Here is a 57,671-nt window from a genome sequence, read left to right as displayed (position 1 = left end):
CGCTGGCAGGAGGGAGAGTTATGCCGCTTAACACCGTATCAGGCCGTGGAACCTTATTCCCTGGCAGCCTCATTAAAATCTTACAATATGCCGGTTTATTTTTTAGGCGATGGCGTAGAACCATACTTGGAAGTATGGCGACAGCTGGGTCCCTCGGCACGGTTTCTTCCCTCCACCGGCATACTACCGCGGGCGGCGCAAATTGCCATGCTGGGTCGGAAACGGCTGCAGACAGACGGGCCGGACGATCTTTTCCGGTTAAAGCCTCTTTACCTCCGCCCCTCACCGGCGGAGAGGCAGAACCCTTAGAGGTGTGTATTCAGCCCATGACGGGCGAATACCTGGATGGGGTGCTGGCCATCGAACGGGTTTCCTTCCCCACACCCTGGACGCGCCACTCATTTTTGAACGAAATATATAACAATAACTTCGCCTACTATTATGTGGCCCTGGCCGGACGCCAGGTTGTGGGCTATGCCGGCATGTGGATTATCCTCGACGAAGCCCATGTTACCAACGTGGCCGTCCATCCCCGCTACCGCGGCCGGCGCCTGGGGGAGGTCCTCCTCAAGGTACTGATGCAGGAAGCCGTTCGCCTGGGCGCCGACAGGATGACCCTGGAGGTGCGGGTGTCCAATTTGCCGGCCCAGCGCCTTTACGAACGCCTCGGTTTTTGCCGCGCCGGCATACGTAAAGGGTATTATAACGACAACCGTGAAGACGCCATTATAATGTGGAAACATTTTTTTGAGGAGAATGACGGTGGAACCGGCGACCATTCTGGCCATTGAAACTTCCTGTGACGAGACGGCGGCTGCCGTTGTCATCGGCGGCAGGGAGATACGTTCGAACATCGTGGCTTCCCAGATTGCGAGCCATCGCCGCTTTGGGGGCGTAGTACCAGAGGTAGCTTCCCGTCATCACATGGAAAATATCGTCCCGGTGGTGGCCGAAGCCCTTGAAGTCGCAGGGCTCTCCTTTTATGAGCTGGATGCCGTGGCGGTCACCTACGGCCCGGGGCTGGTGGGCGCGCTGCTGGTGGGTCTGGCCTATGCCAAAAGCCTGGCCTATGCCCTGGATAAACCCCTGATCGGCGTCCACCATCTGCTGGGCCATATTTATGCCGGATTTTTACAATACCCCGAGCTGCCCTTGCCGGCCGTCTGCCTCGTAGTTTCCGGCGGTCACACCAATTTAGTGTATCTGGAAAGCCACACCCGCCGGCGTATTCTCGGTTCCACCCGGGACGACGCCGCGGGGGAAGCCTTCGACAAAGTGGCCCGGGTGTTGGGCCTACCCTACCCGGGTGGCCCTGAATTAGAAAAGCTGGCCCGGGAAGGCGATCCCCGGGCCGTCAGTTTCCCGCGGGCTTGGCTGGAAGAGGGCAGCCTGGACTTCAGCTTCAGCGGCCTGAAGTCGGCGGTAATCAATTACCTGCACCATGCACAGCAGACGGGGGCCGAGGTAAACCCGGCCGATGTCGCGGCCAGCTTTCAAGCGGCGGTGGTGGAAGTACTGGTAACTAAAACCATACAGGCCGCCCGGCGTTTTAACGCCTGTTCCATTCTCCTGGCCGGGGGTGTGGCTGCCAACGGGTTCTTACGCCGCGAAATGGCGGCGGCGGCCAGGGAAGCAGCCCTGCCCTTTTTTTGCCCAGAACCTCGACTCTGCACCGACAACGCCGCCATGATCGCCTGCGCGGCCTACTACCAGTATCTGCGCCGGGATTTTGCCCCCCTGGATTTAAACGCTATCCCCGATTTGCCCCTTTATTAAGAGTAATTATAATGTAACCTAACCCAGCAACCGGTACTTGTATTAATGTTGCTGATGCCGCACATTTCTGTTAGACTAAAGTTAGCAGAAAGGGAGCTGGAGAAAATTGTGATTGGAGAGAAGACGGGGGCATATGCTGGGGTTTTGGCAGGGAGCGGCGGAGAGCTGTTGGCCGTGCGAGAAAATACTCCCGCGGAATTTCTGGTGACGGCTTTATCATAACAGCATTCCTGACACGGAAGGGTGGGCAACTAGAGAAGAGGGTGATCATATGGCCGAAGCAATGAGTTATATTAAGCTAGCCGAAGCGGTGTCTCAGGCGGTTGTGGGTCCGGCCTTCCCCTTCTACGGGTATCCTACGACCCGATAGGAGACGTCCTATACGTGCATTTCACCGAACAGCCGGTCGCCGCCGACGACAGTGAATTCGTCGGGGAAGACACCGTGGTGCGCTACTGCGGTAGCGAAGTAGTAGGAGTGACAATTTTGAATGCGAGCAGGCGGAAACGGGGAAAAGAGTGAGGGCAAAGGAAGGTAACAACCGTATTGCACGCATAAGCAGCGAAGTTTCTGCTTTGCGACGGAAATCAGCCCGGCACAGATTTGACCGCTGGGCGGCGACCTAGGGAAGAAACGCCGCCCGTTTTTTATATTTCCTGACTTTAAACCTTTAATTTACCAGGTTTACAACTCCGTGAACACTTATTCCCACATCTTACCGGACACCCGAGAAGAGGCGGTGCAACCTATCAGATATTAACAGGTGAGGGGAGGCGAGATTGAATTTGAAGTAGTAATATGTAAGATAAGGGCGCATGAATAATGCTGATTACTAAATAAACATTCAGCACACAGAAAGTATGGTGGTTAACAAATAGCCTGGTTGGCATTGACAGGAAGTAACTGTTATGCCTGAGAGGTGAAAGGCAATTGACGAGTATCACCAGTGCAAACACGGAATCATCTTTGTTGGGTTTCAAAAACAAAGAAGCCTGGGAAAAATTTGTTTATCACGGTGAAATTCCTCAGGGGGTACGAAAGCTAATCCTTGAATCTTGGCAACGCTGCGCCCAAATGAAAGTAGATCCTTTTTCAAGGGAAATAGCTCGCATTATTCCACCGAAGGAGCTTATCGTTAGGAAAAAGAGAAGACAGGACCTTTTGCAGACTGCTAAACCGTATATAAAAACGTTGTATAAAGCAGTAGAAGGTAGCGGCTTTATAATTTTTTTAGCCGATGAAGAAGGTGTAGTACTGCTACTTGATGGAGATCCTTTAGAAATAGAACGCTTTAAGCGGATTAACCTGGTGGAAGGAGCCGTATGGTCCGAAAAAGAAGCAGGAACCAACGCGGTAGGGACAGCGATTATCATAGGCCAACCGGTGCAGATTGTAGGATGTGAGCATTATTGTGCAACACAGCACAGTATTACCTGTTCAGCAGCACCAATTTTTGACGGCGAGCATAAAATGATTGGTATTCTTAATATGTCAGCCGATAGCGAGAAGGTTCATCCACATACCTTGGGTATGGTAATTGCCGCCGCCAAAGCTATTGAAAACGAGATACAAATTAAAAAAGCTCTGGAAGATATTATTAAGGCCAATGCTATTATGAAAACGACCCTTGTCTCAGTACCAGAGGGAGTTATGACTATAGATGAAAAGAGCTTTATTAGACAGCTTAATCCCAAGGTGGCTGGTATGTTTGGGTTAAAAGAAGAAGACGTTATCGGCAAATTTGTTGATGATGTGTTCAAATGTTCGCCGCCGCTATCGAGCGTTGTTGAAAAAGCTGCTGTAATGGATAATGTGGAAGTCATCTTTGAAAATGGTAAAAACACCTTGCGTTATACGATAAAAGCCCGCCCGATTATAAACGAGGAAGGCAAAATAATGGGTGCGGTTATTGTCGTTCACGGTAGAGAAACAATTCATCGCCTGGTAAACGAAATAACGGGTGCCCAGGCCCAATTCACCTTTCATGCCATTATTGGCAGGAGTAAAAAGCTGGAGAGGGCGAAGGAAATTGCCCGCACGGCTGCTCTTACCAATTCTACCATCCTCTTATTAGGTGAAAGTGGGACTGGCAAAGAATTGTTTGCCCAGAGCATCCACAACGCCAGCCGGCGTAAAGGACCCTTTATTGCGGTGAACTGTTCGGCTATTCCTAGAACTTTGATCGAAAGCGAACTGTTTGGCTATGAGGCAGGTAGCTTTACTGGCGCCAACCGCAATGGCCGTCCGGGAAAGTTTGAACGTGCTAATGGCGGCACGATTTTTCTCGATGAAATAGGTGATATGCCTCTCGATCTCCAGGCGGTGCTCTTGAGGGTCCTGCAAGAGAGGCAGGTCGTTCGGGTGGGGGGATTCAAACCCATACCTATTGATGTAAGGGTTATAGCGGCTACTAACAAAAATCTGGCGGCGAAGGTGGCTGAAGGCACTTTTCGTGAAGACCTCTACTTCAGGTTGAACGTAGTTACGATTAATATACCGCCTTTGCGGGAGCGCAAAGAAGACATTCCACTGCTTGTTGAATATATGCTACCTCAAATCAGCAAGCGGCTAGGGAAGAAGGTGATTGGTATTACCCCAAGGGCCCTGAAATGCTTGCAGGATTACGATTGGCCCGGTAATGTTCGTGAATTGGAAAATGTCCTCGAACGTGGTGTCGTAGTAGCGCAGGGTGAAATTCTGGATTGCGGGGATATTCCAGAATCGGTTTTAGCGGGGCAGTATACAACGCCGGTGCAGCAAGTAGAATTACTTCCCTTGGCTGAAATTGAAAGAAGAGCTATAATCAATACTTTGAATCGGGTACCCAGTATTGTGGAAGCAGCTAAGGTTCTAGGTATAAGTCGTAGCACCCTTTACCGTAAAATAGATCAGTACAACATTCCTTATAAAGAAGACTAATTTTGAAACACAAAGGGTGCCTTGAAAATAATTTAATGGCCCAAAATAAAACGGTCAATGTATCATAATAAGACATTAGAAAAAAACAAGTAAGATCTTGCGATTGCCCCGTTTTTAACAGGGGCTTTTTTGTTCTTATTATCTCTTTAGTTTTTAAGCTTGCTTAAATTTATTGGTAGCGGAAAGATGCTGGCATAGGAATTGCAATGAAAAGAAAATATCGCTGCTGATACTGACAAGGAGGTTACAGCCTTGCGGGTTGACAAATTTAATTTCCCGGATGACTACTATTATGATAAGCATCATTTTTGGGCTCGCGTGGATGATGATGTGGTTGTAATGGGTATGACCGAATATGCTACCAGTATGGCTGGTGAGCTGGTCTTCGTCGAGATGGTTGAACCCGGGAAAAAAGTACAACAGGATAAGGCCTTTATGTCCATAGAATCTGGCAAATGGGTTGGCCGCGTTTATGCCCCAGTGTCAGGACAAATATTAGCTATAAACCCCGAGCTGGAGTTTGACCCTTCGCTGGTAAATCAGGACCCTTATGGTGAGGGATGGATTGCCAAAATCAAACCCGATAACCTTGAAGCGGAACTGGCAAATCTGCTGCGGAGCGATAATTTAAGGGAATGGCTAGAACCTGAAATCGAACGGCAAAAGAAGCTACAAGAGAAAAAAGGCTTTTAAAAAGACGACCGGCCAGTTAGTGCCAATGTATTGATTATCCCAATGATTATCCCAAGGGAGGTACGGGTAAAATGGCCGAAGAACTAAATAGGGCCCAGCGTATTTTGAAAGACTTTCAGGATGGGTTGGAGCGGGCCAAGGTTGCCATGCCCAAAACTATTCAGGCCTACATGGATTTGGAAAAATATGCTGCTGCCAATTACGGGGTTTTCGATAATAAAACCAAAGAGCTGATGATGCTGGCGCAGGGTGTAAGAACTCCGTGCAAGTACTGCATTGTTATTCATACTTACAACGCCATTCAGGAAGGCGCTACCAAAGAAGAGATTTACGAAGCAGCAAGCGTTGCGATTCCTTTTGGTGGGGCTAAGACTTTTGCCTATGCCTGCACGTACTTGACCGAAGCAGTCGAAGCTTTTTGGGTAGATTAATTAAAACTAAGGCACTAACTGGCTGTTGCAGGCACCATGGCTTTTGTGCGAGCTGTGGTGTCTGTTTAATTTAGAAAATGGGGGTAGAGGGAGGGACATTTATGATACTAAATGTTGCCCTCGACACGGAAACATATCCCTGGCGGGCAATGCTACTTCGTAGGGACGCAACCTGTCAGAATGCATGCGATTACTGCTCGAATTCCCTGGAAAAAACCCGATTTTTAGCTATAGAAGATTTGCAGGATTGGACCGCTGGAGAGCGGGGTATTAATATTGTAACGTATCCATACCCGGGAGTTATAGAAGATGTGTGTAGCCTAACAGGTAAGATTGTAGATTGTGGTGGAGGGCCGATCGTAGTCACTTTAGGCCCAGGGGCGCTGAAGGATATAAGTGAATTGCGGCTCTTAAAACAAGCGGGGGTCGCTGGAGTTTGTTTTTCTCTTATTAGCGCCACCAGAAACCTGGATGCCAGCGTTAGACATGGAAATAGAAGCGGGCTGTCCTGGTGGGATGAATGCTGGCGATTAACAGAGGCAGCAGTTGAACTGTGGGGCAAGGATAGAGTCGGCCTTACTTTGAGCGTGGGGTTAGGAGAAACTGAACAGCAGATTCTAGCAACCATGCAAAAGGCAAAGGACATGGGAGTCTTGCCCTATGTTAGCCCCCTGGAAGCTACCGCTAAAATTAAGGTGAGCTTGGGCAAGTTCTACAGGATCTTAGTGGGCAGGTACCTCATCATCAATCAGATATCATCGTGCAGTCAGATGCAATTTGGCGATTTTGGACAGGTTATTCACTTTGGGATCCCAAAAGAAAGATTCATCGAAATAGTAGCGAGCGGTAAGCCCCTGGAACAAACCGGCCTGTGGCTCGACTGTTCCAACTTTGGGCGGCTTGAAGAAATGTCGGGCTGGTTTTTAAAGGGAGCCCCTGATAAAGATGAAGTACCCACCCTGATAGGACAAATTTGTAAAATGGACTGGCGAGAGGCCTGGATTACCCAAAGACGTGTATTTGAACTAGACGGTGAAGATTTTGACGAAGATGAAATCGAAGCCGGTAATGGTTCGATTTATAAACTGATAGCAGAGCTGGGGAGAACATATCGATCCAAGTAACCTATGATGGGAGGAAACTCTGTGCAGAGCCCAAAATATGTAAAAACCAGCCTGGCTGCAGCCATGACACTTGGCCTGAAAGAAGGGGTATTTTACCGCGAGGCCAAATTAAAAGCTTTAAACTTGCTGTTAACATATGAGCAGGGCTGTGCTGCCAATTGTGCTTATTGCGGCCTGGCGCGCTCACGTTCTGGCACCCCAACCTTTATCCGGGTAACTTGGCCGGTTTACCCATTAAAAGAAGTGATTGAACGCTCTTTATTAGTAACCGATCAAGTGCAACGAGTTTGTGTATCGATGATTACCCATCCGCGCGCTTTGGAGGATCTTTGCCGGGTGATTCAGGAAGTCAAAGCCAGCACCCCATATCCAGTCAGCGCCCTGATTACACCCACGCTGGTCAACAGCGTAACTGCCCTGGAACAAATCCGGACCAGTGGGGCGGATAGGGTGGGAATCGCTATTGATGCAGCAACAGAGGTGCTGTTTGATCGCCATCGTGGCCATGGGGTACAGGGGCCACACAGCTGGAACAGATACTGGCAAGGCGTGAGAGAAGCCGTTGCAGTTTTTGGAGAAAAGCAGGTTGGCATTCATCTAGTTGTTGGCCTTGGAGAAACAGAGGCCGAGATGGTCCAGGTGATCCAGCGAGCCGAAGATCTAGGTGCAGAAACTCATTTATTTTCGTTTTATCCAGAAGCTGGTAGCAAATTAGCCGGTAGACCCCAGCCCCACCTGGGCCATTACCGGCGGGTTCAACTTGCCCGTTATTTGATAAACAAAGGGTTGACCCGGGGGCGATACATGCAGTTTAACGAGTATGGACAAATAATTAATTTCGGTGTTTCGCCATCGTTATTAGACCAGGTGATAAACGGGGGAGCACCCTTTTTAACATCAGGCTGCCCCGGTTCCGATGGTACGGTAGCCTGCAATCGCCCTTATGGCAACGAAAGGCCATCGCAGCCTATTCGTAACTTCCCTTTTCAGCCATCCCCAGGTGATATTCTTGAAATTCGTACCCAGCTGAACCAGTATGAGCCGCCGGTTGATAACGAGGTGAAGATGGCGTGAAAAAGGCATGGCGCTTGCTGGATACCGGGCTGTTGCCTGCAGGCACAAATATGGCCCTCGATGCCGTCTTGTTAGAGGCAATTAACAAGAGGCTGAGCAGAAACACCCTCAGGTTTTTAAGGTTTTTCCCTTGCGTTTTGGTAGGTTATAACCAGAACGTTTATGATGAGATCGACGTGGAGTTCTGCAGGTCGAATGGCCTGGCTATTAACCGCCGCCTTAGTGGCGGCGGTGCTATATTAATGGATCCAGGAATCCTGGGCTGGGAGCTGGTTGCCAGCAAGGATGTGATAGATGGCTGGGGTTCCATAGAAGAGACCTACCGTTTGCTTTGCGAGGGATGTATAAAAGCTTTAGACAAATTGGGAATTAAAGCCCAGTTCCGCCCGCACAACGATATCGAAATCAACGGTAAAAAGATCAGCGGCGCGGGGGGTACAGAGTTAGGGAGTGCTTTTCTATTTCACGGTACGATTTTAATCGACTTCAGGTTGGACACAATGGTCAAGGCTTTACGCATACCAGCGGTAAAGTTAGCGGACAAAGGGATCCACTCTTTGCGGGAAAGGCTTACCTGGTTGAGTCGGGAACTGGCTCAAGTTCCTTCTTTAGATGAGATAAAAGAGGCTGTAGTCGCCGGATTTCAAGAAATGCTGGGTGTTAGTTTTCAGCAAGAAGGCCTTTCGGCAGATGAACAAAAAGAATTGGAGCACAAGCTGCCGTGGTATAACTCGGACGAATGGATTTATGGCCATAGAAAAGCCGGCTGGCAGGCAATGGGCACATCCAGCCATAAGGCGCCTGGCGGCTTGATAAGGGTGGATTTATGTCTCGACCGGCAGCGAGATATTATTAGCGGACTGCTAATTACAGGCGATTTTTTTGCCTATCCCCCGCGCCTGATCGCTGATTTGGAAGCAACTTTAAAAAATTGCCGCCTTAATGCCCTTCAAAAACGGGTACAGGCTTTTTTCGCCGGCAGGGAATATTATCTCCCTGGTGTTACCCCCGATGATTTTATACTTGCCATTAAAGCCGCAACTGTTTCCTGCTTGCAGGGAGAGGATGAAAAATGACTTTTCAAGGTTTTGATTTTGATACCTGGTTGTCTCTACCGACAAGTATTTTGTTAAACGAAGCCTGGCGGGTAAGGCGCCAATATTTTGACAACAAGATCTTTTTTTCTGCTCCCGGGACCAAGGGCTATGAAAACGAATACTACCGTAATAATCGTAATCGGTTCGTGGCCATAAGCCTTACTGGTACTAGCTGTGCTTTGAACTGTGATCACTGCCAAAAAAAGCTCCTGCATTCGATGCTTAGCTGCACCACCCCGGAAAAACTGTTGGATACAGTAAAAGAGCTTCAAGCTGAAGGGTGTCAGGGAATTCTTCTGAGCGGTGGCGCGGATAAATCCGGCGCTGTGCCCTTGGGCCCATTTATGGAAGCCATTAAGAAGATCAAAACCTGGGGCCTTAAAATAATTGTGCATACCGGTCTGGTAAGCGAGGAAATTATTGCCGGACTAAAGCAAGCTGACGTTGATCAAGTTTTGGTAGATGTTATTGGGGCGCGAGAAACTATTCGCGATGTATACCACCTTGATTATGGCCCGGAGGTATACCAGAGCTTTTTAGATTTATGCCAGCAATATCAACTAGAGGTAGCTCCCCATATAGTTGTAGGCCTTCACTATGGACGCATAAATGGCGAGATAGAGGCCCTGAAAATGATTAGCAACGCCCAACCCCGGCACGTAGTGGTGGTTGTTCTTACACCGCTGCGGGGTACTCCTATGGCCAGGGTGACCCTGCCGTCGGTGGAAAAATGCGGCCGCATCATTGCCCTGGCCAGGCTAGCTAATCCCCGGGCCCAGCTTTCCCTTGGCTGCGCCCGGCCTGCTGGGTATGAAAGACCGCTGTTAGAGCAATTTGCTATTAATGCAGGCGTTAATGCCATAGCCTATCCCAGCCCCGAGACTATCAGGCTGGCCCGTGAGATGGCGCTTGAAATTGAATTCAATGACCGGTGCTGTACCTTAGCTGATGAGTAACGACAGTTTTCGTTGGTCTAGCAGTTTTACCGGTTCGAGGCCATAAGCCCGGCGTCTTTCGTTCAGCTCTGGCGTAAAAGGGAAGACGAGGCCCGTAGCTTTGAGATTATCGATGCCCTGCGCTATCGCGGCTGGAGGTATGCACTGCTGCTGGGCCAGGGCTTTTTTCTGCCAAAGATTTATTCCGGCAGGGCAGGCTTCATGACACAGCCAGCAATTGGTACAGTTCCAAACAGCCGGGCTTCGCTCGCTTGTTTCGTAACAAGCTGGAAAAGCGGGCACTCCTAGTTTTAGGACGGGGCAGACGCGGCGGCAGGCATCACAATGGCGACAATCAGATAACATTTGTAAGGAGCCTCCTCAGTTGCGGGTTGGCAATGCCCATTCGGCTTGGAGACCACCCCAGGGCGAGCCCGATCAGTTGCGGTAAAAAGATGACAGGAAAAGGAATGCCATGATGGTATCTGGATTGAAGCCTTTGAAGCAGCAGATGGCAGTTCCCGCAAGCGGTGAGGGCAAAATCGGCACCAGAGGCAATCATGCTTTCGATTTTTATTTTACCCATGGTGAATGCCATTTGGGGGTCTACCATGTAAAGGCTGGAACCGCAGCACTGATATTCCTGGGAGTAATTTTGGGCGGTGGCACCAGTTAGCGTGATTAGTTGCAGCAGAGAACTGGGTCGTAGGGGGTGATCGAAGTTCATAATATTGCCGGGTCTAAATACCTGGCATGGATATACAGGCGCGACTTTAAAAGGCAAAAAGCGCGTGACCATTTCTTGCAGGTCTTTATGCCTGGTCAGCAAAATTTGAATCAGGTGTTGTACTGGTACAACAGGTTCTAATTTCAGGTTTAAGCGAGCGAGCCTTGCATTTACCAGGCTCAAAAGCTGCGGTTCGGCAAGTAACATGTGCTGAACGCGCTTGAAAGCGTTAGTACAACCACCACACAACGTTACCAGAGGGGATTGCATTTTTGCTGCCAGAGCCAGATTGTAAGCAGTGTAATTGATCCAGTTTGGTGTGCTGCCTTCTAAAAAAGAGCCGCAGCATAGGGCGTGGGGAAGGCTGGTCACATTGTAGCCGAGATGTTGCAGCAAGAGCTTAGCTGCTGCTTCATACTCCGGGAAGCGGTAGGAAACCAGACACCCGGGGTAGAGAATAATTGTTTCAGACATTATTTCACCTGCAGAACCTATTTTAATTACGTAGTTTTTCCAATAAAGGTCTACAAATGCAAATTTCGTGCCACAAAAATAATCGTGTGTTATGCTGTGCGTAATTTATTTGCATTAATTTATTTTTAGATTGAAAGATAAGATGCAGGTCCGCCTCTAGTGCTTTTTATGCTCAATGCGTGTTTGAAGTTGGGACATTTTTGTTTATTGGTCTTAAAATAGTACATTTAGTGAGTTAAAATAGGACAAGGGGTTGTTGGGTCTTTGTTACCAACCTTGTCGTGTTTCTGCCTCTTCTTTGGCATAGAAATTGCTATTTATAATTTATGTAACATTGAAATGGGTACCCATGGGGCTGGAGGTGATCAAAAAGTTATAGATTTTGTTTTTAGGCTAAAAAGGGAGGGTGGAATTTATTCATTATGGAAAAGAAAAAGCAAATTTTGTTATGGATGGTTCTATCAATGATCATTGGCTATTTGCCATGGTACAACTTTTCTGCGGTGCTGAAGTACATTTCGGCTGAATTCCATTTAAACGCCTCGGATACGGGCATGATTATTGCTGCTTTTCAAGCCGGGTATGTGATAGTTGTATTAATCACAGGATGGCTCGCCGATAAAATTGGCACAAAGAGGGTCGTACTTTATGCAACCTTGTTAACAGGGATTTTTGCGACTGCGTTTGTCTTCGTTGTCCATGACAAATGGACCGTTTTGATCATGCGGTTACTTACCGGTTGTGCCGCTGGTGCAATTTATGCTCCGGGTATGGCTCTCCTATCCAACTGGTTTGCCCCCCACGAACGGGGTGGGGCTCTCGGTGCCTATACAGGGGCTTTGACTGCAGCCTCTGCGGGCGGTTATTTTGTAGCAGCACCGATTGCGGCGGCCCACGGTTGGCGCGTAGGAATGCTGTGGACGTCAGTGCCGGTTTTCCTTGCTTTTCTCATTATATTACTATTTGTGCAGGAAAAGCCCACCCAGGGTGTTCAGTTTGATGGAGCACCAGGAATACCTACAGTAGCACCAGCTAGAATTTTGCCAGCGCCGGAAGGCGGATACGCTGGTCCCTGCATGATTACTCTCTCCTATATGGGACACATGTGGGAATTGTATGCCTTTTGGGGATGGATTGGTCCTTATATGGTAGCTAATGCCAGTGTTGCGGGTATGGCGGCAGATGCAGCTGTGAAATGGGGCGGGTTAATGGCGGCGTGTATAACCCTTGTTGGGGCGCCGGCCGTCTGGCTGCTTGGGATTCTGGCTGACAAAATAGGACGAACCAAAGCGATTTTACTGGGGGCTACATGTAGCCTGATTCCCGAATTCTTCTTCGGCTATTTAATTGGAAAGCCTCTGGGGCTGGTGGTTTTAGTTGGATTGTGGATAGGTTTTTGGGTGATTTCAGACTCTGCCATATACAAAGCCGGCCTTACTGATATGGTATCGCCCAAAATAAGGGCTACAATACTGGGGCTCCAATCGGCCGTTGGCTACTCGATGACAATTATCGCTCCGATTGCTTTTGGGAAGATATTACAGGCTTACAACGCTACGACCGATCCAACGGCAGCAAGGATTTGGGGACCGGCATTCCTGGCCCTGGGCGTGGGCGCGATAGTTGCTCCTATATCCGCTTTAATTCTAAGAAAACTGCCTCAGGCCAGGTTGATGACCGGAGGCAAAATGTAGCGAAGTAAGAAGCAAAATATGTCAATTAATCTATATCTTTACTGGCAGGCAGAATTGTACCCGGCGGCAGGTGTGCTTGGTAAACAAATAGAGAAAGTATTCTTTTTAATAAAGAGCATACCAGTTGCTCCTCTTGAGCCCCCTGCTGCCGGGTGGGACACTTTTCGCGGGCAGTACGATGTTCATTTCCTCCTCGAAGCATTGCTCGCTCCTCAAGGGAAAGATCTGGTCCTGTGGCTGGTGAGTGTGGATATAGGTGATCCATGGCATAGCTATGTCTTTGGAGCGGCAGGAAAACAACGCGCTATTGTTTCTACTGCTCGCATAGAGAATTTAGAAGATGTTTGTAAAGAGGCCTGCCATGAAGTGGGGCACCTCTTGGGCTTACAGCACTGCCGCAATAATTGTTGCATGCGCCCGTCTTGGACTGTACGTGGTATCCAAAACAAACCGGCGAATTTGTGTGAGCAATGCTGCAACTTACTGGCGAGTTTGAAAGGGGGTGCTGACACGGATTAAGTCGATATTCGATATTGATGTACATTAAGGTAAATAGTAGTTTTCTCCTGTTGAAAAATTTGTATTATTAAGCTTTAAGATTGGAGGTAATGTTAGGCGATGGCTAATTTTACACGCTTACACGAAGACCTGGATAAGTATGCCATTGCGCGTAATGTTCCGGTTACTGTAGGCGGTAAGACGGTAATTGCAGACCGTGTGGTCAAAACCGCTTGTCCTCACAACTGTTATGACACCTGCGGCGTGCTTGCATACGTCAAAGATGAGAAGGTTATAAAAATTGCTGGCGATCCGGACCATCCGATTACGAGAGGACACCTGTGCGTTAAAGGATATGCCAATGTGCAGAAGATAAACAGTCCTGAGCGTGTTAAATACCCCATGATTCGCGTCGGAGAAAGGGGCGAAGGAAAGTTTCGGCGGGTTTCTTGGGATGAAGCACTGGATTATATTGTTGATAAATTGAAAGATATTCGCAGCCGTTATGGCGGCGAGGCTTTTACGGAGTATTGCTATTCAGGCAATCGCGAGCATATGGCAAAAGCTGTTAGCGGCCGCTTCCTTAATTTATACGGGGCAACAAAATTAGTCGGTAGTTTCTGCCTTTTGAGCGGCGCGGCGGGTTCATACTACAGTGTAGGCGATCAGCATACTATGTCCCCGGAGATATGGTCTGAGAAGACAGAACTGGTTTTCCTGGTAGGCAGGAATCCCTCTTTCACCAATCCCCACATTTACCCGTTCCTTTATAGAGCGATGGAGCGGGGTGCCAAGCTAATTGTTGTAGATCCTTACGTAACAGCCGTTGCTTCTAAAGCCGATCTGCACCTGCAGCCGCGCCCTGGTACCGACGTTGTGCTCGCCTTGGGAATGATGAACCACATTATTTCCCGCGATTTGCATGACAAAGAATTTATTGCCAAGCATACCCATGGTTTTGAAGAACTGCTGGAAGAAGTTAAGAAGATGCCTGTAGAAAAAGCAGCAGAACTTACGGGCATCGAGGCCGATAAAATTAGATTAGCTGCAGAGTGGTACGCCACTCATAAGACGCATACTGAATGCGGCTATGGCCATCAGAGGTATTCCAATGGCCATCAGACCCAGCGTGCCTATGCCTGCCTGGCCGCCCTCTGCGGGCATATCGGTAAGGAGACGGGTAATTACAATTTTATTGATCAGATGGGTTTCCCCGCAATTCCGGGCTTTATGAACGCTGCCAAAGTGGCGGTGCCTGCCGGGGTTGAAATTGCCAAGACACGGTTGCTCAACATCAGCACTTTTGCTGCAGGTATACACGCTGCAGACAATCCGCCGATTAAAGGCGTCATATCCTACCGTGGCGGTTTAATTTCGCAGCAGCCAGATGTTGCTTATACAATTGAAGCGCTGAAAAAACTCGATCTGTTTGTAACCATTGAGCAGTTCATGACCGACGATACTGATTGGGCCGACGTGGTCCTGCCCGGATGTCATTATCTCGAGCAATACGGATTCCATCCTTCCTATTGGCATCATTACCTGCAGGTACTTGTACCTGTGTGCCAGCCCAGCTATGAAGCTGTACCTGACATCGAAATTTGGGCTGAACTTGGGCGCCGTATGGGTTGGGAGGAATATTTCCCGCAAGGGGTTACTGGCCTCGATTATATCAAAGCTATGGTTCCCGAAGACCTGCCCATTGACGAAGCTGTATCACCACGGGGTCCATTACGCATTCCTGAAAAGTGGTGCCCGCGGGTGCCTTATGCTGACTACAAGTTCAACACACCAAGTGGCAAATTCGAATTCTATTCTATCGGTATGGAAGAGAGGGGCAAGAAATTCCCGGGCGACTTCAAACCTGTACCCTATCACCTGGAGCCAGCCGAGAGTCCGATTAGCACGCCGGAGTTGTACGCTAAATATCCAATAACCTTAATTTCCCAGCATCCTGCTTTCCGTACCCATTCGCAGTATTACAATCTGCCGTGGATTCGGGAAATTGAGGGACCGCCCAAAGTATTTATCAATAAGGACGACGCCGCCAAGCGCGGGATCAAAGAGGGCGACAAGGTTCGCATTTTTAACGACCGTGGTGAATTGAGAGGCGTTTATGCCAAGCCTACCATTAGGGTTAAACCTGGTACGGCCGAGCTTTCTAGTGGTATGTGGGTGAAGTTGGGCGCTAACGTGAACGTCCTAGCTTCGCGCACCATAGGTGGACCAAGGGATGTTGGCGATGGCATTATGGAAGAATACCATCCCTTGTTGGATGGTAATACGACCGCTTATTTCAATACCTTGGTCCAAATTGAGAAAATGTAGGGAGGAAGCGTTATGACCAGCCGGCAAAAGACTATCTATGTTGATACAAGGCGTTGCATGAACTGCCGTGCTTGCGAAACGGCTTGCAAACTGGAGAACGGTTTGCCGGCCGGACCAAGGTGGATGATGGTTGCCGAAGTGGAAGTTACCCAGGACGGCATTGATAAGACTGTTTTTCTACCCATGCCATGCCTGCATTGCGGGGAACCAGCCTGTGAAAAAGCTTGCCCGGCAGGCGCGATCTATAAGCGACCGGAAGACGGTATAGTCCTGGTTAATAAAGATAAATGCATTGGTTGCCGTCAATGTCTATGGGCCTGCCCCTTCGGCGTCCCGCAGTTCGGGTTGGACAACAAAATGGAAAAATGTACCCTGTGTGTCCACCTTACTTCAAAAGGGTTGCCGACAGCGTGCCAGGCAGCCTGCCCGGCAGAGGCCATCCTGGTCGGGACAGTGGATGAAATTTCTAAGACACTCAGAGAGCGGTATGCTAATAGCAGCAGAAAAATGCTTTTTGAAGGCAAATATATGCAAGCTTAAGCAAGGTTTTATAAATAAGCCTGGTGACGATTGATAAACAGTGGCTATGGCTGGGTGAAAGGCTGGCTCCGGGGTTTTCTATGGGCCAGCCTAACCCAGCATTAAAGTATACCAGGGACGGTTTTAGAGTATATGGTAGGAGGTGAGCCCATGCCAAAGGTTATTGCCATCAACCAGGAACGATGCAACGGTTGCCAATTGTGCCAAATAGGTTGTATGGCCAAAAAAACCGGACGTGCAGGCTTGCAAATATCTCGTATCAGAGTTGACAAACTAGCTGAAGGTGGCTGCGTAGCACTAACTTGCAATCACTGCGACGAGCCAGTTTGTGTCACAGCCTGCCTAATGGAAGCAATCACGAAAGGGGAAGACGGTGTCATTCTTCGCAATGAATCCTTTTGTATTGGTTGTCAGGCATGCGTGATCGTCTGCCCCTGGGGTGCTGTAGTATTGGATACCGATCGAGATGTAGCTGTAAGCTGCGACCTCTGCTCCGGTGAGCCGTATTGCGTCGATATCTGTCCCACCGGGGCCCTCCAGCTGGCGAGCCCCAAAGATATAAGTATGAAAAAGCGACAGTTTGCAGCGGAACGCATAGCTCTATCAGGTCCAAATACGTCTGCAGCAGTGCTTTGAGGGAGAGGGGAAAAGTGTTTGGTTGGGCAGGAAAAGTTCTTGCAGTCGATTTGAGCGAGGGAAGCTGGGAAAGCAAATCGTTACCTGAACAATTTTATCAGCAGTGGCTTGGGGGGCCCGGCCTTAATATTGCGTTGCATACAGGCAAAATGGCAGGATGGGAAAAATTGGCTGGAGATGCAGTTGCTATTGCATCAGGAGCATTGGTAGGCAGCCCCTTGATGGGTGCTAATACATGGTCAGCTGCCGGTCCGAGTAGCCCGGAGCCGGGTTTAGCGTTCGCTTATGGAACGGGAAACTGGGGTGCATATTTAAAGTTTACAGGCTGGGACCAGGTGATACTGGGACGGACTGCCGTACGGCCTTCATATCTAGTGATTGACAAAGATGGGTGTTGCCTTGAAAGAATACAAGAGCCCATAGAAGATGCAGGCGCTATTGCGAAATTCATAAGGAAAAAACTTGGGGATGCTGAAGCGGCAATATTGGTCTTTACGTTCCAGGGAATTGTGAGCGATAGGGGCCTTGTTTTTGAAGACCAGGTTGCTGTTGGCTCGTTGCTTGCAAAGCGTAACCTCCGTGCGATTGCCGTTCAAAAGCAGGGCAGTGTGAACCTGGCCGATCCTGAAACGGTTTTGCATGAAGCCCGTAACGCTGTTCAAAGATGGCTAATAACGGGAATGAAATGGGGCTACAGTGGCTGCCTGGCATGTCATGGAAGCTGCCGGCAAAGAGAAAAGGCGGTCACCTGTGAGGAAAATGACCAGGTGGCTTCCAGTTTATGGTTGGCCGCTGGAATTTGCCCGCAACTGATTGCCTCCGGGGCCAGCCCATGGGCGGCAGCAGACCTGGAAAAACTGATCTGCGCGGTGACAGGATGGCAGTGCTCTCGGGAGCAGCTTTGGAAGATCGCCCACAAAATACACAATGCCAATAAGGTCCTGAGCGAGGAGTTGGGGGGCTGGTTTGGTAAATGAATAACTACCGGGATTTACAAATTGTAATTATAGGTGACGGTATTGCCGGGTATACGGCTGCCAGGCAGCTCCGGCTTCTTGCTCCAGAGGTACCTGTTACTTTAATCGGAGCTGAAAAAACACAGCCATATTCAGCCTGTGCCCTGCCGGATTACCTGGGAGGATACCTTCCGAAGGAAAATATTTTTTTGCCTCCTTTTCGTGGGCTTGACGGGATAAAAATATGGAAAGGCATAGCAGCTGAGGGGTTTGACCCTAAAGATCAGCGGGTAAGTGCAGGGGGACAACGACTGCCGTATGACAAGCTGATACTAGCTACTGGAAGCGTGGCCCTGGTGCCGCCTGTACCGGGAACAAGACTTGCCGGTAATTTTACTCTTAAAACCCTGGCCGACGTGGAGGCAATCCTGGCCTGGGAGGGGAAATCTGCTGTTGTAGTTGGTTCAGGAGCCATCGGTGTGGAAGCAAGTATTGCCTTACGTAAGCGGGAGATCGAGGTCACCCTTATTGAACTGCTGGATCGCATTTTACCTACTGCTTTTGATTTAGAAGCTTCACGTTTATTTCAAAAAGAGATTGAAAAGCACGGTATTAAGGTTTTAGTGGGAGAGAAGGTTGTAGGAGTAGAAGGGAAAGACAGGGTCACCGGGGTAAAAACCAGCCAGGGCCTTATAACCTGTGACATGGTGATTTGGGCGGCTGGGGTACGGCCTAATACTGCCCTGGCCCAAGACGCGGGCCTGGAAATAGGGCAATTTCGCGGCATCAAAGTCAATAAAGAAATGGCTACCAGCGTCTCTAATATTTATGCCTGTGGTGACTGCGTGGAAACGTGGGACCGCATACTTAAAAGGCCTGGTTTAAGTTTATTATGGGCCAGTGCTAAAGAGCAGGCCGCTATTGTCGCTCATAACTGTTTAGGTACAGCGCCTCGCGAATATCCCGGCTCTTTAGGGGTTTTAATTGTAGAAGCCGGTGATGTTACAGCTGTATCTGCAGGGTTTACTGAAGCCGCCCTTAAAGATGTGGGAGAGACTACTATAAGCACAGATATGAACGACAAAGGTTACACCAAATTAATAACGAAAGATGGTAGAATTCTAGGCGTACAATTTGTGGGGAGCTTGCAAGGAGCCGGGGCAGTTCTGGCTTGGATGCAGAAAGGTACTACTTTATCCGCAGCCAGAGAGGTTTTATCTAATACGATTTATCTAAAAGGTGCCCCCTGGTATTACCAAGGGGCCAGGTTTGTTAGTTAAAAATGTGTTTAGAGCTGTGACCACTTCACACCACCATAAGTGCAAGGTTGTGGGTTTAAGATTTGGTCAAAGGTGGTATTTATGGACAAGTTTTTAACCGACCTACTTGGTGATCGCGTTACTGAAGATTGGTGGGAGCGCATAGTATACGGGCGTGATTTAGCGGAAGTGCCAAAAATCATGTGCCGTATATTAGGATTAGAGACTGTCCCCGATATGGTGGCCCGTCCGGTAAACACCGAAGAAACAGCGGCGCTGGTCAAATATGCCAGCAATAAAGGTATGCCCATCACGCCGCGAGGGAGCGGTTCCTCGGCATTTTTTAACAGCGTTCCGGTAAAAAAAGGGCTAACACTTGATATGAGCAGCTTTAAGGGTATCGAGCTGCTGAATGGCGAACGAGAGGAAGTTACAGTTGGAGCAGGTACCCGGTGGCAAGCCCTTGATCAAGAGTTAAGGCAATCGGGTTGGGCTGTTAAAAGCTACCCAACCAGCGCTCCTGCGGCAACAGTGGCCGGCTGGCTGAGTATGGAAGGGTATGGTATTGGTAGCGTGTATTATGGTCCTTTGAGCAATCAGGTAACAAAGCTTGAGGTTGTTTTATCCGATGGGACAGTTCAAGAGGTTACGCAAGAAAGCAGGCCGCCGGTTGCATGGTTTGCGGGTTGTGATGGCACTTTAGGAGTTATCACCCGAATAACCCTGAGCATCAGGCGAGCTCCAGCGGCAGAGGGGCATTGGCTGTTGTCTTTTAATCAATCAGAAACTCTTTGCGAAGCTGCCAGGGAACTGGCGGCGGCTACTGAGAAGCCTTACCATCTTGGCTATTTCAGCAGTACTTATTTTGACTTCCTTCGTCAACTGGGAACCCCAGCACCTGAGGGAGAAATTCTTGAGGTTGATTATGAAGGAGAAAAAGCAAGCGTTGCAGCTGGCAGGGCAGTGGTAGAAGAGGTTGCCAGAAAATATAACGCTATAATCTTAGATCCGGACATAACGGCTCATAAATGGGAAGAGCGTTTCTACCATATGCGTTTTAAGCGACTAGGACCAACGTTAATGGCGGCTGAAGATTGGCTGCCCCTCCAGAATTTAGGTAAGTACCGGGAAACATTAAAAAAATTAAGCCGTCGGTTGGGCACTAAATTTTATAGCTATGGAACCATTGTTTCTCCAGATAAAATGACAGTTTTCACCGGGTACCGTGCAGATGCAAGGCAAAAGCTGGCGTATGTGGTAGCCATGGCTGTCACGGGGCGGTTACATGCGCTGGCCAGGAAGCTAGGGGGTTATCCTTATTCCCTTGGGCTATGGAATACTCCTTATTTACCTATCATTTACTCTCGAGAGGAATTGGCCGAACTCAGGAGACGGAAGGAGCAGCTTGATCCACAGGGCCTGTTCAACCCTGGTAAACACTATACCTATCCTGTCCTGCTGGCGCCTTGGCTTTTTTCACTGGGTGTCAATGTGGTTAGTTCGCTACAGAGATTTACCGGGCCGTGTGAATGGGAGTGAAAAGTGTGGAAAAGAAGTTTTATTATACAGGTTTGCAAGAAGAAGCCACAATCTGTGGCCGCTGTGGTTACTGCCGGGATGTGTGCCCGGCATTTGCGGCCGGGGGCTGGGAAACTTATTCGCCCCGGGGGAAATTGGCGCTGGTGCAGGCCATGAAAAACAATGAATATCCCCCAAAGCTTGTCGAACGCGTTTACCAGTGCACATTATGCAGCGCCTGCCGGGAAGCATGTCACGTTAATATTGATACCCGTAAGATGTGGTTGGAACTGCGTCACCGGATAGTATCCGCCGGGCTGGCTCCGGAGGCCATGTATTCTCTCAAAGAAACCGTGTTAGCTAAAGGAAATATATCCGGAGAAGATCCTCAAAGCCGCCTGCTATGGGCAGAGAATCTTGGTGAAGAACTGCCCGTAGGATTGACTGGTAAAAAACAGGCGGAGGTATTATACTTTCTCGGCTGTGTGGCTTCCTTATATCCGGCTGCCTTTAGCATTTCCCAGTCGATGGTCAAAATTATGCTTAAGGCCGGTGTCAATTTTACAACCCTGGGAGCTGATGAGATTTGTTGTGGCTTTCCTTTGCTGGCAGCAGGAATGCCAGAAGAGGCAGCCCAGCTAGCTGTCCGTAATATAGCAAAGGTTGAAGCTCTAGCTCCTTCTTTAATTGTAACTACTTGCCCTTCTTGCCTGCATACTTGGAAGCATGAATATCCGCGGCTACTAAATAGAGCTTTACCGGTGCCAATCCTCCACAGCAGCCAGTACTTACTTCGATTGGTGGAGGAAGGAAGATTAAATATTTCTACCCGCAAGGAAGTTGTAACTTACCATGACCCCTGCGATCTAGGGCGCAATAATGGTATTTATGAAGAACCGCGGCAATTAATCACCTCAGTGCCAGGAATAGAATTGATTGAGATGGAACGAAACCGGGCCAACTCCCTTTGCTGTGGCGGCGGGGGGAATTTGGAAATGGTCGACCAGCAACTCTCGGCGGCGATTGGTAGTCTAAAGGTAGAAATGATAAAAAGGACGGGAGCCCAGACAGTAATCACCACTTGCCAACAATGCAAGCGTACCATAGGGGGGGCCATTAGAAAAGCCAGGGTAAGAGTACGAGTTCAAGACCTTACGGAATTTATTGTATCATCACTTAAAAATTGCTAATCGTTTTTTAAAGATATCTTTAGGGAAAAACTGATAGAATAGGTACCGGGTTGTTGCTTTTTTTACTATGGGATCTACAGCGGTGCAGAATATGTGCATTTCTTTCTGCACCGGCACATGTAATTTTAAACGCTATCCCCGATTTGCCCCTTTATTAACAGGTCCTTAGTCCCCAGTCGGGACTAATTTGGGACCTGAACGGTTGTTTTTTGTGGACGGTTCGTCCTGTGGATAATGTGTATAAATCTGTGACTAACTGAGAATTGAGGTTCCCCGGGTTGTGGATAAAATTTAAGGCCTTCCGGTGGATAGTTATACACTTAATGTGGATAACCTGCCGGAAGGCTTGATTTTCAAAGGAGAATTTTGTGGAAAGGTTGTGGATATAACAATTTTAAGCTGCGTCGGGCAGGAATTAGTTGCTCTTGTGTCTAAATCATATTTAAGCTTGAAGGGGCGGGAGAAGGAGCGATGAAACAGGAACTGAGGCGGCTGGTAATTGCCCGGCGCAACGCCCTGGCGGAAACCGTGAGGGAAACTAAAAGTGAAATCATATATAACAAACTTACGGGACTTCCTGCCTGGCAGCAGGCTGAGGTGGTCATGAGCTATGTTTCTTTTGGCAGCGAGGTGACCACCCACGCCCTGATCAAAGGGGCTCTGGCCGTGGGGAAAAGGGTGGCTGTGCCCTTATGCGTCCGGGAAGGTCGGTGTCTCATCCCTTCGGAAATTTTCGCCTTTCCTGACGATTTGCGTCCCGGCACTTGGGGCATCCTGGAGCCCCGCCAGGAATGTTTACGCCCCCTGGATCCGCAACTCATCGATCTGGTCATTGTTCCGGGGGTGGCTTTCGACAGGAAGGGCAACCGCCTGGGTTATGGGGCCGGCTACTATGACCGTTTTCTTAAGACGTTAAGGCCGGGGGCCGCGATCATTGCCCTGGCCTTTTCTGAGCAGATCGTTCCCGACGTTTACGCCGAGGACCATGATCTGCCGGTGGACATGGTGGTTACCGACGAAGAAGTTATTAACTGTTGCGGTTATTATCGGCGAAGGGAGCAAGGAAATGCGTAAAGGGAGCTGGTTGGTTTTCCTTCTTCTTTTTTTACTGGCTTTGGGCGGTGGGCGCCTGCCACCCCAACCCTTTGGTAGCGGAAAAACGTCCGCCGTCTGGAGCAAATCCCCGGTCGACAACAATGAACGCGATTATAAGGATTTAGTAAATACATATGACGGTTTCAGTTTAAGGTATCCCGGAGACTGGCGACCGGAGATTATTCCCGGTGTGGTAACCATTTTGGTGCAGCCCGGCAATGCCAAAATATCAATTTTTGCCCAGCCCCTGGGTAAAATCAGCGCTGAGGAGTACGTCCTTTACAGCAACCGCAGCCTTCAGGAGGGCTGGGGGGGTATCAAACTGCGTAAACAGCAGCAGTTAAATATCAAGGGCAACCTGGCCTGGCGGTTTGAATGGACGCGCCGGCAGCTGGGCGCCGGAGATTTAAACTATTACTGTGAGTATGACCTGGTTATCGACAAAACTGTATATACTTTTATGCTTAAAAGCAACCAGGCCGGTTTTACGGCCGCAGTAAGGGATTTAAACCGGATTATCAGCAGCTTCAAGCCGCAACCGGCCCGAGGCGCTCCTGCCCTGCCTGAGCCCCAGATGGTACAGCGAGATATTACCATTGCCGGCCGGCATCACCTTTTACAAATCCCGGCGGATAAAATCCTGTGGGGCATCCTTAATTCCCATAAGTTAGGACAACTAGAATATTTTACAAAACTGCTGCCCCTGGAAAAAGAACTCGATTTTAAATTTCAGTTCCTTATCACTTATGCCGCCTTTGACACCCGCTTCAACTTTGCTGAGTTGAAGAAGATCTATGATGACAATCGCGTATTGATGATCGCTCTGCAGCCCTGGTGGTATGGAAAGAGGGAGGATACTTCCCTTATCGACCTTATCGATGGGAAATATGACTCAATCCTGCGGGAATGGGCGCGGCAGTTTAAAGCCCTGGAGGACCCGGTGTTTGTCCGCTTCGGCAACGAGATGAACGGCGACTGGTCCACCTGGTCGGCCTGGTATTACGGCAAAGATGCAGATATTTTTAAAATGGCATGGGAGCATGTATACCGTATCTTTAAGGCGGAGGGGGCCGAAAATGTCCTTTTCGTCTTTAATCCCCACGATCGTTCTTTTCCTAACTTCAAATGGAACAATTACCTCCTCTATTATCCCGGTGACCAAACAGTGGACTGGATCGGCCTGACGGGGTATAACAACGGCACCAGCCATGAGGCCGACGTCTGGCGCGGGTTTAATGAAATCTATGCACCCCTGTATCGCGAATATATGTATCATTTCGGCGACAAGCCCTTTATGATCACCGAGTTTTCCAGTAATGAAGAAGGCGGTGACAAGGCCGCCTGGATCCGGGAATGTTTCCGTAGTCTGGCGCAATACCCCAATATCAAAATTGCCGTGTGGTTTAACCAGGTGGACGGCAAGTGGCTCTATAACCTCGATTCTTCACCCCGCAGCCGGGAAGCCTTTAAAGAAGGCCTTAAGGATCCACGCTACCGCTTCCAGGCGGTGACCCCGAGATAGAAAGGGTTTCGGCAGGCGGTGGTATTTAAAGCCCTGGGGAAAAGGTGTGAATGTGCAGGATGCCGGATAGAAGGAAAGCACTCCTTTTTTTAAGCTTCCTGGTATTATTAGTACTTGTGGCAGGATGGAAGGTTTGGCCCGCCAGGATGGCCATGTTGGAGCGGGCGAGGTACCACTTGACTATTTGGCAGGCCCGGTCAGGGCAGGTGCTTGCTCGGCAGGAAAGGGATCCGTCTTCTTTTCCGCCGGCGCCTCCGGCCCTCGACGGGACAAGGTATGATGTAGTGGTGGTGGGCGGGCAGCCGGAAGGTGTGGCCGCCGCCGTTTCCGCTGCCCGCCAGGGGGTAAAGGTCCTCCTGGTGGAAAAGCGCGATGGCCTGGGGGGGCTTTTTACTTACGGCTGGCTGAACTTTATTGACATGAATTACGGGCCGAAGCAAGAATTGCTGACCCGCGGTACTTTCCTTGATTTTTACCGCCAGGTGGGGGGCAGCGTTTTTGATGTCGCCGTGGCCAAAAAGGTTTTCCAGGATATGGTGGAACGTTATCCCAACCTGGCTTTAAGCCTGAATACCAAATTTAAAGAACCCATTATGGAAGGCGGCAGGATTACAGGCATCAAGGCTGTCCGGGACGGGCAGGAAATAACTTTTTACGGCGATCGGATCATCGATGCCACCCAGGATGCCATTGTTGCCGCTGCCGCCGGTGTTCCCTATACGGTCGGCGCCGAAGATATGGGCGAACCCGAGCGGCGCCAGGCCGTGACCCTGGTCTTTCACCTGGGAAATATCGACTGGGAAGCCCTGGAGCAGGCTGTCAAGGAAGGACGAATCAAAGACGCTAAAATATCCGACCGGGCCGCTTGGGGTTTTGCCGACGTGGGCGCGGCCTATCAACCTTCCACTCCACGTCTGCGGCTGCGGGGCTTGAACATCGGCCGCCAAAATGACGGCACTATCCTCATCAATGCCCTGCAGATCTTCGGCGTCGATGGCCTAAGCGAGGTTTCCAAAGCTGAAGCCATGGAGCTGGCCCAAAAAGAGCTACCCGCCATAACCGCTTTCCTGCGCGAACGGCTGCCCGGCTTTGCCGGGGCCAAACTCTTAGGGGCGGCGCCGGAACTCTACGTTCGGGAGACCCGTCACATCAAGGCCCTTTACCAGCTGGAACTGAATGACGTCCTCTTCAACCGCTATTTCGCCGATGCCATCGCCCTGGGCTCCTACCCGGTGGATGTCCAGGCGACTTCGCCCCAGGATACGGGGTACGTTTACGGCCGGCCGGAAGTTTACAGCATTCCCTTCCGTTCCTTGGTGCCCCAGGGAGTCGATAACCTCCTGGTGGTAGGGCGTTCGGCCGGCTATACCCACCTGGCCGCCGGCAGCGCCAGGGTGGTGCCCATAGGCATGGCCACCGGCGACGCCGCCGGGGTGGCGGCCGCTTATTCCTTGAAGGTAAAAAAGACCTTCCCCGAGCTGGCGGCCGACCGGGCAGACATTAAGGAAATCCAGGACCTCCTGGTGAAGGCCGGCGCCTATTTAAAGGACTACCAGATCAAAAATCCCCTTGAAAATCACTGGGCCTTCAACGGGCTTAAGTTCGTCAACCGATGGGGATTGATTGTCGCCGGTTATAACAACGACTGGAAATTGGATGCCCCCGTCAACCAGGCAAGCTTTTACTATATGACGGCTAATGCCTTAAAAAGGGCGGCCGGCCGGGGCGACCTGGTTGCCGCCAAAGCAGCGGTCTTAAAACCCTATCTCCAACGGGAACCCTTGACGCGGGGCAATGCCGCCCGCCTCCTCCTCACCTACCTGGGTGAGGATGCAGTGGCTTTAGATCCGGAGGCGGCAGTAGCCCAGGCCGCGGCAAAAGGCCTCCTACCCGTGGATAAGACGGGAAGCGATCCACAGGGAATAGTAACCGGAGCGGAAGCCTACTACGCTACCGAGAGGCTCTGCGCCCTGGTAGGAAAAATTTAATCACCCCTTGCTTCCTGCTTCTGGTTATGCTACAATAAACATAACTGCATATACCTCCGAGCCAGTGGACCTAAGGTGTTAAAGCTATGGTTGCTGGCCTCCTGCCTTTTTTACAGGCAGCGACGGGGTAGGCGGGGAAACCTGCCTGCCTCCCGGAATGGGAAAGGAGTTTTTCGTAAACTTCAGGCACCCTTCCGGGTGCTTTATATTTTTAACAATGCCAAAAAGGGGGGGCAGCAGATGATCGACCGGCAGGCCGTTCAGGCAGCGGTAAAGGAAGCCGCGGCAGAACACGGCGGCAGGCTGCCCTGCGCGGTGGCCCAGGAATTGGCCCGCCGTCTGCAGGTACCCATGCGGGAAGTGGGCCGGGCCGCCGACGAACTCAAGATAAAAATCATCCAGTGCCAGCTTGGGTGTTTCGAGTAGCAGGGGGTCGGCAATGGAACTTTTTCGCGTAGTGACGTTGGCCGAAGCGCGCCAATTGCTATCCCGTTACTGGCCCCTCAAGGGGCGGCGGAAAGAGGTTTTACCTTTGCTTGCCGCCCTGGGACGCGAACTGGCCCGGCCGGTAACGGCCCAGGACGACATTCCGGGTTTTACCCGGGCCACCATGGACGGTTATGCCGTCCGGGCAGAGGATACCTTCGGGGCCGCAGAAGGGGAACCGGTAATTTTGCAGCTGGTAGGAGAAGTTCCTATGGGGCAGCCGGCCACGGTCGCCGTGGGACCCGGCCAGGCTGTATCCGTGGCCACGGGAAGTATGATTCCAGAGGGTGCCGATGCAGTAGTAATGGTAGAAAATACAGAAATTATTTCCGGCGATAGAGTAGCCGTTTTCAAACCCGTGGCCCCGGGGCAGGACCTGGTGCGCCGGGGTGCCGACGCCCGTGCCGGCGCCTGTATCCTGCCGGCCGGTCACATCTTGCGTCCCCAGGATCTAGGAATTTTGGCAGGCCTGGGAGTAACTCGCGTAACGGTATATGAACCCTGGCGGGTAGGCATCCTGGCTACGGGCAATGAAATCGTTCCTCCTGATGAGGAACCTGCGCCCGGTCAGGTGAGGGATATCAATTCCTATACCCTGGCGGGCCTGGCTGGGAGAAGCGGTGCCGCAGTCACCCTCTACGGCATCGCCCCTGATGACCTGGAGACCCTTGTCACCAGAGTCAAGCAGGCCATGGCGGAAAACCACCTTGTACTTCTTTCCGGTGGGAGCTCTGTAGGTACCCGTGATTTAACCGTCCGGGTGTTGGCCGGCCTGGGACAACCGGGTATCCTTTTCCACGGCGTGGCCGTCCGCCCGGGCAAGCCGACGGTGGCGACGGTGGCCGGCGACAGGATGATTATAGGACTTCCCGGCCATCCCGTTTCGGCCATGGTCGTTTTTCGCATCCTTATCGAACCGTTGCTTAAGTACGGCGGCTACGACCATCCCTCGGGCCGGGCGGCGGTGACGGCGCGTTTAAGCCGTACCGTTACCTCCATTCCCGGACGCGAAGACTATATCCGCGTCCGCCTGGAAGAAGGACCGGAGGGCCTCCTGGCCGTACCGGTGCCGGGGGGTTCGAGCATGATCTCCTCGATGGTATGGGCTGACGGCTTGATTGTCGTTCCCCTGGAAGAAGAGGGTTTGGAAGCAGGTACTTTGGTTGAAGTGCACCTGTTTTAAGCACGTTGCGTTCGTTATTATACCCTGGAAAGAAGGGTCGATTTTTGACGCGCAAGGTCTTTCTTTCTAACCGCCCCTGGCAGGAAGCCCGAGAGGAATTCCTGGCGACATTAAGGGCCGAAGGCTATCTGACGGAGTTGCCGGTGGAAGAGATAGAAGTAACTGCAGCCCTGGGCCGGGTGACGGCGGCGCCGGTTTATGCCGCCGTCTCCTCTCCCCATTACCCGGCGGCGGCCATGGACGGGATAGCGGTACGGGCGGAAGCGACCTTTACTGCCGGCGAGGGGAACCCTCTGGAACTGGCCCTTGGCCACGAGGCGGTGACGGTGGATACCGGCGATCCCGTACCGGAAGGCTTTGATGCCGTTATTATGATTGAAGAAGTAACCTTTGAAGATAAAGGCGTTGCCGTGATCCGGCGCCCGGCCGTGCCCGGCCAGAACATCCGGCCGGTGGGTGAGAATATTAAGGCCGGCGAGCTGTTGGTGCCGGCCGGCCATGTCCTAACTCCTTTTGATCTGGGGGGACTCCTTTCGGCCGGGGTCACCCGGGTGGCTGTCCGGCCCCGGCCGCGGGTGGCCATCCTACCTACAGGAACGGAATTGGTGCCGCCCAATCCCAATCCGGCTCCCGGCCAGATACTGGAATCCAACGGGACTATGCTGGCCGGGCTGGTGACCCTCTGGGGAGGTGAGCCCCAGGTTTATCCCATAACGCCCGATGATTACCGCCTTCTCAAGGAACGCCTCCTTGAGGCAGTGGCGGCAAGTGACCTGGTCCTCATCAACGCTGGTTCTTCGGCCGGCCGGGAGGATTATACCGCCGGCCTGGTGGCCGAGGTGGGACGGGTTTTAACCCACGGCGTCGCCACTAAGCCCGGGAAACCGGTAATCCTGGGTATGGTCGAAGGCAAACCGGTAATCGGCGTTCCGGGTTACCCGGTATCCGCCGCCCTGTGCGCGGAACTCTTTGCCCGGCCGCTAATCTATTATCGCCAAGGGTTGGAGCCACCCCGGCGGGAACAGGTCAGGGCCGTCCTGGGACGTAAAATTTACTCCCCCCTGGGCCGGGAGGAATTTATCCGCGTCCGGCTAGAGAAGGAGGGGGACAGGCTGGTGGCCCATCCCACATCACGAGGGGCCGCCACCATCATGGCCCTGGCCCGCGCCGATGGCATCGTAGTGGTACCCCGCCTTGCCGAGGGTTTTGCCGCCGGCCAGGAAGTTACGGTGTATCTCCTGCGGCCGTTGGAGGACCTTGCAGAAGAGGCCTACGGCAGCCGGGAGGAATAGAGCTTTTCCCTGAGAACGTGCCGGCGGTAGGCAACTTGTTTGAACGGAGAAAAGAGGGAGAGCGGTGGAAGATCATTTTTCCCGTCAGATAAATTACCTGCGCATTGCTATCACCGACCGCTGCAATCTGCGCTGCCGCTACTGCATGCCGGCCGCCGGGGTGCCCTTGAAGGGCCACGATGACATCCTGCGGTTGGAAGAGATTGTCACCCTGGCGCGTGCGGCGATGAGAATTGGGATTAACCGCATTCGCCTCACCGGGGGTGAACCCCTGGTGAGGAAAAATGTGGTGACCTTGGTGCGGGAACTGGCTAAACTTCCGACCCTCAAAGAGATTTCCCTGACCACCAATGGTACCTTCCTGGCAGGATTGGCCGCAGCCCTTAAAGAAGCAGGCTTGAGCCGGGTGAATATCAGCCTGGATACGCTGCAAAAAGATCGCTACCGCTACATCACCCGCCGGGGCAATATAGCGAGCGTCTGGCAGGGCATTCGCGCCGCCCTGGCCGTAGGTTTGACGCCGGTAAAAATTAATGTTGTCGTCGCCAGGGGCTTTAATGACGACGAAATCCTAGACTTTGCTCGGCTGGCTATGGAGGAACCCCTGCATATACGTTTTATAGAGTTGATGCCCATCGGCGCGGCCGCCGCTTCTGGCTGTAGTTTTTTGCCTATGGCTGAGATTAAGGGCCGGATTGAAGCGGTTTATCCTTTAGAACCTTTAACTGATCTGGCGACCAACGGCCCTGCCGTTAACTTTCGAGTGGCCGGCGGCCGGGGCAGTATCGGCTTTATTAGCGCCATATCCGAACATTTTTGTAACCGTTGCAACCGCTTGCGCCTGACGGCCGATGGGAAACTCAGGCCCTGCCTCTACTGGGACGGGGAAATCGACATCAAAGGAGCCTTGCGCGCCGGAGCAACCGAAGAGGAATTGGCTTCCATTTTCGCCCGGGCCGTAAGCCTCAAACCGGCCGAGCACCATATGGAAAGGGGCTGGCGCCAGGCCCGGGTCATGTCCCAAATCGGCGGTTAACCGGCGGGGCGAAGGCTAGATGCCGGCCGGATAGTGGAAGTTCTTGGTACTGCCCAACAAAGCCGTGGCGAAAGGAAGGCTATAAACTTAAGGAGTGGTACGATGGCTAATGGCCTCACCCATCTTGACGCTAAAGGAGCTGCACGGATGGTGGACGTGGGCGCCAAGGCCGTTACCGAACGGTTGGCTGTGGCCCGGGGACGGGTGCTAATGGGCAAAAGCACCCTGGACCTCATTTTGGAGGGACATGTTCCCAAAGGTGACGTCCTTGCCGTGGCCCGGGTGGCCGGGATCATGGCCGCCAAAAAAACGGGGTCGTTAATCCCCCTCTGCCACCCCCTGGCTATAAGCGCGGTGAGTATCGACTTTCGCCCCGACAGGGACGCGGGAGCCCTGGAAATCGAAGCCCGAGTAAAAACCACCGGGCAGACCGGCGTGGAAATGGAGGCCCTGACGGCGGTAAGCGTGGCCGCCCTGACCATTTACGATATGTGTAAGGCAGTCGAACGCGGTATGGTCATCGACAACATAAGGTTGATAGAAAAATCGGGTGGCCGCAGCGGCCATTATCAGCGGGAAGGGGAGAAACCATGGGACGTATCGTAGCCGTATGTGTGTCGGCCAATAAAGGCGAGCGCAAGAAGAATATAGGCCGGGGCATGCTCATCGCCAACCACGGCCTGGAAGGAGACGCCCATGCCGGCCCCTGGCACCGCCAGGTGAGCCTGCTGGCTATGGAAAGCATCGCCAAGATGCAGGCCAAAGGTCTGAAAGTCGGCCCCGGCGACTTCGCCGAGAACCTGACAACGGAGGGTATTGATTTGGTATCCCTGCCGGTGGGTACGAAACTAAAAATCGGCGACCGGGTCCTAACCGAGGTCACCCAGATCGGCAAGGAGTGCCACAGCCGCTGCGCCATTTATCGCCAGGCGGGAGACTGCGTCATGCCCAGGGAGGGAATTTTTGTAGCTGTCCTGGAGGGCGGCCCGGTCCAGGTGGGCGACCGGATCGAAGTGATTGATCCAGGAACGGAGTGAGCCCCAGATACTTTAGAATAATACCTTCCAGGAGAGTATTGCCTGGACGGTGGAGGGATAAAGCTAGTGAAAGACACGGGGATTGCTAACGAAGCACCGGTTCCGGCCTTCCGTATTGCCATCCTTACGGCCAGCGACAAGGGTTCCCGGGGCGAGCGCGAAGATAAGAGCGCGGCCGTCATCCGGGAAATGGTGGCGGGGCTGGGTGAAGTGGTAGCCTATGCGGTCGTACCCGACGAACGCCAGATACTGGCCGCCAAACTGCGGGAGTTCTGCGACACGGTGGGGGTCGATCTCATCCTCACCACCGGCGGCACCGGCTTTAGCCCACGGGATGTAACCCCGGAAGCGACCAGGGACGTAATCGAAAGGGAAGTGCCGGGGCTTCCGGAGGCCATGCGGGCCGCCAGCCTGAAGGCAACTCCCCACGCCATGCTCTCCCGGGCCATAGCCGGCATCCGGGGAAAGACCCTCATCATCAATTTACCCGGCAGCCCCAAAGGGGTGCGGGAAAACCTGGCCACGATACTTCCGGCCCTGCCCCACGGCCTGGCTATCCTGAAGGGCGAGGTCGGCGAGTGCGGACGGGAGTAAAGGAGATTTTCCCTGCAATGTTCTGCAGGGAATTTTTTATTTTATACCGCTTTCCCATGCAGGAAAATCGCAAATCATGGAGAATATATTAGAGATTTTTGCGTGAAGGGTGACCGTGTTGATCCAAAATATTGCAGCCGAGGTCCTGGCTTCACATCAGGCGGGCCCGGAGGTTTTCCTGTTAAAGCTGCGGGCCCCGGCAATCGCAAAGGTTGCGCAGCCGGGGCAGTTTGTTCATATTCGCTGTGGGGAAACCATGGATCCCCTGTTGAGGCGGCCTTTAAGCATTCACGACGTCGGCGCCGGGGGAGAATTATTTCTGCTGTACCAGGTAAAGGGTCGCGGGACGGCCTGGCTGGCCGGGCGGCAGGTAGGCGATAAAGTTGATATTTTAGGCCCTATTGGCCGCGGTTTTACTTTACCGGCCAAGAAAAGGGTGGCTTTAGTAGCAGGGGGGCTGGGCATTGTTCCCTTGCTTTTTCTTGCCCGGCGGGCCCTGGAGGCGGGGAATGTAGTCGACTTTTTCTACGGCGCCCAGGACAAGGAACGGTTATACCGGCTGGAAACCTTAGAGGCCATGGCGATTAACCTGTTTGTGGCCACAGATGACGGCAGCACCGGGTTTCACGGTCCGGTGACCGAGTTGTGGAAGGAACATCTCCGAGAAAAGACTTATGACTTAAGTTATGCCTGCGGTCCGAGGGCAGGATTGGCGGCATTCGCCCGTCTGGCGGCACGATATGGTATTCCTGCCGAAGTTTCTTTAGAAGAAAGGATGGCCTGCGGATTTGGGGCCTGTCGCGGTTGCGTGACGGCCCTTCTTGATGCCCAGGGGAAAATATATTACGAAAATGTATGCACGGGCGGACCTGTATTTGACGCGGCCAGCGTGTATTGGGGAGACTAGATAAAATGGAGCAGGGTATTAAAAAAGCTAAAGCCAACCTGGCGGTAAAAATTGCTGGTTTATCATTAAAAAATCCGGTTATGCCCGCCTCCGGCACCTTTGGCTTTGGTGAGGAATACGCCCCCTTTATCGATTTAAACCGGCTGGGGGCAATAGTTGTAAAGACCATCACCCTAAAGCCGTTAATCGGCAATCCCCCGCCGCGTTTGATGGAAACCCCGTGCGGGCTCCTCAATTCCATTGGTCTGCAAAATCCAGGGCTAGATGTTTTTCTCCGCGAAAAACTCCCTTATCTGCGGCAGTTATCTCCGCCTCTAATCGTCAATATCGCCGGCAAAACAATTGACGAATATGCGGAGCTGGCGGAGCGTTTAAGTGCGGCGGAGGGTGTGGCCGCACTGGAAGTCAATATCTCCTGTCCCAACGTCCGGGAGGGAGGCATCGTTTTCGGCACCGTGCCGGCGATGGCGGCCCGGGTGACGGCGGCAGTGAAGAGCCACACCCATCTACCGGTAATAGTTAAACTGACGCCCAACGTTACGGATATAACGGAAATTGCCAGAGCCGTCGAAGATGCCGGCGCCGACGCCCTCTCCTTGATTAATACCGTTCGAGGCATGGCCATTGATATTAAAACCCGCCGTCCCGCCCTGGCCAGCATTGTCGGCGGCTTAAGCGGTCCGGCAGTAAAACCCATAGCCCTCTACGCCGTCTGGCAGGTGGCTCAAGTTGTCAAAATACCTTTAATCGGCATGGGCGGCATCACTAGTGCCCAGGACGCAGTTGAGTTCCTGCTGGCGGGGGCCACGGCCGTGGCCGTAGGGACGGCCAGTTTGGTCAACCCCAAGGCTTTAGTTGAAATTATAGACGGTCTGGAGCGTTATCTCCTGGAAGAAGGGTTTGGAGACGTTAAGGAACTAATCGGGGCGGCGCAATTTTAATAATGCATAAATGGGGTGATTTTTTATGTTGACCAGAGAGGAAATCATGGACATCTTTCGCCGTACGGGGGTTTTATGGGAAGGTCACTTTGTTTTGACTTCCGGCCTGCATAGCGCCCATTACCTCCAGTGCGCCCGGGTGCAGCAGTACCCGGAAGAAAACACCCTCCTCTGTCGGGAACTCGCGGAAAAATTCAAGGATCAGAACATTGACACCGTCATCGGCCCGGCCATCGGGGCGATTATCATGTCTTATGAAATTTCCCGCCACTTGGGGACAAGGGCGCTGTTTGCCGAGCGGGAAAACGGGGTCATGACCCTGCGGCGCAGCTTTACCCTGGAGCCGGGCGAACGGGTTCTGGTGGTGGAAGACGTTATCACCACAGGCGGTTCGGCCCGGGAGGTGATTGAAGTGGTGAAGCAGCACGGGGCCGTGCCGGTGGCCGTCGGCGCCCTGGTCGACCGCAGCGGCGGTCGGGCGGATTTAGGCCTGCCTATCCACTCCCTCATTACCTTCGACATCGAAACCTACAAGCCGGATAATTGCCCGTTGTGCCGGCAGGGATTGCCCATAGTCAAACCCGGCAGCAGGCAGATAACGGTTATGCCTTAAATCCATTCATAACCCAGGTTGTTATAAACGGCCTGGGTTAAAAATTTTTTTATTATGTTCGAAGAGCAGCAGGATTTTGATGAAAATTGTAGAATGATATTTTTCAGATAGGATCCAGGATCCCGACCTGGAGGGAAAATGGCGTGTTTGAAAAAGCGGAAATCCATACACAACTGGAAAATCAGAGAAAGCCTTTAAGATATACGGTTTATGAGTACCTTAAAGAAAGCATTTTGGAAGGTCGCTATCAGAAGGGTGATAGGTTGACGGAGGCGGAGATCGCCAAAGAGTTGGCAATTAGCCGCACCCCCGTACGGGAGGCCTTACGTAAGCTGGAGCAAGAAGGCTTGGTCGCCTATGAGTTAGGTAAGGGGATTGTGGTTATATATTTGGGTGCCAAGGACATGCTGGAAATTTATTCGATAATGATGGCTCTGGAAGGCATAGCAGCGCGGCTGGCGGCGGAAAATATTTCATCCAACGAGATAACGGCATTGGAAATAAAGCTCCTGGAAATGCAGAAGGCAATAGCGAATAACGATTTCCCCTGCTATCAAAATGCCCATCGGGAGTTCAATGAAATACTTTTTAACTGTACAAAAAATAAGCATCTTATAGGCCTTTTAAAGCGCTATCAAGATTACATCGTAAGGACGGAAAGCATCACCTGGTATAAAAAAAGAGATAGGCTGATGGAAGAACATAGCGCCATCCTGAATGCGATAAGACATGGCGATAAAGAGAAGGCTGAAGAGCTGATGCGCAAGCATGTAGAGCATAGCCGGAAGGTTTATTTGTCGGGGATCGAAGAAGGGGACGGAGAAACAAAATAAAACGGTTTTGAGGTAGATGGTACATGTACGTAAAGGGTAAGATTGTCGACCATAAACAAGTGGATGTTGAGCACAGGCTAATTATTATTGAACAAGAGGAAATAGCCCGGCAGGCGCGACCTGGTCAATTTATCATGTTGCGGGCCTGGGAACGCCGGGATATCGTTTTACCGCGACCTTTTAGTCTTTATCGCATTTTACCTGAAAAAGGGCAGTTGCAAATCCTCTATAAAATTAGAGGAAAGGCAACTATGGAAATCGCCAATAGAAAACCGGGAGAAGAAGTGGCCATTATCGGCCCCCTCGGCCGGGGAGTAACCTTGCCGGAACGGGGAAATATAGCCCTGCTGGGACGGGGTATCGGGGCGGCACCTTTAATGGCAATTGGAGAAGCTGCTTATAGCAGGGGTTTGGGCGTTTACACCTTTCTTTCGGCCAAGAAAAAAGATTTAATTCCGGGTTTAAATGATTTTGAGCGCGTGGCGCAGAAAGTGACTTTATCCACTGACGATGGGGAAATAAATGAGGGACGCCTGTTAACTTTCTTGCTGGAAGATTTGATTACGGCAGAAGGCGTGGAAATAAATATCGTTTTTACCTGCGGTTCGCGGCGTTTGGCAAAAGGCTTGTACTCAATGGAACAAAAGTACAACTTTACGGCCTATGTACTTTTGGAAGAAATCATGGCCTGCGGCATCGGTTCTTGTAAGGGTTGTGTTTGTAAAGTGAAAAACCCTGATACGCCGGAAGGTTTTGTTTATAAAAGGGTTTGCCAAGAGGGGCCGGTCTTTCCCGTCAGCGAGGTGATATGGTGAAAAAGCCAGAACTGTCCGGCGAACTAGTTCCAGGTTTAATATTGAAAAACCCCGTTATGCCGGCTTCAGGTACCTATGATTACGGCGAGGGGGCCAACGCATTCGATCCTTCTTTATTGGGGGCCATTGTGACCAAAAGCGTCGCGGCTTCTCCCCGCGCCGGCAATGCTCCACCGCGGTTATATGAAACGCCCTGCGGTCTGTTAAATGCCGTAGGCATACCCTCGGAAGGTGTGGATGCTTTTAAACGTCATACTTTACCGGGGTTAAAGAAATACGATACTGCGCTGATAGTAAGCGTTGCTGGAGAAACGCCGGCCGATTTTATCAAAGTCATCGGCAGTCTGGAAGAAGAAGAGGGAATTGCCGCCTATGAGCTCAATTTTTCGTGTCCCAATTTAGGTGACGGTATGCCTTATGGGACCGATCCTGAATTGCTTGCCCTGGCGTTAAAAAAGATACGAAAAGTGGCTGCACGACCGTTAATTGTTAAACTATCTCCCAATGTCGCCGACATTCGTTTGATGGCCCGTCGAGCGCGGGAAGCGGGTGCGGATATTCTTACAGTTGCCAATACGTTGACGGGCATGGCCATTGACATACGTAAACGGAAACCGGTGTTGGGGAACATTTTCGGCGGTCTTTCCGGCCCGGCGATTAAACCCATAGCCCTAAGAATGGTATGGGAGGTAGCCGGTGCGGTCGATATTCCGGTAATAGGTGTTGGCGGGATAACCAATGCCGCCGACGCCCTGGAGTTTATCATGGCTGGAGCTCGCGCCGTTCAAGTCGGCACCGCCAATTTTGCCAATCCCATGGTGATGCTCGAAATTATCGAAGGTATTGCCGATTACTTACAAGAAAACGGTTTTGCCAAGGTGGAAGATATCGTCGGCTTGGCGCGAAAGTAAAAAAGAAATAAAATTGGGGAGGTGGGAGTATTAATTGATTGGTCACGTACGAAATCAACGTCAACGAGGAGGCGCCACAGGAAAGATTAAATTAAAACCATGCAAAAAGAAAATGGGGGGATTAACTAAATGAAGAACCGGCGGTTGATTTATTTGCTCGCCCTAATGGTGGCGATAACTATGCTGCTGGCCGGTTGCGGCGGCAAAGGCGGCGCCACCGGGCAAGAGAGCAAGGGTAAAGGCGAAAAAGTGATCAAAATAGGAGCTTCTTTATCCTTCACCGGTCAGCTTTCCCGGGAAGGCAATCTAACGAAGAAAGGGTACGATCTGTGGGTAAAAAAGGTTAATGAAGCCGGCGGGATCAATGTCAATGGCGAGAAATACAAAGTAGAAATTGTTTACAAAGACGACCAATCGGAAGCCCAGCGCAGCGCCAAGCTCACAGAGCAAATGATTACGGAAGAAGGGGTCAATTTCTTATTGGGACCCTATTCCAGCGGTATTTCGGCGGCCACCGCGGCCATTGCCGAGAAGTACAACAAGTTGACTATCGTTCCTTTGGCCAATGCCCCTTCCCTTTATGAGCAGGGCTATAAAAACCTTTTTGGCGTTTTGCCCCTGGCGACGACCTATTTGAACGGCGTCCTCGATCTAGCCAAAACCTTGGATCCCAACCTGAAAAAGGTAGCCATTATTTCACCCGACGCCCTCTTCTCTCTGTCGGTGGCCGAAGGTGCAAAAAAATATGCTGAGGCCAACGGCTTCCAGGTAGTTTATTACGACAAATATCCGTCTGATACGAAAGACTTGTCATCAATGATCACCAACATCAAGAATGCGGGCGCTCAGATTTTGCTAGGCACAGGTTATTTAGCCGACGGCGTACTAGCCGTACGTAATGCGAAGGATCTCGGGTATAAGCCGGCTATAATGGCCTTCACCATCGCAACCTCCATACCGGATTTTCGTAAATCCCTCGGGGCCGACGCCGAAGGCATCATGGGCGGCGAGTGGTGGACCCCGAATATGAAGTGGAAAGGTGATATTTTCGGTTCGGCAGAGGATTATGCCAAACTCTTTAAAGCAGAATACGGTGAAGAACCGGCTTATTATAGCGCGGCGGCTTCCGTTGCCGGGGTAATCTTGCAAAAGGCCATTGAAAAGGCCGGCAGTCTGGATGTAGACAAGGTCCGCGACGCCATGCGCAGCCTGGATATACAGACCTTCTGGGGTCCCATTAAGTTTAACGAGAAGGGCGTTAATATCGGTACCACGAGCGCTGCCGTAAGCCAGATTCAAAATGGTCAGGTAGTAGTTATCTGGCCAAAAGAACTGCAACAAAGTAAACCCCTTTATCCCAAACCGTAAGGCATGGATTTCGGGCTAAAGGACATGGGGCGGCAGTCCTTGGCCGCCCCATGTTTAAAATAATTCAGCGGCTTTAAGGGGGACTATTAAAAGTGGACTGGCAAGTGATTATCAACGGCATACTCCTGGGAGGTTTGTATGGGCTTGCGGCGGTAGGTTTTTCGTTAATCTGGGGTGTAATGAATATAGTTGACTTGGCCCAGGGGGCCTATTTGACATTGGGCGCTTACATTACCTTCTGGCTTTTTAAATTGTGGGGTGTTGATCCTTTCCTCACCCTACCCGTATCGGCAATTATTTTATTTAGCTTGGGATTTATAGTTGAAAGCCAGATTATTAAAAGGGTATTGCGCTACGGTTTTGTAATGCTACTGGTAGTAACATATGGGCTTAATCTTTTACTGCAGAATGCTATGCTGGTGGCCTGGTCGGCAGACTACCGTTCGGTGACACCGTCCTACAGCGGGGCTGGAATAAGTATTGCCGGTGTAAATATTCCCTATATACGTCTGGCCTTGTTTATTGCCGCTTTGTTACTTGTAGCCCTTTTAACCATTTTTCTCAATAAGACCCGAATCGGCAACGCCATCAGGGCAACGGCCTTAAACAGGTTGGCCGCAAACTTGGTCGGCATACGTACGGAGTTTATTTATGCTTTAACTTACAGCCTGGCGGCAGCCCTGGTAGGCATGGCCGGTTCCCTTATTTCCATGGTTTATACCGTATCACCCAATCTTGGCGGAGCTTTTATGACCAAAATCTTTGTAGTTACGGTATTAGGGGGATTTGGCAGTTTACCCGGGGCGGTATTGGGCGGACTTATATTAGGTATTACTGAGGCTTTAACTGCTTCTTATATTGCCCCCGGCCTTATGAATGCCGTGAGTTTTATACTGCTGGTAGTGATATTAATTTTCAGACCCCAGGGGCTTATGGGTAAGCAGTTTTATGGTGCTTAAATTGGTAATTTAAAAGGGGAGAACTTTTTATGAACAGTAGTGCCGTAGCCAGGCGACGTTTCCCATTATCTATAGTTGCATTAATTGTAATGGTAGTCATACTTGCATTATTACCCTTTTATATTCGCGGTTATTGGATAAGGGTACTTACAACGCTTTTTATGTCCGCAGTATTAGCGGAAGCCCTTAATCTTGTGGTCGGCTATGCCGGATATGCAGCCTTTGGTAACGGGGTGTTTTTTGGCATCGGTGCTTATACTACTGCCGTCCTAATGACTCGCCTTGGATGGTCCTTTTTTCCGGCCATGGCAGCTAGCTGTTTTTTGGCGGCAGCCCTCGCTTTTATTCTAGGATGGCCCGTTTTAAGGCTTCGTGGGCACTACTTTGCCATAGCCACCATTGGCATCAATATGGCAGTTATGGAAATAGTGACCTATATAGGAATCACCGGAGGCGGCAAAGGAATAAGCCTGCCGATTTATCCGGGCAATATCGTAAAACAAGGTTTATTCTTTTACTACTGCATGTTCATTTTGTTGATATTAAGCGTGGCTATAACCTACTGGGTTGCCAATAGCAGGCTGGGTTACGGTTTGCGGGCCATTAAAACCGAACCGGAAGCAGCAGAGGTAATGGGTGTTAATACCACCCTTTACAAAGTCTTGGCATGGAGCATTAGCGCGGCGTTAACTGGTGTTGCCGGTTCTATAAATGCTTACTGGTTAACATTTCTGGAACCCCTATTTGTTTTTGATATTATGATTTCGGTCGAAGCCTTTGTGATGGTGCTTTTAGGCGGGCCGGCAACAATTTTTGGGCCTGTAATAGGCGCCTTTTTCCTGAAACTTCTTTCAGAGTTGATTTGGAGCCAGTTTACCCTCATCCATATGGGCGTTTTGGGTTTGATCATAGTCATAATTACTCTCTTTTTACCCTCGGGAATTATGGGACTATGGCGTCAGATCACTTTGCGCTGGAGTAAGGTTAGGACTACCGCGGCAAACCAATAACAGGGGACTACGGAGGAGATGGATTGAATGGCCCTTTTGGAAGTGCAAAATGTAAGCCGTTCATTCGGGGGCGTACAGGCGGTAAAAAACGTTACCTTTTCAGTTAATGAAGGCGAAATAGTGGGGCTTATTGGACCCAACGGTGCCGGAAAAACAACGATGATGAATTTGATTTCCGGTCTTATAAAAATTGATGAAGGAGAAATTCGTTTTCAAGGGGCTCGCATATCAGGCCTCAAACCCCATGTAATTGCCCGGAAAGGAATTGCTCGTACCTTCCAGATCGTAAAACCCTTCCAGGGAATGACAGTACGCGAGAACGTGATGATGGGAGCTTTATTTCGTCCGGACCTTCAAGGCTTGAAAGGTTCTGCAGTAAAGCAGGTTGTTGACGAGGCCCTGGATTTGTTAGAACTTGACAGAAAGGCCGAAGAACCTGTAGAACAGTTGAACTTGGCCCAGAGGAAACACCTTGAACTCGCCCGGGCTATGGCTATGGGACCAAAATTATTGCTACTGGATGAGGTTATGGCCGGGCTTAACTTAAAGGAAATTGAGCGGTTGATGGAATTAGTCCGCAAGCTGAACGGTCGTGGGGTTACCATCCTGGTAATTGAACATGTAATGAAGGCCGTCATGGGGCTTTCTAACCGGGTTCTAGTCATGCATCACGGAAGTTTAATTGCCGAGGGGCCGCCGGAAGTTATTACCCAGGATCCAAAGGTAATAGAAGCTTATCTTGGCAAACGGCGTCATAAGGGGTTGTACAGGGAGGCTAAGTGAAATGGTGTCTGGAGTAAATAATAGTTTAAAACAACCCATCATAACCTTGAAAAATGCTTCTACCGGTTATGGTATAGCCCAGGCCCTGTGGGAGATTACATTGGAGCTTTATCCCCGAGAAATTGTAGCCTTAATTGGTTCCAATGGAGCCGGGAAGACGACGGTACTGAGGGTTTTATCGGGTGTTTTGCCATTATGGAGCGGCGAATACAAGATTAACGGCGAGGATGTAAAGGGTTATACGCCCCCGGATCTGGTGAATAAAGGTATTTGCCATGTACCCGAGGGTCGGCAATTATTTTACGGACTTTCCGTGGAAGAGAATTTACGCATGGGCGCTTTCGCGTTAAAAAAATCGCGAGCAGAAATTAATGAGCGGCTGGAATGGATATATAATTTTTTCCCCGAAATTGCTAAACGACGCAATCAATTGGCAGGTACGTTGAGCGGCGGCGAGCAACAAATGGTGGCCATCGGGCGGGGATTGATGGGCGATCCGTCTATACTTTTAATTGATGAATTATCTTTGGGCCTCGCGCCCGTCATAGTAGACAGAATCTATGAGACCCTGCAGAAAATCCATCGCGAGCGCGAAATTACGATTATGATAGTCGAACAAGATATGGAACTGGCCCTTTCCGTGGCCAGTCGCGGCTATGTTTTAGAAAATGGACGTATATCCATTTCCGGTAACAGCCGGGATTTAATTAATAATGAAGCAATACGCGAAGCTTATTTGGGTGTATAGAAAGGGGAGAGGGTTTAGTTTGCTATGAGCAAAATTCTCCTCAAAGGCGGGCGAGTAATCGACCCCGGCAACAAAGTAGACATAATAGCGGATGTGCTAATAGAAGACGGCAAGATTGCGAAGATAGATAAAGATCTAGAGGCGGGGACGGCCCAGGTAAAGAACGTCGAAGGCAAAGTAGTAGCGCCTGGGCTTATAGATATCCACTGTCACCTGCGCGACCCAGGTTACCCAGAAAGGGAAGACTTTAAAAGCGGGACGCGGGCAGCAGCGAGGGGTGGTTTTACAACATTAATCGCCATGCCCAACACCAATCCCGTATGCGATAACCCGGTTGTAGTTGAATATGTGCTTTCCAAGAGCAGACGCGAAGGCATAGTCAATGTGCTACCTTACGGGGCCATAACCCTGGGGCAAAAGGGCGAGGAGCTGGCACCCTTTGCCGAACTAATAGAAGCCGGATGCGTAGCCTTTTCCGACGACGGGCAGCCGGTAAGCAATGCCGGATTAATGCGCCAGGCATTAATTATCGCCGGGGCCCTAAACAAAGTACTAGCAGTGCACTGCGAAGACCGTACCATCACAGGCGAAGGGGTAATAAACGACGGCGAAGTCGCACGGCGTTTAGGAATAAGAGGGATACCGTACACCTCAGAAGCGGTAATGGTCGCGCGGGACATACTGCTGGCCGAAGAAACCGGCGGCAGGGTACACATCTGTCATGTAGGATGCGCACGGTCGGTAGAATTAATCCGCGAAGGTAAAAAGCGGGGCATAAAAGTCACAGGCGAAGTAATATCCCATTATTTAAATACGACAGAAGAAGATGTCCAGACCCTGGAAGGACGTTTCAAGATAAAACCGCCCTTTGGCAGCAAACGAGATCAGGAAGCATTAAAAGAGGGCCTGGTAGACGGGACCATAGAAGTTATTGCGACTGATCACGCACCTTACACGAGAGCAGAAAAAGAACGTAATTTTAAAGAAGCACCCTTTGGATTAATCGGCCTGGAAACAGCCCTGGGTGTAGTACTAACAGAAATGGTCCACAGCGGATTATTAAGTTTACCGGAAGCCCTGGCCAAGATGACGTGCAACCCAGCGAAGCTCTTAGGTTTAAATAAAGGCACCCTGGATATAGGCGGGGACGCCGATATAGTAGTAATCGATCCCGACCTAGAATGGCAGGTCGATGTCAACGAAAGCGCCTCCAAAAGCAGGAACTGCCCGCAGCACGGCCGCTGGCTAAAAGGCAAAGCCGTAATGACCATCGTCGGAGGCCGGATAGTCATGGAAGACGGAAGGCTATTGGTTTAACCCAAAAGGCAAAACAAAAATCGCTTATATTTCATTCTAAATATAGGAGGAATTCAACCCATATGCTGCAAAAACCCACCCCGGAAGAAATGGAACTATTAAAAGGCCAAGATGTATTATCTGCCAGGGACCTAAGCTTTGCCCAACTGCAACTGATCATGAAGACGGCAGCCTACTATGAAGACGCCCTGGTCAACAAGCGGCGGTTGTATGATATGGACGGTAAAATCATGGCCTCCCTGTTTTTCGAACCCAGCACGCGCACGCGCCTGTCCTTCGAAGCAGCCATGCAGCGGCTGGGAGGAAATGTTATCACAGTATCCGAAACGCCGCAGATGCAGACCTCGTCCACGGCCAAAGGAGAAACCCTGCACGACGCCATCAAAGTAGTCGACGGATATGTAGACGTAATCGTCGTCCGCAGTCCCATAAAAGGAGCAGCCCAGGAAGCGGCGGAAGCCGCCGAACACCCGGTAATCAACGCCGGGGACGGCACCGGGCAGCACCCCACCCAGGCCCTCTTAGACATTTACACCATTATCAAAGAGCACGGACATGTAGAAGGAATGAAGGTAGCCCTGCTGGGAGACTTAAAGTACGGCCGCACCGTGCACTCCCTGGTCTATCTACTAAAACACTACGGCTGCGACATGATCTTTGTCTCACCCCCGCAGCTAAAGATGCCGGAAGAAATAACTAACGAACTAAAGCAAGAAGGCATTAAAGTAGAAGAAACAGCAGACTTAAAAGCAGCGGTAGCCGAAGCCGACATCCTCTATGTAACACGCATCCAGCGGGAACGCTTCCCTAGCCAGGAAGAATACGAAAGCGTGAAAGACTCCTACATCGTCAACGACGAAATAGTAGCCGCCGCCAAAAAAGGCATGAGCATCTTACACCCCCTGCCGCGGGTAAACGAGATTGCCGTATCAGTCGACACCTATGCTGGTGCGGCCTACTTCCGCCAGGCCCACAACGGCGTACCCATCAGGATGGCATTACTAGCCCTGACCACGGGGAACGTACGCTAAGGAGGAACAAATTAACAGAGATAACCATAAATACGGGAGAGTGAGAGAGCATTGGGTAGGCTGGCAGTAATAGCCATAGGGGGCAATTCCCTGATCAAAGAAAAAAACCGGATAGGGCTAATGGACCAACTCGCCACGGTAAAAGAAACCTGTGCCAATATAGCCGAACTGGTAGAAAAAGGATGGAACGTAGCCATCACCCACGGCAACGGGCCTCAGGTAGGATTTTTAATCCGGCGGGCGGAACTGGCGGCAGGGGAACTGCCGCCGATCCCCCTGGAATTTGCCGTCGCCGACACCCAGGGCGCCATAGGCTACATGATCCAGCAGTCCCTGATGAATGAATTCCAAAGGCGGGGTATCAAGAGGCAGGCCGTAACGGTGGTAACCCAGGTAGTAGTAGATAAAAACGACCCGGCCTTCCAAAACCCCACCAAGCCCATCGGCAGCTTTATGACCAAAGAAGAAGCGGAGCGGCACGTCAAAGAAGACGGGTGGACGGTGGTGGAGGACGCCGGCCGCGGCTGGCGGCGGGTCGTACCTTCACCGGAGCCCCAGAGGATAGTCGAAAGCGAAGCGATCAAAGATTTAATAGCGAAGGGATATATCGTTATCTGTGTCGGCGGCGGCGGCATTCCAGTAATCGAAAAAGACGGCAATCTGGAGGGAATAGCTGCTGTGATCGATAAAGATTATGCTTCGTCGTTGTTGGCGAGGGAGATTGGGGCCGATGCCCTGGTGATATCTACCGGAGTGAATAAGGTAGCCCTTAATTATGGAAAACTGTGGCAGAAAGATATAGATAAAATGACCGTAGCCGAAGCCGAGGCATATATGGCCGCCGGCCACTTCCCACCGGGAAATATGGGACCGAAGATTGAGGCCATTATACGGTACCTGAAGAACGGCGGGAAAGAAGGTATCATCACCTCGCCGGCGGGGCTGGTTGCCGCTGTAGAGGGTGAGGAAGGCACCAGAATCGTTCCATAGCTATGCGATAAAGTTGCAGGTAATTGTCTGGAAGCGAAGGGCACCAACCCTTCGCTTCTATAAAATTTTAACAAGTATATTGTATACATGGTACAGTATGCATTATAATGTATTTACAGGAAGCATTTTTAAACGGGGGCGGAGGAAAATGCTGGCGGAAAAGAGCAGGTCAACGCGGATTGAAAAAGATTCCCTGGGGGAAAAGATTATTGAGGGCAATGCCTATTACGGTATCCATAGTTTGCGGGCCAAAGAGAACTTCACTGTCAGCGGGTACCGGCTGCATCCGGAATTAATAATTGCCCTGGCTATGGTCAAAAAGGCCGCAGCCTTGGCCAATATGAAGGCGGGAACCCTGGAACGGGCCAAGGCCATGGCCATTGCCCGGGCGGCCGATGAAATTATTGGCGGAAAATGGCATGAATATTTTATCGGGGAGGCCATCCAGGGCGGGGCCGGTACGGCCATAAACATGAATGCCAATGAAGTGATTGCCAACCGGGCCCTGGCCATATTGGGTCAGCAGCCGGGGGCTTATGAAAAACTGAACCCTATCGATGATGTCAATAAAGGCCAGTCGACCAATGACGTTTTACCTACGGCAATAAGAATCGCCGCCTACCGGCTCATGCAACGCTATATCAAGGCCAATCGTCTTCTAGCGCGAACCTTAATGGATAAGGCCGGGGAATACAGGGACGCCATTAAGCTGGGGCGTACCCATCTTCAGGACGCCGTGCCTATGACCATCGGCGAGGAATTGGAAGCATGGGCGGAAGCCATTGAACGCGATGTGGAACGGGGCAATCAGGCGTGCAAACTCCTGGCCGAAGTTAACATTGGCGGTACGGCCGTCGGTACGGGGCTAAATGCCCACCCTCTCTACCGAGAAATAATCATTGAAGAATTGCGTCAGGCAACTGGCATTCATCTCCTTAGACCGGCGAAGAATTTAATTGACGCCACCCAGAATTTAGATGTAATTGTAGAGATAGGCGGGCTGTTGAGAACGGGGGCCGTTACCCTGACGAAAATTTGCAACGACCTGCGTTTGTTGGCCTCCGGCCCCGTGGCCGGCTTCGGCGAAGTGGAGTTGCCCGCCCTGGCCGCCGGTTCCAGTATAATGGCCGGCAAGGTCAATCCCATTATTCCTGAAGTGGTGAATCAAGTATGTTTCAAAGTTTTCGGTAATGATTTGACCATTACCATGGCCGCCGCTGCCGGACAATTGGAGCTCAACGTGATGCAACCGGTTCTGGCCTTCGCCCTCTTTGAGAGCATCGATATGCTGAGCGAAGCGGTAAAAACCCTGGCTGTTAAAGCCGTCAAGGGGATGAAGTTCCGGGTGGACCGCTGTCGTTATTACGCGGAGAACGCTTTGAGCCTCGTAACTTCGCTGGTGCCGGTAATCGGGTACGCCGCGGCAGCCGAGGTGGCCAAGAAGGCATTGGCCGAAAATAAAGGCGTTCTCGATGTTGTCCTGGAAATGAAGCTTTTGCCGGAAGAACAGGCGCGGGAACTGCTGGACCCTCGGAAAATGCTTACCCATTAGACATACGCTATGCTATAATTATTCTGTATTACTTATGGCATTAAAAAGGAGCGTCGTGGAATGCGGGAAGTGAGGGCCGAAGAAATCACGGCAACGGTGGCCCGGCTGTGCATCGAAGCCTGCTCGGTCCTGGGGCCTGACTGGTGGCAGGCCATGGCGGCGGCCGAGGCCAAAGAAGAAGCACCGTTGGGGCGGGACATATTAAAAAAGCTCCAGGAAAACGCTCTCCTAGCGGCCGAAAACCTTGAGCCCATCTGCCAGGACACCGGGGTGGCGGTGGTCTTTGTGGAGCTGGGGCAACAAGTGCACATCAGTGGAGGTAACCTTTACGACGCCATCAACGCCGGCGTGCGGCAGGGATATACGGAAGGGTACCTGCGCAAGTCGGTGGTGGACGACCCCTTGCTGCGCCGTAATACCGGGGACAACACGCCGGCTATTATTCATACGGAAATCGTTGACGGCGACCATCTAAAGATCACGGTGGCCCCCAAGGGCGCCGGCAGCGAAAACATGTCGGGGGTCAAGATGCTCAAACCGGCCGACGGCGTGGCGGGCATCAAGAAGTATGTCCTCCAGGTGGTAGAGGAGGCCGGCGGCAACCCCTGCCCGCCCATTGTCGTCGGGGTAGGCATCGGCGGCAACCTGGAAAAAGCACCATACCTGGCTAAAAAGGCCCTCCTGCGCCCCCTGGGGCAGCGCCACCCATTAAAACACGTAGCTGCCCTGGAAGAAGAATTGCTGGCGGCCATCAACGCCAGCGGCATCGGCCCCCAGGGCCTGGGAGGAAGGGTAACAGCTTTAGACGTCCATATAGAAATTTACCCAACCCACATCGCGTCGCTGCCGGTGGCAGTTAATTTACAGTGCCATGCCGCCCGGCACGCCACGGCGATTCTTTAGGAGGTAGGCCCGTGCTTAAGATAACGACACCCCTGGATGAAGCTACGGTCCGAAGCTTAAAGGCCGGGGATCAGGTTTTAATCAGCGGCATCATTTACACCGGGCGGGATGCCGCCCATAAGCGCATGGTGGAAACACTGCGGGCCGGCGGGGAGCTGCCCGTGGATCTCCGCGACCAGATTATCTATTACGTCGGGCCCTGTCCGGCCCGGCCCGGCAAAGTGATCGGTTCGGCGGGGCCCACCACCAGCGGGCGCATGGACCCCTATGCGCCGCTGCTCATCAGGGAAAAGGGTCTTAGGGGAATGATCGGCAAGGGCGGCCGCAGCCCGGAAGTAATCAAGGCCATGCAGGAAGCCGGGGCCGTATACTTTTTGGCGATAGGAGGAGCTGGGGTCCTTATGGCCCGGCATATCAAGAAGGCCGAAGTTGTGGCTTACGAAGACCTGGGGCCGGAGGCCATATATCGCCTGGAAGTGGAGGACTTTCCGGTGATTGTGGGCATCGACACCCTGGGCAACGACTTATATGCCATCGGCCGGGCGGAGTATCGCCGTGTGTAATGACAAGATAATAAACCTTTGGCAATAATTTAGCCTTGCCGCGTAATTCGTCTTAAAATAAACTTAAATTATAAAGCAAATTGAATTTTAAGGAGGCAAGGCGAAGTGGCAGTCCTGGAGGAAATCAAGGAAGCCCTGATGGCCGGTAATGCCAACAAGGTCAGGGAGCTTACCCAGAAGGCCCTGGATGAAGGCATCGCCCCCACTACCATAATCAACGACGGCCTCATTGCCGCCATGAACGTCATCGGCGTCAAGTTTAAAAACAATGAAGTTTACGTTCCCGAAGTTTTGGTGGCGGCCCGGGCCATGCACGCCGGTATGGACGTAGTCAAACCCCTCCTCACCGGTGACGCCCTGGAAGAAAAGGGTACAATGGTCATCGGAACGGTTAAAGGCGACCTTCACGACATCGGCAAGAACCTGGTCATCATGATGATGGAAGGTGCCGGTTTTAAAGTAATCGATTTGGGTATCGACGTGCCCGTAGAAAAGTTCGTCCAGGCGGTGGAAGAGCACAAACCCCAATTGGTCGGCATATCTGCCCTTTTGACCTCGACCATGATGCAAATGAAGAAGACTGTCGAGGGTCTGGCGGCTTACCGCGATAAGATCAAGATCATGGTCGGCGGCGCGCCGGTAACCCAGAAATTTGCCGATGAAATCGGAGCCGATGGTTACGCGCCCGATGCCGCCTCCGCCGTAGACCTCGCCCGCCAGTTGCTGGCGTCATAGGAGGCTGGGGGATGCTGGTAGTCGGCGAGCTTATAAATTCCAGCCGCAAGGCCGTTGCCCAGGCCATTGCCGAGCGTAATACGGAATACATCCAGGACCTGGCCAGAAAGCAGGTCGAGGCTGGAGCCCATATTATCGACGTCAACTGCGGGACAAGCATCGGCGAAGAAGAAAAGGTGATGACCTGGCTGGTTACGAGCGTCCAGGAAGTCGTAGACGTCCCCTTATGCATCGACAGTCCCAGTGCCGGAGCCCTGGCTGCCGGTCTGGCCGTTCATAAGGGGCAGGCCATGATCAATTCCATCACGGCGGAGAAGGATCGCTGGCAGGAAGTTTTGCCCCTGGTGCAGAAATATAAAGCAAAAATTATCGCCCTCTGCATGGACGACGGCGGCATGCCGGAAACGGTAGAAGACCGTCTGCGGGTTGCTGACAAATTGGTACCGGGGCTCCTGGAGGCCGGGATACCCGAGGACGATATCTATCTTGATCCCCTGATCAAGCCTCTGGGAGTTAATAGCCGGTACGGAGTGGAAGCACTGGACGCGGTAGCGGCGTTAAAGGAAAAGTATCCTAAGGTTCATACCATCTGCGGCCTTTCCAACGTTTCTTACGGTCTGCCGGAGCGGCGCCTGTTAAACCGGGCCTTTATGGTAATGTGCCTGACCAAGGGGATGGATGCCTTTATCCTCGATCCCCTGGACGGGCAGTTGATGGGCCTTTTAAAGGCAGCCATGGCCCTGGCCGGACAGGACGAATACTGTTTGGAATACATTGCCGCCGCCCGTGCCGGCAGGATTAAAGCATAAAACATGATAAAAACCGGCCGCAGGCAGGGGAAACCCCTGCCGCGGTCGTTTTTATTAGGAGGAAAAAGATGCCTTTTTCCCTGGAAAATCTAATCCAGGCCATAATCAACGGTAACGCCGTCCAGGTGCGGGAAGAAGTAAAAAAGGCCCTGGCCGCCGGAGTCGATCCGGCGCGCATCATATCCGACGGCTTCGTGGCCGCCATGGATGTGGTGGGGGAAAGATTCGAACGCAATGAGATTTACGTCACCGACCTGATTATCACCGCCAGGGCCATGCATACCGGTTTGAAAGAACTTAAGCCCTTCATGGTCGCCGGCCAGGTGCGGCCGGTAGGACGGGCCGTTATCGGCACCGTTCAGGGGGATATCCACGACATCGGTAAAAATTTGCTGGGAATAATGTTGGAAGCCTCCGGCTTTGAAGTAATCGATCTGGGTGTTAACGTGGCTCCCAGCACCTTTGTGGAAGCCGTGATTAAATACCGGCCGGATGTGCTGTGCCTGTCGGCCCTCCTTTCTTCTACCCGGGGCGCCATGGGCGAAACCATTGCCGCCCTCAAAGAGGCCGGCTGGCGGGACAAAGTAAAAGTAGTGGTTGGAGGCACGCCCCTCAATGAAACCATCGCCGCCAGGATGGGTGCCGACGGCTATGCCCCTGATGCCACCACCGCCGTGCAGCTAATCAAAGATCTCATCGGCACCGGGCGGGAGCGCCGGGCGGTCCTGGCTCCGGCGACCCTGGATTTATTTTTCAGGGAAGGATCCCTGGAAGACCTGCAGCGTGCCTTTAACCGTATGACCGGTCTGCATCTGGTGATGGTTGATTCCTCCGGCAGCCCCCTGACACCCCTGGGAGGCTTCCTGGAGTGCTCTTCACACTGTCATCTGCTCCAGGATTGCCCGGCGAAAGACGTGGACGTCACCACCCTGCCCGGCAATTTCAAAGAAGCCTTTATTTACCGCTGTCACGCCGGCTTGATAGAAATATCTTACCCCCTGGCCAATGAAGACGGTACCGTAGGCGCCGTCCTCTGCGGCCACTGCCTTTTGGCAGGCGACCCGGCCACCGAAGAATTGCGGACGGCGGTACCGGTCCTGGATATAAAAGATCTTGAAGCCGTATGCGGCCTTCTGTCCTTTGTGGCCGGGCAGATAATTAAGCTCAACGCCGTTTTACTGGCCAATAAAGAACTGGAGGAGCAGCGCGCCAGTTTTGTCCATTTCCTGAAAAGGCAGCACCAGTTGGAGCAGGCCTTAAAGGACGCCGAGCTGAAAGTCCTTCAGTCCCAGGTCAACCCCCATTTCCTGTTCAACTCTTTAAATACCGTTGCCCGCCTGGCCCTTTTTGAAGGGGCGGCGGCTACGGAAAGGGTTGTGCGTTCTCTGGCTCGCCTGATGCGCTACAGCCTCTACCAGGTGAAAGAAACGGTAACCCTGGCCGAAGAGGTGGCTGCCGTCCGCGACTATCTTTTTATCCAGGAAACGCGCTTCCCGGACAGGATCCGGGGCCAGATCCTTGTAGGGGATGAGGTGCTGGACGCCAGGGTCCCCTGCATGATCCTGCAGCCTCTGGTGGAAAACGCTGTCATCCACGGCTTGGAACCCAAGGAGACGGGTGGTACGGTTATAATCTCCGGCTGCCGTGTTGGAGACCAGGTCCATATTGAAATAAAGGACGACGGCGTCGGCATTCCACCCGAGGTACAGCGGGCCATTTTTGACCTCCAGGTACGCGGCGGCGGCAAGGGACAGGTCAGCGGGCTGGGGATCGTCAACGTCTACCGCCGCCTGCAGCATCAGTTCGGTAGTAACTGCGCCCTGGACGTCAATGGCGCGCCGGGAAAAGGGACTTGCATCCAGCTTACTTTTCCTTATACTAAAGAATAACCCACGTATTTGTGAAGGAGGCCCGGTTTTGGCAGCGACGTTGAAAATCCTCCTTGTCGACGATGAACCGTTGGAACGCCAGGCACTGCGCTTTATCCTCTCCAGGGAACGTCCCCACTACCAGGTGGCGGCGGAAGCCGGCAACGGGCTGGAGGCCGTAGAGCTGGCGGACGCTTTAAAACCGGATGTCGTCTTCCTAGACATCAAAATGCCCGGTATGGACGGCCTGGCCGCCGGAAGGAAGATCCGCGCCCTGCTACCGGAGTCCAGATTGGTTTTCGTATCCGCTTACGGGGAGTTCGACTACGCCAGGGAAGCAGTGTCCCTGGGCGCTTCCAAATATTTATTAAAGCCGGTGGACGGGGAAGAAATGATAAAGCTTTTAGATGAACTTGCTGCCGATATTCTCGCCGCCCGCCGGCGCCGGCAGGAGACGGCTCGCCTCAAAGAGGCCTTGGAGGAAATGAAACCCCTGATTCGCCTAGGATTCATAATGGATCTGCTTAATGGCAATATAACGGCGAACGAGGCGGAAAGCCGGGCCCTTTTTTTAGGCATTACTTCCCTGCCGCGACTGGCAATTCTGGTGGATATAGATAATTTCGCCGACCTTGCTCGGGATGGAGCGGAGATCGAACGTCAGCTGTTAAAACAAAGGGTGAAAGAAAGCATTGAGAAAGAGGCGGCCGTATGGCCCGGATCCTTGGTGGCCCCGGTGTCCGGGGATGAATTTGCCGTCCTTCTCCCCCTGGACCGCCTGACAGGGGAAGGCGATGTGCGCCGGGAGGCCGTGGCGCTGGGGGAAGCCATCTGCCGTCGGGTACGCCGGGAAACAGGGGCGACGGTAACCGTCGGCATCGGCCGTCCGGTTGCCGACATTACCGAACTCGCCCGTTCCTACGCCGAAGCGGCGGCCGCCGCCGAATACCGCCTCCTTTATGGCGGCGACCAGGTCATCCACGCCGACGACGTCGCCGCCCGCTCCCGGGCCAGACGTTTCCTGCCGGATCGGGCAGAACAGGAACTGGCACAGGCCATCCGGATGGGCGATGGGGAATTGGTGCAGCGGCTGGCCGGTGGGATTTTAATGGAACTTACCATAAAAGAAGAGAGTCCTTCTCTAATAAAAATGAAAATTTTGGAACTGGTGGCCCTGGCGACCAATGCCGCCCTGGAGGCAGGGGCGGATGCCGAAATCGTTTCCAACCTCACCCTGGCCGCCAGCGGTGAATTTCTCCATCTGGACAACCTGGCGGACGTACGCCGGCGTATTTTGGAGCGCCTGGTGGATTTGGTTAATCAGGTGGCATCCAGTCGGGAAAGGCGCAATGCCGTCCTCATCGAGCGAGCCTGCAGATTCATCGAGGCCAATTTCCACCGGGACCTCACTTTGGAGGAAGTGGCCCAGCAGGTATATTTGAGCCCCTGCTATTTCAGCCGCCTCTTCAAACAGGTAAAGGGGCAGAACTTCATCGACTACCTGACCCGGGTGCGCCTCGGAGCGGCCAAGGAGCTGCTGCTTAATTCTGAACTGCCTGTAGCGGCCATTGCCGAGCGCGTTGGCTATCATGACGCCCGCTATTTCGGCCAAGTTTTTAAAAAACAGGAAGGGTACACGCCAGGCGTGTTCCGTAAAATTGGGGGTGCTAAAAATGCAGGAAGTGTTAATTGATTTTCAACCGGTAGGAAGGCGCGCGCAGGTAAAAAGAGGCCAGACTATTCTGGCCGCGGCCCAGCAGCTGGGACTGGCCCTGGGGGCCGGGGGCTTGACTGCCCCCTGCGGCGGCAGGGGTCTCTGCGGGCGCTGCCGGGTGCGGGTGGCCGCCGGCGACGCCGGGGAACCGACGGCGGCAGAAAGGCGGTTTTTGAAGCCGGAACAGCTGGAACAGGGATATCGTTTGGCCTGCCAGGCGGTGGTTCTGGGGCCGTTGAAGGTAGAAATTCCGCCGGAATCCATGCTCGGCGTACAAAAGCTTCAGGTAGAAGGGTTGGATGTGACCATCGTTCCCGAAGCACCGGTGAAAAGATATGCCCTGTCGTTGTCCCGGACCACCATAGATAATCCTCAGCCCCTTTGGCAGCAGGCGGCTGCGCAGTTGGAAAGCACATACGGCGTGGAACGGCCGGTTGTAGACTATGAACTGGCGGCGGCCACGGAACCCCTGGCGACCGATGGCACCGCTGTAGTCACGCTGCGTGGGTCGGAAGCGATTAACCTCTATTTCGGCCGGCCGGCACCGCCGCCCCTAGGCCTGGCCGTCGATCTGGGGACCACCAAGGTGGCCGGTTTTCTTATAAATCTGGAAACGGGGGCCACCTTGGCCGCCGACGGGATTATGAATCCCCAGATTGCCTACGGCGAAGATGTCATGGCCCGCCTGGGGTATGCCATGGAAGGGGAAGAAGAGTACCGGCGCATCCAGGGAGTGGTTGTTGAGGGGTTGAACCGCTTGGCCGCCACCCTGGTAGAAAAAGCAGGTGTGGCCGTAACGGACATTGAAGAAGCCGTTATCGTGGGCAATACGGCCATGCACCATCTGCTGCTGCACCTGCCGGTGGAACAGCTCGCCCGGGCGCCCTACGTTCCGGCCCTGACTGTGCCGGTGGAAGTCAGGGCTCGGCACCTGGGATTGAACCTCAGCCCGGGGGCCTACATTTATTTAACGCCGGTAATAGCAGGTTTTGTCGGCGGCGACCACGTGGCCATGATCCAGGGTAGCCGCATCGATGCGGCAAAGAAAGTGACCCTGGGCCTGGACATCGGCACCAATACGGAGATCGTGTTAAACTACGGCGGCAAGATGCTTTCCTGCTCTTGCGCTTCCGGCCCGGCCTTTGAAGGCGCCCACATCACCCAGGGAATGCGGGCCATAACCGGCGCCATTGCTGCCGTAAGGTTAAGCGACGACGGCCGGGAGGTGTACTATGAAACCATCGGGGGGGCTCCGCCCTTAGGTATCTGCGGCTCAGGCATCCTCGACGTTGTGGCCGAGCTCTACCGTACTGGCGTCATTAACGCCAGCGGCCGCCTGGATTTAAAACATCCCCGGGTGAGGCGGCCCGCCGGTGGCGGCCCGGCAGAATTCCTGCTGGTGCCGGCGGAAGAGACCGGCATCGACGGCGACGTGGTGGTGACCCAGAAGGACATCGGCGAGATCCAGCTGGCTAAGGCGGCCATCGCCAGCGGCACCCTTTTGCTGCTAGAGGCCGCGGGCCTTACAGTAGAAGACCTGGAGGAGGTTGTCGTCGCCGGGGCCTTCGGCACCCACCTCAAGGTAGAGAGTGCCGTCGCCATCGGTATGTTCCCCAAACTCCCTTTGCGCGCCTTCCGCCAGGTGGGCAACGCCGCCGGCACGGGTGCCAGGCTGTCCCTCATCTCCATGTCCGAAAGGCGGCGGGGGGAGAGAATAGCCCGGGAAGTGGGCTATATTGAACTCATGACCCGGCCGTCCTTCCAGGACGTATTTATGAAATCCCTACTCTTACCGTAACCGTCGGAGGCGATTCGTTATGAACCACATTGAACGGGTACGGGCGGCCCTGGCACGTGGACAATCCGATCGGGTCCCGGCGGGTGAATTCGAGCTGGGTGCGGGGCTGGCGGCGGCCCTTCTGGGCCGGGAAGAACCGGGCGGCTTTTTCGAAGAGGCGGCCGCCCGGGAGCTACTGGGCATGGATCTGGTGGCTGTGACCCCCAAAGCGCCCCTTAAAGACGAAGGAAACGAATGTTACCGGGATGCCTGGGGTCGACGTCTAAGGCAGCAGGGGGGATTAATCACCGTTCAGGCCCCCGCTATCGCTGTAACCCACGAGGCTGCCGGCTACCGCCTGCCCGCGGCCGATGTTTTTGATCTCTTGCCCATAAGGCGATGGCGGGAAGAAACCGACTTTTTTGTTTTCGCTTTTGTTGACGGGCCCTTCCAGGGCACAGGCAACCTCTTTGCTTTTACGGATTTCCTTCTGGCTGTGGCCGGCAGGGAAGAGGCCGTCATTGATCTGGCCGCCGCGATTGTTGATTTTAACGTGGAGCTGGCCCGCCTCTGCATACAAGCCGGAGCCCATGCCGTCATTATCGGCGACGACATCGCCTATGATCGGGGGACGTATATTCGTCCGGCGCTATGGCGGGAAATCTTTTTACCCCTCTTACGCCGTCAGGTAGAAGCCATTAAAACGCTGGGCGTACCGATCCTTTACCACTCCGACGGCAACCTGCAGGCAGTTTTACCCGATTTGGCCGCATTATCCCTGGACGGACTTCAAGGTCTGGAACCGGGGGCCGGTATGGATATCGGCATGGTTAAGGAACAATACGGCGGGCGCCTGTGCTTGATGGGCAATTTCGACTTAAACCTCCTGACCACAGGTACGCCGGCGGCCATTAAGGTGGCGGCGGAACGATTGCTCCGGGAAGTAGCCCCCGGAGGGGGGTATATCTTTTCTACTTCCGGCGGCATTTTAAGTGATGACCTGCCGCCGGAAAACGTCGTTGCCCTTTATCGGGCTGTCCGCGAGTATGGTGCATGCTACCAATAATCTCCAGGTATAAACCTTCCCGCCTGCCATATCAATTAAATAGGGAACCGGCGGGAAGGTGGTTTTATTGGTTAAAAGGTTTTTACGCTGGCCCTTTCTTCTGGCCGTTATATTCTTTATGGGGCTGGCAGGCTACTGGGGTTATTCCTACTACCTGCGGGAGATAAAGGTCGAACCCCAGGAACTGATCGTTAAGGCCCTGGACGCCACCAATCAGGCGAAGAGCTACCGTTTCCACGTTGAAGCAAGCCTGATAAGCGGTGGCAATAGAATAGACTTGAGCAAACTGGACGGGGAGCGGGCCGAAGACGGCAGTCTATATTTAAAGGGCCACATGACGGGGCAACCGGTGGAGATCTACCAGGTAGATGATACCACTTATTTCCGTGATCCTGCCTCCAACCGCTGGATGATCACCCCCGGCAACAATCCCCTGGAGCAGGAAAAGTATATGGCGGAAATCAACCCCCTGTCCATTTTAAAAGTTACCCGGGTGGACGATTTGCAGTACCTGGGACGCCAGAAAAATATTCCCGGCAGGCCTTACCTTTTAACCTGCCGCCCCCAGGTCAACAACCAGTTCCTCAACAGCTACTGGCAGGACCTTTACTACCAGCTCTGGGTGGAGCGGGGCAGCAACTACATCCGCAAAGTTTCCCTGGAAGCCGCCCACCGCCAGCGCCCCCAGGACAAACTGACCATGACCGTCGACTTCTACGATTTTAATAAGCGCATCAACATTAAACCGCCCCAGTAGGGCGGTTTTTTATAGTGCAATAAATTAATTTTGAAAGGAGACCTGCATAATTTATAGAACAATATATATGGCAAGTTATTTTTATAAAATGGGGACGGTTTTATGCCTTCCAATGGTGAAAATGAGAACTTGATTAAAATTGCCTCGCCCTGGCTTACTATTAAAGGCGAAGAGAGTTGGCGAGAACTGTTACCCTATGGCCAAAAAATTATTTTACCCAAAGGTAAAGTATTGTATGCTTCCGGTAGCATGGTCTTTAATTTGTATTATTTAGATCGCGGCGAGATCATGATGCGCAGCTACAACCAGGAAGGTCGCCAGAAAATAATCTGGTATATTGAAGAAGGGAATATCTTTTGCGAGACGCCGTTTTTCTGCGGTGCGCCCACTTTTTTGGAAATTATAGCCAACAGTAGGTGCGAGGTGTATAAATTTTCAAGGGACTTTGTGTTCAATGAGCTAATTCCCCATTATCCGGCCAGCCATCCAGCTATACCCACACCGACGAAGGCCCCCAGGGGTTGACCGGTATTGAAGAGGCCGGTCATCAGTCCCCTTTTTCTCGGAGGAAACCATGCTCCGATAAGGGCGTATCCGGC

58 protein-coding genes and 1 riboswitch (2 of these 59 only partly in view) are annotated in these 57,671 nt (G+C 52.3%); of the genes, 55 read left to right on the top strand and 3 right to left on the bottom strand.

Going from position 1 to position 57,671, the window contains the following annotated elements:
* From tsaB to MHFGQ_RS11950, 11 genes are all read left to right on the top strand, one after another.
* Positions 1 to 309 carry the final stretch of a tRNA (adenosine(37)-N6)-threonylcarbamoyltransferase complex dimerization subunit type 1 TsaB gene (gene tsaB, locus MHFGQ_RS12000; RefSeq protein ID WP_106006554.1) on the top strand. 378 nt of this gene lie to the left of the window's left edge, so the window shows 309 of its 687 coding nt (coding positions 379–687); the start codon falls outside the window, past its left edge; it ends in the stop codon at positions 307 to 309.
* A gap of 17 nt (positions 310 to 326) precedes the next feature.
* Entirely contained in the window at positions 327 to 791 is a 465-nt protein-coding gene (gene rimI, locus MHFGQ_RS11995) for a ribosomal protein S18-alanine N-acetyltransferase (protein WP_106006553.1), read from the top strand.
* Positions 763 to 1,776, top strand: coding sequence for a tRNA (adenosine(37)-N6)-threonylcarbamoyltransferase complex transferase subunit TsaD (gene tsaD, locus MHFGQ_RS11990; protein WP_422392983.1), 1,014 nt, complete (start codon positions 763 to 765; stop codon positions 1,774 to 1,776). Before rimI ends, tsaD begins: the two co-directional genes overlap by 29 nt.
* A 384-nt stretch (positions 1,777 to 2,160) precedes the next feature.
* On the top strand, positions 2,161 to 2,298 hold the full coding sequence (locus tag MHFGQ_RS11985) for a hypothetical protein (RefSeq protein WP_170066420.1): 138 nt from the start codon (positions 2,161 to 2,163) through the stop codon (positions 2,296 to 2,298).
* A 408-nt stretch (positions 2,299 to 2,706) separates the two neighbouring features.
* A complete protein-coding gene (locus tag MHFGQ_RS11980; protein WP_146127181.1) occupies positions 2,707 to 4,695 on the top strand; it encodes a sigma-54-dependent Fis family transcriptional regulator in 1,989 nt (662 codons plus the stop codon).
* A gap of 252 nt (positions 4,696 to 4,947) precedes the next feature.
* Positions 4,948 to 5,388, top strand: a complete 441-nt coding sequence (gene gcvH, locus MHFGQ_RS11975; RefSeq protein WP_170066419.1) for a glycine cleavage system protein GcvH — start codon at positions 4,948 to 4,950, stop codon at positions 5,386 to 5,388.
* A 71-nt stretch (positions 5,389 to 5,459) separates the two neighbouring features.
* The gene (locus MHFGQ_RS11970) at positions 5,460 to 5,819 is read left to right on the top strand and encodes a carboxymuconolactone decarboxylase family protein (protein ID WP_211292951.1); all 360 of its coding nucleotides are present in this window, start codon (positions 5,460 to 5,462) and stop codon (positions 5,817 to 5,819) included.
* Positions 5,820 to 5,920: 101 nt separating this feature from the next.
* A complete protein-coding gene (locus tag MHFGQ_RS11965; RefSeq protein ID WP_106006548.1) occupies positions 5,921 to 6,943 on the top strand; it encodes a hypothetical protein in 1,023 nt (340 codons plus the stop codon).
* Positions 6,944 to 6,964: 21 nt separating this feature from the next.
* On the top strand, positions 6,965 to 8,017 hold the full coding sequence (locus tag MHFGQ_RS11960) for a radical SAM protein (RefSeq protein WP_245907921.1): 1,053 nt from the start codon (positions 6,965 to 6,967) through the stop codon (positions 8,015 to 8,017).
* On the top strand, positions 8,014 to 9,093 hold the full coding sequence (locus MHFGQ_RS11955) for a lipoate--protein ligase (protein WP_106006547.1): 1,080 nt from the start codon (positions 8,014 to 8,016) through the stop codon (positions 9,091 to 9,093). The genes MHFGQ_RS11960 and MHFGQ_RS11955 overlap by 4 nt, the downstream gene beginning before the upstream one ends.
* Positions 9,090 to 10,070, top strand: a complete 981-nt coding sequence (locus tag MHFGQ_RS11950; RefSeq protein WP_106006546.1) for a radical SAM protein — start codon at positions 9,090 to 9,092, stop codon at positions 10,068 to 10,070. The genes MHFGQ_RS11955 and MHFGQ_RS11950 overlap by 4 nt, the downstream gene beginning before the upstream one ends.
* Here the strand turns inward: MHFGQ_RS11950 and MHFGQ_RS11945 are convergent.
* On the bottom strand, positions 10,056 to 10,415 hold the full coding sequence (locus tag MHFGQ_RS11945; protein ID WP_106006545.1) for a 4Fe-4S dicluster domain-containing protein: 360 nt from the start codon (positions 10,413 to 10,415) through the stop codon (positions 10,056 to 10,058). The genes MHFGQ_RS11950 and MHFGQ_RS11945 overlap by 15 nt on opposite strands.
* Complete coding sequence (locus MHFGQ_RS11940; protein WP_106006544.1) at positions 10,405 to 11,250, bottom strand: CoB--CoM heterodisulfide reductase iron-sulfur subunit B family protein; 846 nt, start codon at positions 11,248 to 11,250, stop codon at positions 10,405 to 10,407. Before MHFGQ_RS11940 ends, MHFGQ_RS11945 begins: the two co-directional genes overlap by 11 nt.
* Positions 11,251 to 11,672: 422 nt before the next feature.
* Here MHFGQ_RS11940 and MHFGQ_RS11935 point away from each other — a divergent pair, with 422 nt between their 5' ends.
* The 44 genes from MHFGQ_RS11935 to MHFGQ_RS11720 all read left to right on the top strand — a co-directional run bounded on the left by MHFGQ_RS11935 (position 11,673) and on the right by MHFGQ_RS11720 (position 57,597).
* Complete coding sequence (locus MHFGQ_RS11935) at positions 11,673 to 12,944, top strand: MFS transporter (protein ID WP_106006543.1); 1,272 nt, start codon at positions 11,673 to 11,675, stop codon at positions 12,942 to 12,944.
* An 18-nt stretch (positions 12,945 to 12,962) separates the two neighbouring features.
* A complete protein-coding gene (locus MHFGQ_RS11930) occupies positions 12,963 to 13,463 on the top strand; it encodes an archaemetzincin (protein WP_106006542.1) in 501 nt (166 codons plus the stop codon).
* A 99-nt stretch (positions 13,464 to 13,562) separates the two neighbouring features.
* Entirely contained in the window at positions 13,563 to 15,770 is a 2,208-nt protein-coding gene (locus tag MHFGQ_RS11925) for a molybdopterin-containing oxidoreductase family protein (protein WP_106006541.1), read from the top strand.
* A 12-nt stretch (positions 15,771 to 15,782) separates the two neighbouring features.
* Positions 15,783 to 16,310 carry a 4Fe-4S dicluster domain-containing protein gene (locus MHFGQ_RS11920; protein WP_106006540.1) on the top strand — a complete coding sequence of 176 codons (528 nt, stop codon included), beginning with the start codon at positions 15,783 to 15,785 and terminating at the stop codon, positions 16,308 to 16,310.
* A gap of 345 nt (positions 16,311 to 16,655) precedes the next feature.
* Positions 16,656 to 16,946: a 4Fe-4S binding protein gene (locus tag MHFGQ_RS14015; protein WP_245907920.1), complete on the top strand. Its 291-nt coding sequence runs from the start codon at positions 16,656 to 16,658 to the stop codon at positions 16,944 to 16,946.
* A 14-nt stretch (positions 16,947 to 16,960) separates the two neighbouring features.
* Entirely contained in the window at positions 16,961 to 17,923 is a 963-nt protein-coding gene (locus MHFGQ_RS11910; RefSeq protein ID WP_170066416.1) for an aldehyde ferredoxin oxidoreductase N-terminal domain-containing protein, read from the top strand.
* Complete coding sequence (locus MHFGQ_RS11905; RefSeq protein WP_106006537.1) at positions 17,920 to 19,182, top strand: NAD(P)/FAD-dependent oxidoreductase; 1,263 nt, start codon at positions 17,920 to 17,922, stop codon at positions 19,180 to 19,182. Before MHFGQ_RS11910 ends, MHFGQ_RS11905 begins: the two co-directional genes overlap by 4 nt.
* Before the next feature lie 81 nt (positions 19,183 to 19,263).
* A complete protein-coding gene (locus MHFGQ_RS11900) occupies positions 19,264 to 20,700 on the top strand; it encodes an FAD-binding oxidoreductase (protein WP_106006536.1) in 1,437 nt (478 codons plus the stop codon).
* Between the two features lie 5 nt (positions 20,701 to 20,705).
* Positions 20,706 to 21,869 carry a (Fe-S)-binding protein gene (locus MHFGQ_RS11895; RefSeq protein WP_170066415.1) on the top strand — a complete coding sequence of 388 codons (1,164 nt, stop codon included), beginning with the start codon at positions 20,706 to 20,708 and terminating at the stop codon, positions 21,867 to 21,869.
* 471 nt (positions 21,870 to 22,340) lie between these two features.
* Positions 22,341 to 22,943 (top strand): 5-formyltetrahydrofolate cyclo-ligase, encoded by a 603-nt coding sequence (locus MHFGQ_RS11890; protein ID WP_106006534.1) that lies wholly within the window; start codon positions 22,341 to 22,343, stop codon positions 22,941 to 22,943.
* The gene (locus MHFGQ_RS11885) at positions 22,936 to 24,486 is read left to right on the top strand and encodes a glycoside hydrolase family 26 protein (RefSeq protein ID WP_170066414.1); all 1,551 of its coding nucleotides are present in this window, start codon (positions 22,936 to 22,938) and stop codon (positions 24,484 to 24,486) included. The genes MHFGQ_RS11890 and MHFGQ_RS11885 overlap by 8 nt, the downstream gene beginning before the upstream one ends.
* Positions 24,487 to 24,545: 59 nt before the next feature.
* Positions 24,546 to 26,474 carry an FAD-dependent oxidoreductase gene (locus MHFGQ_RS11880; RefSeq protein ID WP_277997053.1) on the top strand — a complete coding sequence of 643 codons (1,929 nt, stop codon included), beginning with the start codon at positions 24,546 to 24,548 and terminating at the stop codon, positions 26,472 to 26,474.
* A 42-nt stretch (positions 26,475 to 26,516) separates the two neighbouring features.
* Positions 26,517 to 26,659, top strand: a riboswitch (molybdenum cofactor riboswitch).
* A 55-nt stretch (positions 26,660 to 26,714) separates the two neighbouring features.
* A complete protein-coding gene (locus tag MHFGQ_RS11875; RefSeq protein ID WP_106006572.1) occupies positions 26,715 to 26,900 on the top strand; it encodes a hypothetical protein in 186 nt (61 codons plus the stop codon).
* 13 nt (positions 26,901 to 26,913) lie between these two features.
* On the top strand, positions 26,914 to 28,143 hold the full coding sequence (locus MHFGQ_RS11870) for a molybdopterin molybdotransferase MoeA (RefSeq protein ID WP_106006533.1): 1,230 nt from the start codon (positions 26,914 to 26,916) through the stop codon (positions 28,141 to 28,143).
* 44 nt (positions 28,144 to 28,187) lie between these two features.
* Entirely contained in the window at positions 28,188 to 29,435 is a 1,248-nt protein-coding gene (locus MHFGQ_RS11865) for a molybdopterin-binding protein (protein ID WP_106006532.1), read from the top strand.
* Positions 29,436 to 29,499: 64 nt separating this feature from the next.
* Positions 29,500 to 30,471, top strand: coding sequence for a GTP 3',8-cyclase MoaA (gene moaA, locus MHFGQ_RS11860; RefSeq protein ID WP_106006531.1), 972 nt, complete (start codon positions 29,500 to 29,502; stop codon positions 30,469 to 30,471).
* A 102-nt stretch (positions 30,472 to 30,573) separates the two neighbouring features.
* Positions 30,574 to 31,077, top strand: coding sequence for a cyclic pyranopterin monophosphate synthase MoaC (moaC, locus tag MHFGQ_RS11855; RefSeq protein WP_106006530.1), 504 nt, complete (start codon positions 30,574 to 30,576; stop codon positions 31,075 to 31,077).
* Positions 31,062 to 31,508 (top strand): MOSC domain-containing protein, encoded by a 447-nt coding sequence (locus MHFGQ_RS11850; protein WP_106006529.1) that lies wholly within the window; start codon positions 31,062 to 31,064, stop codon positions 31,506 to 31,508. The genes moaC and MHFGQ_RS11850 overlap by 16 nt, the downstream gene beginning before the upstream one ends.
* A gap of 66 nt (positions 31,509 to 31,574) precedes the next feature.
* Complete coding sequence (locus MHFGQ_RS11845; protein ID WP_245907919.1) at positions 31,575 to 32,102, top strand: MogA/MoaB family molybdenum cofactor biosynthesis protein; 528 nt, start codon at positions 31,575 to 31,577, stop codon at positions 32,100 to 32,102.
* A 118-nt stretch (positions 32,103 to 32,220) separates the two neighbouring features.
* Positions 32,221 to 33,009: a dihydroorotate dehydrogenase electron transfer subunit gene (locus MHFGQ_RS11840; RefSeq protein ID WP_170066413.1), complete on the top strand. Its 789-nt coding sequence runs from the start codon at positions 32,221 to 32,223 to the stop codon at positions 33,007 to 33,009.
* 5 nt (positions 33,010 to 33,014) lie between these two features.
* Positions 33,015 to 33,950 (top strand): dihydroorotate dehydrogenase, encoded by a 936-nt coding sequence (locus MHFGQ_RS11835; protein WP_106006528.1) that lies wholly within the window; start codon positions 33,015 to 33,017, stop codon positions 33,948 to 33,950.
* A gap of 25 nt (positions 33,951 to 33,975) precedes the next feature.
* A complete protein-coding gene (pyrE, locus tag MHFGQ_RS11830; protein ID WP_106006527.1) occupies positions 33,976 to 34,563 on the top strand; it encodes an orotate phosphoribosyltransferase in 588 nt (195 codons plus the stop codon).
* Positions 34,564 to 34,706: 143 nt separating this feature from the next.
* Positions 34,707 to 35,396, top strand: a complete 690-nt coding sequence (locus MHFGQ_RS11825; RefSeq protein ID WP_106006526.1) for a GntR family transcriptional regulator — start codon at positions 34,707 to 34,709, stop codon at positions 35,394 to 35,396.
* Between the two features lie 23 nt (positions 35,397 to 35,419).
* Complete coding sequence (locus tag MHFGQ_RS11820) at positions 35,420 to 36,211, top strand: dihydroorotate dehydrogenase electron transfer subunit (protein WP_106006525.1); 792 nt, start codon at positions 35,420 to 35,422, stop codon at positions 36,209 to 36,211.
* A complete protein-coding gene (locus tag MHFGQ_RS11815; RefSeq protein ID WP_106006524.1) occupies positions 36,205 to 37,122 on the top strand; it encodes a dihydroorotate dehydrogenase in 918 nt (305 codons plus the stop codon). Before MHFGQ_RS11820 ends, MHFGQ_RS11815 begins: the two co-directional genes overlap by 7 nt.
* Before the next feature lie 129 nt (positions 37,123 to 37,251).
* Positions 37,252 to 38,490, top strand: a complete 1,239-nt coding sequence (locus MHFGQ_RS11810) for an amino acid ABC transporter substrate-binding protein (protein WP_106006523.1) — start codon at positions 37,252 to 37,254, stop codon at positions 38,488 to 38,490.
* 92 nt (positions 38,491 to 38,582) lie between these two features.
* Positions 38,583 to 39,449 (top strand): branched-chain amino acid ABC transporter permease, encoded by an 867-nt coding sequence (locus MHFGQ_RS11805; RefSeq protein WP_106006522.1) that lies wholly within the window; start codon positions 38,583 to 38,585, stop codon positions 39,447 to 39,449.
* A gap of 29 nt (positions 39,450 to 39,478) precedes the next feature.
* Positions 39,479 to 40,459 carry a branched-chain amino acid ABC transporter permease gene (locus MHFGQ_RS11800; protein ID WP_106006521.1) on the top strand — a complete coding sequence of 327 codons (981 nt, stop codon included), beginning with the start codon at positions 39,479 to 39,481 and terminating at the stop codon, positions 40,457 to 40,459.
* Positions 40,460 to 40,486: 27 nt separating this feature from the next.
* Complete coding sequence (locus MHFGQ_RS11795; protein WP_106006520.1) at positions 40,487 to 41,242, top strand: ABC transporter ATP-binding protein; 756 nt, start codon at positions 40,487 to 40,489, stop codon at positions 41,240 to 41,242.
* Position 41,243: 1 nt separating this feature from the next.
* Positions 41,244 to 41,990 carry an ABC transporter ATP-binding protein gene (locus MHFGQ_RS11790; RefSeq protein WP_211292950.1) on the top strand — a complete coding sequence of 249 codons (747 nt, stop codon included), beginning with the start codon at positions 41,244 to 41,246 and terminating at the stop codon, positions 41,988 to 41,990.
* A 24-nt stretch (positions 41,991 to 42,014) separates the two neighbouring features.
* Positions 42,015 to 43,307 (top strand): dihydroorotase, encoded by a 1,293-nt coding sequence (locus tag MHFGQ_RS11785; RefSeq protein ID WP_343105510.1) that lies wholly within the window; start codon positions 42,015 to 42,017, stop codon positions 43,305 to 43,307.
* 62 nt (positions 43,308 to 43,369) lie between these two features.
* Entirely contained in the window at positions 43,370 to 44,338 is a 969-nt protein-coding gene (gene pyrB, locus MHFGQ_RS11780; RefSeq protein WP_211292904.1) for an aspartate carbamoyltransferase, read from the top strand.
* Positions 44,339 to 44,389: 51 nt separating this feature from the next.
* Complete coding sequence (gene arcC / locus MHFGQ_RS11775) at positions 44,390 to 45,328, top strand: carbamate kinase (RefSeq protein WP_343105509.1); 939 nt, start codon at positions 44,390 to 44,392, stop codon at positions 45,326 to 45,328.
* 148 nt (positions 45,329 to 45,476) lie between these two features.
* The gene (locus tag MHFGQ_RS11770) at positions 45,477 to 46,880 is read left to right on the top strand and encodes an aspartate ammonia-lyase (protein WP_106004783.1); all 1,404 of its coding nucleotides are present in this window, start codon (positions 45,477 to 45,479) and stop codon (positions 46,878 to 46,880) included.
* Positions 46,881 to 46,940: 60 nt separating this feature from the next.
* Positions 46,941 to 47,783: a fumarate hydratase gene (locus tag MHFGQ_RS11765; protein WP_106004784.1), complete on the top strand. Its 843-nt coding sequence runs from the start codon at positions 46,941 to 46,943 to the stop codon at positions 47,781 to 47,783.
* Positions 47,784 to 47,794: 11 nt separating this feature from the next.
* Positions 47,795 to 48,346: a Fe-S-containing hydro-lyase gene (locus MHFGQ_RS11760; protein WP_106004785.1), complete on the top strand. Its 552-nt coding sequence runs from the start codon at positions 47,795 to 47,797 to the stop codon at positions 48,344 to 48,346.
* Between the two features lie 105 nt (positions 48,347 to 48,451).
* Positions 48,452 to 49,081, top strand: coding sequence for a corrinoid protein (locus MHFGQ_RS11755; RefSeq protein WP_106004786.1), 630 nt, complete (start codon positions 48,452 to 48,454; stop codon positions 49,079 to 49,081).
* A gap of 11 nt (positions 49,082 to 49,092) precedes the next feature.
* Positions 49,093 to 49,890, top strand: coding sequence for a methyltetrahydrofolate cobalamin methyltransferase (locus MHFGQ_RS11750; protein WP_106004787.1), 798 nt, complete (start codon positions 49,093 to 49,095; stop codon positions 49,888 to 49,890).
* 68 nt (positions 49,891 to 49,958) lie between these two features.
* The gene (locus MHFGQ_RS11745) at positions 49,959 to 51,779 is read left to right on the top strand and encodes a histidine kinase (RefSeq protein WP_106004788.1); all 1,821 of its coding nucleotides are present in this window, start codon (positions 49,959 to 49,961) and stop codon (positions 51,777 to 51,779) included.
* A 28-nt stretch (positions 51,780 to 51,807) separates the two neighbouring features.
* Positions 51,808 to 53,451 (top strand): response regulator, encoded by a 1,644-nt coding sequence (locus MHFGQ_RS11740; protein ID WP_106004789.1) that lies wholly within the window; start codon positions 51,808 to 51,810, stop codon positions 53,449 to 53,451.
* Positions 53,432 to 55,270, top strand: coding sequence for an ASKHA domain-containing protein (locus MHFGQ_RS11735; RefSeq protein ID WP_106004790.1), 1,839 nt, complete (start codon positions 53,432 to 53,434; stop codon positions 55,268 to 55,270). The genes MHFGQ_RS11740 and MHFGQ_RS11735 overlap by 20 nt, the downstream gene beginning before the upstream one ends.
* Before the next feature lie 19 nt (positions 55,271 to 55,289).
* Positions 55,290 to 56,315, top strand: coding sequence for a uroporphyrinogen decarboxylase family protein (locus tag MHFGQ_RS11730; protein WP_106004791.1), 1,026 nt, complete (start codon positions 55,290 to 55,292; stop codon positions 56,313 to 56,315).
* 67 nt (positions 56,316 to 56,382) lie between these two features.
* A complete protein-coding gene (locus MHFGQ_RS11725) occupies positions 56,383 to 57,072 on the top strand; it encodes a hypothetical protein (protein ID WP_106004792.1) in 690 nt (229 codons plus the stop codon).
* 102 nt (positions 57,073 to 57,174) lie between these two features.
* Positions 57,175 to 57,597, top strand: a complete 423-nt coding sequence (locus tag MHFGQ_RS11720; protein ID WP_106004793.1) for a Crp/Fnr family transcriptional regulator — start codon at positions 57,175 to 57,177, stop codon at positions 57,595 to 57,597.
* On the opposite strand, the gene MHFGQ_RS11715 is transcribed toward MHFGQ_RS11720, so the two are convergent.
* Positions 57,543 to 57,671, bottom strand: the end of a protein-coding gene (locus tag MHFGQ_RS11715) for an MFS transporter (RefSeq protein WP_170066184.1). 447 nt of this gene lie beyond the right edge of the window; the window shows 129 of its 576 coding nt (coding positions 448–576); the start codon falls outside the window, past its right edge; its stop codon occupies positions 57,543 to 57,545. The two genes, MHFGQ_RS11720 and MHFGQ_RS11715, sit on opposite strands and share 55 nt — an antisense overlap.

It is taken from the genome of Moorella humiferrea (assembly GCF_039233145.1).
In the GTDB taxonomy this organism is placed as follows: Bacteria; Bacillota; DSM-521; order Neomoorellales; family Neomoorellaceae; genus Neomoorella; species Neomoorella humiferrea.
Note: the sequence above shows the minus strand (reverse complement) of the source record. Positions and strands in the feature narration are given on the sequence as shown.

Excerpts from the sequence above, each read along its gene's own strand:
- MHFGQ_RS11885 (WP_170066414.1), top strand. The coding sequence starts at position 22,936 with ATGCGTAAAGGGAGCTGGTTGGTTTTCCTTCTTCTTTTTTTACTGGCT.
- MHFGQ_RS11950 (WP_106006546.1), top strand. The coding sequence starts at position 9,090 with ATGACTTTTCAAGGTTTTGATTTTGATACCTGGTTGTCTCTACCGACA.
- MHFGQ_RS11720 (WP_106004793.1), top strand. The coding sequence starts at position 57,175 with ATGCCTTCCAATGGTGAAAATGAGAACTTGATTAAAATTGCCTCGCCC.
- MHFGQ_RS11920 (WP_106006540.1), top strand. The coding sequence starts at position 15,783 with ATGACCAGCCGGCAAAAGACTATCTATGTTGATACAAGGCGTTGCATG.
- MHFGQ_RS11735 (WP_106004790.1), top strand. The coding sequence starts at position 53,432 with ATGCAGGAAGTGTTAATTGATTTTCAACCGGTAGGAAGGCGCGCGCAG.
- MHFGQ_RS11750 (WP_106004787.1), top strand. The coding sequence starts at position 49,093 with ATGCTGGTAGTCGGCGAGCTTATAAATTCCAGCCGCAAGGCCGTTGCC.
- MHFGQ_RS11940 (WP_106006544.1), bottom strand. The coding sequence starts at position 11,250 with ATGTCTGAAACAATTATTCTCTACCCCGGGTGTCTGGTTTCCTACCGC.
- MHFGQ_RS14015 (WP_245907920.1), top strand. The coding sequence starts at position 16,656 with ATGGAAGCAATCACGAAAGGGGAAGACGGTGTCATTCTTCGCAATGAA.
- MHFGQ_RS11835 (WP_106006528.1), top strand. The coding sequence starts at position 33,015 with ATGGAGCAGGGTATTAAAAAAGCTAAAGCCAACCTGGCGGTAAAAATT.
- MHFGQ_RS11945 (WP_106006545.1), bottom strand. The coding sequence starts at position 10,415 with ATGTTATCTGATTGTCGCCATTGTGATGCCTGCCGCCGCGTCTGCCCC.
- MHFGQ_RS11790 (WP_211292950.1), top strand. The coding sequence starts at position 41,244 with ATGGTGTCTGGAGTAAATAATAGTTTAAAACAACCCATCATAACCTTG.
- MHFGQ_RS11820 (WP_106006525.1), top strand. The coding sequence starts at position 35,420 with ATGTACGTAAAGGGTAAGATTGTCGACCATAAACAAGTGGATGTTGAG.
- MHFGQ_RS11770 (WP_106004783.1), top strand. The coding sequence starts at position 45,477 with ATGCTGGCGGAAAAGAGCAGGTCAACGCGGATTGAAAAAGATTCCCTG.
- MHFGQ_RS11935 (WP_106006543.1), top strand. The coding sequence starts at position 11,673 with ATGGAAAAGAAAAAGCAAATTTTGTTATGGATGGTTCTATCAATGATC.
- MHFGQ_RS11900 (WP_106006536.1), top strand. The coding sequence starts at position 19,264 with ATGGACAAGTTTTTAACCGACCTACTTGGTGATCGCGTTACTGAAGAT.
- MHFGQ_RS11880 (WP_277997053.1), top strand. The coding sequence starts at position 24,546 with ATGCCGGATAGAAGGAAAGCACTCCTTTTTTTAAGCTTCCTGGTATTA.
- MHFGQ_RS11930 (WP_106006542.1), top strand. The coding sequence starts at position 12,963 with ATGTCAATTAATCTATATCTTTACTGGCAGGCAGAATTGTACCCGGCG.
- MHFGQ_RS11875 (WP_106006572.1), top strand. The coding sequence starts at position 26,715 with ATGATCGACCGGCAGGCCGTTCAGGCAGCGGTAAAGGAAGCCGCGGCA.
- MHFGQ_RS11765 (WP_106004784.1), top strand. The coding sequence starts at position 46,941 with ATGCGGGAAGTGAGGGCCGAAGAAATCACGGCAACGGTGGCCCGGCTG.
- MHFGQ_RS11785 (WP_343105510.1), top strand. The coding sequence starts at position 42,015 with ATGAGCAAAATTCTCCTCAAAGGCGGGCGAGTAATCGACCCCGGCAAC.
- MHFGQ_RS11970 (WP_211292951.1), top strand. The coding sequence starts at position 5,460 with ATGGCCGAAGAACTAAATAGGGCCCAGCGTATTTTGAAAGACTTTCAG.
- MHFGQ_RS11905 (WP_106006537.1), top strand. The coding sequence starts at position 17,920 with ATGAATAACTACCGGGATTTACAAATTGTAATTATAGGTGACGGTATT.
- pyrE (WP_106006527.1), top strand. The coding sequence starts at position 33,976 with ATGTTGACCAGAGAGGAAATCATGGACATCTTTCGCCGTACGGGGGTT.
- moaC (WP_106006530.1), top strand. The coding sequence starts at position 30,574 with ATGGCTAATGGCCTCACCCATCTTGACGCTAAAGGAGCTGCACGGATG.
- MHFGQ_RS11745 (WP_106004788.1), top strand. The coding sequence starts at position 49,959 with ATGCCTTTTTCCCTGGAAAATCTAATCCAGGCCATAATCAACGGTAAC.
- MHFGQ_RS11810 (WP_106006523.1), top strand. The coding sequence starts at position 37,252 with ATGAAGAACCGGCGGTTGATTTATTTGCTCGCCCTAATGGTGGCGATA.
- pyrB (WP_211292904.1), top strand. The coding sequence starts at position 43,370 with ATGCTGCAAAAACCCACCCCGGAAGAAATGGAACTATTAAAAGGCCAA.
- MHFGQ_RS11925 (WP_106006541.1), top strand. The coding sequence starts at position 13,563 with ATGGCTAATTTTACACGCTTACACGAAGACCTGGATAAGTATGCCATT.
- MHFGQ_RS11965 (WP_106006548.1), top strand. The coding sequence starts at position 5,921 with ATGATACTAAATGTTGCCCTCGACACGGAAACATATCCCTGGCGGGCA.
- MHFGQ_RS11730 (WP_106004791.1), top strand. The coding sequence starts at position 55,290 with ATGAACCACATTGAACGGGTACGGGCGGCCCTGGCACGTGGACAATCC.
- MHFGQ_RS11795 (WP_106006520.1), top strand. The coding sequence starts at position 40,487 with ATGGCCCTTTTGGAAGTGCAAAATGTAAGCCGTTCATTCGGGGGCGTA.
- MHFGQ_RS11850 (WP_106006529.1), top strand. The coding sequence starts at position 31,062 with ATGGGACGTATCGTAGCCGTATGTGTGTCGGCCAATAAAGGCGAGCGC.
- MHFGQ_RS11890 (WP_106006534.1), top strand. The coding sequence starts at position 22,341 with ATGAAACAGGAACTGAGGCGGCTGGTAATTGCCCGGCGCAACGCCCTG.
- MHFGQ_RS11800 (WP_106006521.1), top strand. The coding sequence starts at position 39,479 with ATGAACAGTAGTGCCGTAGCCAGGCGACGTTTCCCATTATCTATAGTT.
- MHFGQ_RS11870 (WP_106006533.1), top strand. The coding sequence starts at position 26,914 with ATGGAACTTTTTCGCGTAGTGACGTTGGCCGAAGCGCGCCAATTGCTA.
- rimI (WP_106006553.1), top strand. The coding sequence starts at position 327 with ATGACGGGCGAATACCTGGATGGGGTGCTGGCCATCGAACGGGTTTCC.
- MHFGQ_RS11815 (WP_106006524.1), top strand. The coding sequence starts at position 36,205 with ATGGTGAAAAAGCCAGAACTGTCCGGCGAACTAGTTCCAGGTTTAATA.